Annotated in this window: 56 protein-coding genes; 25 read left to right on the forward strand and 31 right to left on the reverse strand. The window is 69.6% G+C overall.

The window, feature by feature from the left end; all coding sequences use genetic code 11:
• Positions 1 to 766 (forward strand): calcium-binding protein (locus Q8R27_RS07875; RefSeq protein WP_305698492.1); only part of this gene is annotated, 766 nt, incomplete at its 5' end.
• Between the two features lie 98 nt (positions 767 to 864).
• A complete protein-coding gene (locus Q8R27_RS07880; protein WP_305698493.1) occupies positions 865 to 2,508 on the forward strand; it encodes a glycosyltransferase family 4 protein in 1,644 nt (547 codons plus the stop codon).
• Positions 2,509 to 2,512: 4 nt separating this feature from the next.
• Here Q8R27_RS07880 and Q8R27_RS07885 read toward each other — a convergent pair whose 3' ends face one another.
• The gene (locus tag Q8R27_RS07885; protein WP_305698494.1) at positions 2,513 to 3,520 is read right to left on the reverse strand and encodes a M23 family metallopeptidase; all 1,008 of its coding nucleotides are present in this window, start codon (positions 3,518 to 3,520) and stop codon (positions 2,513 to 2,515) included.
• A gap of 65 nt (positions 3,521 to 3,585) precedes the next feature.
• A complete protein-coding gene (locus Q8R27_RS07890; RefSeq protein ID WP_305698495.1) occupies positions 3,586 to 4,326 on the reverse strand; it encodes a sulfotransferase domain-containing protein in 741 nt (246 codons plus the stop codon).
• 146 nt (positions 4,327 to 4,472) lie between these two features.
• Here Q8R27_RS07890 and rfbF point away from each other — a divergent pair, with 146 nt between their 5' ends.
• The 7 genes from rfbF to Q8R27_RS07925 all read left to right on the forward strand — a co-directional run bounded on the left by rfbF (position 4,473) and on the right by Q8R27_RS07925 (position 10,668).
• Positions 4,473 to 5,246, forward strand: a complete 774-nt coding sequence (gene rfbF / locus Q8R27_RS07895; RefSeq protein ID WP_305698496.1) for a glucose-1-phosphate cytidylyltransferase — start codon at positions 4,473 to 4,475, stop codon at positions 5,244 to 5,246.
• A complete protein-coding gene (gene rfbG / locus Q8R27_RS07900) occupies positions 5,243 to 6,301 on the forward strand; it encodes a CDP-glucose 4,6-dehydratase (protein WP_305698497.1) in 1,059 nt (352 codons plus the stop codon). The genes rfbF and rfbG overlap by 4 nt, the downstream gene beginning before the upstream one ends.
• Positions 6,298 to 7,539 carry a class I SAM-dependent methyltransferase gene (locus tag Q8R27_RS07905; protein ID WP_305698498.1) on the forward strand — a complete coding sequence of 414 codons (1,242 nt, stop codon included), beginning with the start codon at positions 6,298 to 6,300 and terminating at the stop codon, positions 7,537 to 7,539. The genes rfbG and Q8R27_RS07905 overlap by 4 nt, the downstream gene beginning before the upstream one ends.
• Positions 7,539 to 8,069: a dTDP-4-dehydrorhamnose 3,5-epimerase gene (rfbC, locus tag Q8R27_RS07910; RefSeq protein ID WP_305698499.1), complete on the forward strand. Its 531-nt coding sequence runs from the start codon at positions 7,539 to 7,541 to the stop codon at positions 8,067 to 8,069. Before Q8R27_RS07905 ends, rfbC begins: the two co-directional genes overlap by 1 nt.
• A 61-nt stretch (positions 8,070 to 8,130) precedes the next feature.
• A complete protein-coding gene (locus tag Q8R27_RS07915; RefSeq protein WP_305698500.1) occupies positions 8,131 to 9,195 on the forward strand; it encodes an FkbM family methyltransferase in 1,065 nt (354 codons plus the stop codon).
• A gap of 4 nt (positions 9,196 to 9,199) precedes the next feature.
• On the forward strand, positions 9,200 to 10,018 hold the full coding sequence (locus tag Q8R27_RS07920; protein ID WP_305698501.1) for an NAD(P)-dependent oxidoreductase: 819 nt from the start codon (positions 9,200 to 9,202) through the stop codon (positions 10,016 to 10,018).
• Positions 10,015 to 10,668, forward strand: coding sequence for a hypothetical protein (locus Q8R27_RS07925; RefSeq protein ID WP_305698502.1), 654 nt, complete (start codon positions 10,015 to 10,017; stop codon positions 10,666 to 10,668). Before Q8R27_RS07920 ends, Q8R27_RS07925 begins: the two co-directional genes overlap by 4 nt.
• On the opposite strand, the gene Q8R27_RS07930 is transcribed toward Q8R27_RS07925, so the two are convergent.
• From Q8R27_RS07930 to Q8R27_RS07955, 6 genes are all read right to left on the reverse strand, one after another.
• Positions 10,665 to 12,935, reverse strand: coding sequence for a glycosyltransferase family 41 protein (locus Q8R27_RS07930; RefSeq protein WP_305698503.1), 2,271 nt, complete (start codon positions 12,933 to 12,935; stop codon positions 10,665 to 10,667). The two genes, Q8R27_RS07925 and Q8R27_RS07930, sit on opposite strands and share 4 nt — an antisense overlap.
• A 4-nt stretch (positions 12,936 to 12,939) precedes the next feature.
• Positions 12,940 to 15,246: a tetratricopeptide repeat protein gene (locus tag Q8R27_RS07935; protein ID WP_305698504.1), complete on the reverse strand. Its 2,307-nt coding sequence runs from the start codon at positions 15,244 to 15,246 to the stop codon at positions 12,940 to 12,942.
• 52 nt (positions 15,247 to 15,298) lie between these two features.
• A complete protein-coding gene (locus Q8R27_RS07940; protein WP_305698505.1) occupies positions 15,299 to 16,120 on the reverse strand; it encodes a WecB/TagA/CpsF family glycosyltransferase in 822 nt (273 codons plus the stop codon).
• A gap of 48 nt (positions 16,121 to 16,168) precedes the next feature.
• A complete protein-coding gene (locus Q8R27_RS07945; protein WP_305698506.1) occupies positions 16,169 to 16,450 on the reverse strand; it encodes a SemiSWEET family sugar transporter in 282 nt (93 codons plus the stop codon).
• A 129-nt stretch (positions 16,451 to 16,579) separates the two neighbouring features.
• Entirely contained in the window at positions 16,580 to 17,632 is a 1,053-nt protein-coding gene (locus Q8R27_RS07950; RefSeq protein WP_305698507.1) for a sulfate ABC transporter substrate-binding protein, read from the reverse strand.
• 39 nt (positions 17,633 to 17,671) lie between these two features.
• Entirely contained in the window at positions 17,672 to 19,216 is a 1,545-nt protein-coding gene (locus Q8R27_RS07955) for an OprO/OprP family phosphate-selective porin (RefSeq protein WP_305698508.1), read from the reverse strand.
• Between the two features lie 204 nt (positions 19,217 to 19,420).
• On the opposite strand from Q8R27_RS07955, the gene Q8R27_RS07960 reads away from it, so the two are divergent.
• From Q8R27_RS07960 to Q8R27_RS07995, 8 genes are all read left to right on the forward strand, one after another.
• The gene (locus tag Q8R27_RS07960) at positions 19,421 to 20,815 is read left to right on the forward strand and encodes an ATP-binding protein (RefSeq protein WP_305698509.1); all 1,395 of its coding nucleotides are present in this window, start codon (positions 19,421 to 19,423) and stop codon (positions 20,813 to 20,815) included.
• Positions 20,816 to 20,913: 98 nt separating this feature from the next.
• Positions 20,914 to 22,356 carry a phosphate ABC transporter permease subunit PstC gene (gene pstC, locus Q8R27_RS07965; RefSeq protein ID WP_305698510.1) on the forward strand — a complete coding sequence of 481 codons (1,443 nt, stop codon included), beginning with the start codon at positions 20,914 to 20,916 and terminating at the stop codon, positions 22,354 to 22,356.
• On the forward strand, positions 22,349 to 23,650 hold the full coding sequence (pstA, locus tag Q8R27_RS07970) for a phosphate ABC transporter permease PstA (RefSeq protein ID WP_305698511.1): 1,302 nt from the start codon (positions 22,349 to 22,351) through the stop codon (positions 23,648 to 23,650). Before pstC ends, pstA begins: the two co-directional genes overlap by 8 nt.
• Before the next feature lie 86 nt (positions 23,651 to 23,736).
• Entirely contained in the window at positions 23,737 to 24,537 is an 801-nt protein-coding gene (pstB, locus tag Q8R27_RS07975) for a phosphate ABC transporter ATP-binding protein PstB (protein ID WP_305698547.1), read from the forward strand.
• 26 nt (positions 24,538 to 24,563) lie between these two features.
• The gene (gene phoU, locus Q8R27_RS07980; RefSeq protein WP_305595159.1) at positions 24,564 to 25,256 is read left to right on the forward strand and encodes a phosphate signaling complex protein PhoU; all 693 of its coding nucleotides are present in this window, start codon (positions 24,564 to 24,566) and stop codon (positions 25,254 to 25,256) included.
• A gap of 10 nt (positions 25,257 to 25,266) precedes the next feature.
• On the forward strand, positions 25,267 to 25,956 hold the full coding sequence (gene phoB, locus Q8R27_RS07985) for a phosphate regulon transcriptional regulator PhoB (protein ID WP_305698512.1): 690 nt from the start codon (positions 25,267 to 25,269) through the stop codon (positions 25,954 to 25,956).
• 54 nt (positions 25,957 to 26,010) lie between these two features.
• The gene (purD, locus tag Q8R27_RS07990) at positions 26,011 to 27,291 is read left to right on the forward strand and encodes a phosphoribosylamine--glycine ligase (protein ID WP_305698513.1); all 1,281 of its coding nucleotides are present in this window, start codon (positions 26,011 to 26,013) and stop codon (positions 27,289 to 27,291) included.
• A gap of 61 nt (positions 27,292 to 27,352) precedes the next feature.
• Positions 27,353 to 28,426 (forward strand): phosphotransferase family protein, encoded by a 1,074-nt coding sequence (locus tag Q8R27_RS07995; protein WP_305698514.1) that lies wholly within the window; start codon positions 27,353 to 27,355, stop codon positions 28,424 to 28,426.
• Here the strand turns inward: Q8R27_RS07995 and lpxK are convergent.
• Genes lpxK through Q8R27_RS08035 form a run of 8 tightly spaced genes read right to left on the reverse strand, consistent with a single transcriptional unit; the run spans position 28,423 to position 35,223 of the window.
• Complete coding sequence (lpxK, locus tag Q8R27_RS08000; protein ID WP_305698515.1) at positions 28,423 to 29,430, reverse strand: tetraacyldisaccharide 4'-kinase; 1,008 nt, start codon at positions 29,428 to 29,430, stop codon at positions 28,423 to 28,425. The two genes, Q8R27_RS07995 and lpxK, sit on opposite strands and share 4 nt — an antisense overlap.
• Positions 29,427 to 30,695 (reverse strand): 3-deoxy-D-manno-octulosonic acid transferase, encoded by a 1,269-nt coding sequence (locus Q8R27_RS08005; RefSeq protein WP_305698516.1) that lies wholly within the window; start codon positions 30,693 to 30,695, stop codon positions 29,427 to 29,429. The genes lpxK and Q8R27_RS08005 overlap by 4 nt, the downstream gene beginning before the upstream one ends.
• Entirely contained in the window at positions 30,692 to 31,654 is a 963-nt protein-coding gene (locus Q8R27_RS08010) for a cation diffusion facilitator family transporter (protein WP_305698517.1), read from the reverse strand. The genes Q8R27_RS08005 and Q8R27_RS08010 overlap by 4 nt, the downstream gene beginning before the upstream one ends.
• A 31-nt stretch (positions 31,655 to 31,685) precedes the next feature.
• Positions 31,686 to 32,390, reverse strand: coding sequence for a lysophospholipid acyltransferase family protein (locus Q8R27_RS08015; RefSeq protein ID WP_305698518.1), 705 nt, complete (start codon positions 32,388 to 32,390; stop codon positions 31,686 to 31,688).
• Positions 32,387 to 34,171 (reverse strand): ABC transporter ATP-binding protein, encoded by a 1,785-nt coding sequence (locus Q8R27_RS08020; protein ID WP_305698519.1) that lies wholly within the window; start codon positions 34,169 to 34,171, stop codon positions 32,387 to 32,389. Before Q8R27_RS08020 ends, Q8R27_RS08015 begins: the two co-directional genes overlap by 4 nt.
• 57 nt (positions 34,172 to 34,228) lie before the next feature.
• A complete protein-coding gene (locus tag Q8R27_RS08025) occupies positions 34,229 to 34,477 on the reverse strand; it encodes a hypothetical protein (RefSeq protein ID WP_305698520.1) in 249 nt (82 codons plus the stop codon).
• A 39-nt stretch (positions 34,478 to 34,516) separates the two neighbouring features.
• On the reverse strand, positions 34,517 to 34,996 hold the full coding sequence (greA, locus tag Q8R27_RS08030) for a transcription elongation factor GreA (protein ID WP_305698521.1): 480 nt from the start codon (positions 34,994 to 34,996) through the stop codon (positions 34,517 to 34,519).
• Between the two features lie 44 nt (positions 34,997 to 35,040).
• Positions 35,041 to 35,223: a DUF3606 domain-containing protein gene (locus Q8R27_RS08035; protein WP_305595171.1), complete on the reverse strand. Its 183-nt coding sequence runs from the start codon at positions 35,221 to 35,223 to the stop codon at positions 35,041 to 35,043.
• A gap of 100 nt (positions 35,224 to 35,323) precedes the next feature.
• Between Q8R27_RS08035 and Q8R27_RS08040 the strand changes: the two genes are divergently transcribed.
• Both Q8R27_RS08040 and Q8R27_RS08045 read left to right on the forward strand, forming a co-directional pair.
• Positions 35,324 to 36,001 carry a protein tyrosine phosphatase gene (locus tag Q8R27_RS08040; protein ID WP_305698522.1) on the forward strand — a complete coding sequence of 226 codons (678 nt, stop codon included), beginning with the start codon at positions 35,324 to 35,326 and terminating at the stop codon, positions 35,999 to 36,001.
• Positions 36,002 to 36,062: 61 nt separating this feature from the next.
• The gene (locus tag Q8R27_RS08045; protein WP_305698523.1) at positions 36,063 to 36,266 is read left to right on the forward strand and encodes a hypothetical protein; all 204 of its coding nucleotides are present in this window, start codon (positions 36,063 to 36,065) and stop codon (positions 36,264 to 36,266) included.
• A 4-nt stretch (positions 36,267 to 36,270) separates the two neighbouring features.
• Here Q8R27_RS08045 and Q8R27_RS08050 read toward each other — a convergent pair whose 3' ends face one another.
• From Q8R27_RS08050 to ubiA, 9 genes are all read right to left on the reverse strand, one after another.
• Positions 36,271 to 36,513, reverse strand: a complete 243-nt coding sequence (locus tag Q8R27_RS08050) for a DUF4170 domain-containing protein (protein ID WP_305698524.1) — start codon at positions 36,511 to 36,513, stop codon at positions 36,271 to 36,273.
• A gap of 30 nt (positions 36,514 to 36,543) precedes the next feature.
• Positions 36,544 to 37,344, reverse strand: a complete 801-nt coding sequence (locus tag Q8R27_RS08055) for a 3'(2'),5'-bisphosphate nucleotidase CysQ (RefSeq protein ID WP_305698525.1) — start codon at positions 37,342 to 37,344, stop codon at positions 36,544 to 36,546.
• Positions 37,341 to 38,672 carry a TldD/PmbA family protein gene (locus tag Q8R27_RS08060; RefSeq protein WP_305698526.1) on the reverse strand — a complete coding sequence of 444 codons (1,332 nt, stop codon included), beginning with the start codon at positions 38,670 to 38,672 and terminating at the stop codon, positions 37,341 to 37,343. The genes Q8R27_RS08055 and Q8R27_RS08060 overlap by 4 nt, the downstream gene beginning before the upstream one ends.
• 49 nt (positions 38,673 to 38,721) lie before the next feature.
• Positions 38,722 to 39,129: an MAPEG family protein gene (locus Q8R27_RS08065; RefSeq protein WP_305698527.1), complete on the reverse strand. Its 408-nt coding sequence runs from the start codon at positions 39,127 to 39,129 to the stop codon at positions 38,722 to 38,724.
• A gap of 82 nt (positions 39,130 to 39,211) precedes the next feature.
• A complete protein-coding gene (locus Q8R27_RS08070; protein ID WP_305698528.1) occupies positions 39,212 to 40,741 on the reverse strand; it encodes a UbiD family decarboxylase in 1,530 nt (509 codons plus the stop codon).
• 59 nt (positions 40,742 to 40,800) lie between these two features.
• A complete protein-coding gene (locus Q8R27_RS08075; protein ID WP_305698529.1) occupies positions 40,801 to 41,145 on the reverse strand; it encodes an MmcQ/YjbR family DNA-binding protein in 345 nt (114 codons plus the stop codon).
• A 17-nt stretch (positions 41,146 to 41,162) separates the two neighbouring features.
• Entirely contained in the window at positions 41,163 to 41,501 is a 339-nt protein-coding gene (locus Q8R27_RS08080) for a VOC family protein (RefSeq protein ID WP_305698530.1), read from the reverse strand.
• Between the two features lie 35 nt (positions 41,502 to 41,536).
• Complete coding sequence (locus tag Q8R27_RS08085) at positions 41,537 to 42,193, reverse strand: methyltransferase (RefSeq protein WP_305698531.1); 657 nt, start codon at positions 42,191 to 42,193, stop codon at positions 41,537 to 41,539.
• 4 nt (positions 42,194 to 42,197) lie between these two features.
• On the reverse strand, positions 42,198 to 43,106 hold the full coding sequence (gene ubiA / locus Q8R27_RS08090) for a 4-hydroxybenzoate octaprenyltransferase (RefSeq protein WP_305698532.1): 909 nt from the start codon (positions 43,104 to 43,106) through the stop codon (positions 42,198 to 42,200).
• Positions 43,107 to 43,338: 232 nt separating this feature from the next.
• Here ubiA and rsgA point away from each other — a divergent pair, with 232 nt between their 5' ends.
• From rsgA to Q8R27_RS08105, 3 genes are all read left to right on the forward strand, one after another.
• Positions 43,339 to 44,409: a ribosome small subunit-dependent GTPase A gene (gene rsgA / locus Q8R27_RS08095; protein ID WP_305698533.1), complete on the forward strand. Its 1,071-nt coding sequence runs from the start codon at positions 43,339 to 43,341 to the stop codon at positions 44,407 to 44,409.
• An 89-nt stretch (positions 44,410 to 44,498) separates the two neighbouring features.
• Positions 44,499 to 46,292 (forward strand): ABC transporter ATP-binding protein, encoded by a 1,794-nt coding sequence (locus Q8R27_RS08100; RefSeq protein ID WP_305698534.1) that lies wholly within the window; start codon positions 44,499 to 44,501, stop codon positions 46,290 to 46,292.
• Between the two features lie 37 nt (positions 46,293 to 46,329).
• A complete protein-coding gene (locus Q8R27_RS08105) occupies positions 46,330 to 47,133 on the forward strand; it encodes a methyltransferase (RefSeq protein WP_305698535.1) in 804 nt (267 codons plus the stop codon).
• Here Q8R27_RS08105 and Q8R27_RS08110 read toward each other — a convergent pair.
• Together Q8R27_RS08110 and Q8R27_RS08115 are read right to left on the reverse strand one after the other, a co-directional pair.
• Positions 47,120 to 48,334, reverse strand: coding sequence for a winged helix-turn-helix domain-containing protein (locus Q8R27_RS08110; RefSeq protein ID WP_305698536.1), 1,215 nt, complete (start codon positions 48,332 to 48,334; stop codon positions 47,120 to 47,122). The genes Q8R27_RS08105 and Q8R27_RS08110 overlap by 14 nt on opposite strands.
• Positions 48,331 to 49,311, reverse strand: coding sequence for an aldo/keto reductase (locus Q8R27_RS08115; RefSeq protein WP_305698537.1), 981 nt, complete (start codon positions 49,309 to 49,311; stop codon positions 48,331 to 48,333). The genes Q8R27_RS08110 and Q8R27_RS08115 overlap by 4 nt, the downstream gene beginning before the upstream one ends.
• A 175-nt stretch (positions 49,312 to 49,486) precedes the next feature.
• Here Q8R27_RS08115 and Q8R27_RS08120 point away from each other — a divergent pair, with 175 nt between their 5' ends.
• Positions 49,487 to 50,260, forward strand: coding sequence for an enoyl-CoA hydratase (locus Q8R27_RS08120; RefSeq protein ID WP_305698538.1), 774 nt, complete (start codon positions 49,487 to 49,489; stop codon positions 50,258 to 50,260).
• 6 nt (positions 50,261 to 50,266) lie between these two features.
• On the opposite strand, the gene Q8R27_RS08125 is transcribed toward Q8R27_RS08120, so the two are convergent.
• Together Q8R27_RS08125 and purE are read right to left on the reverse strand one after the other, a co-directional pair.
• Positions 50,267 to 51,349, reverse strand: a complete 1,083-nt coding sequence (locus Q8R27_RS08125; RefSeq protein WP_305698539.1) for a 5-(carboxyamino)imidazole ribonucleotide synthase — start codon at positions 51,347 to 51,349, stop codon at positions 50,267 to 50,269.
• 5 nt (positions 51,350 to 51,354) lie between these two features.
• On the reverse strand, positions 51,355 to 51,861 hold the full coding sequence (gene purE, locus Q8R27_RS08130; protein WP_305698540.1) for a 5-(carboxyamino)imidazole ribonucleotide mutase: 507 nt from the start codon (positions 51,859 to 51,861) through the stop codon (positions 51,355 to 51,357).
• 106 nt (positions 51,862 to 51,967) lie between these two features.
• On the opposite strand from purE, the gene Q8R27_RS08135 reads away from it, so the two are divergent.
• Positions 51,968 to 52,690: a GGDEF domain-containing protein gene (locus Q8R27_RS08135; RefSeq protein ID WP_305698541.1), complete on the forward strand. Its 723-nt coding sequence runs from the start codon at positions 51,968 to 51,970 to the stop codon at positions 52,688 to 52,690.
• Positions 52,691 to 52,693: 3 nt separating this feature from the next.
• On the opposite strand, the gene Q8R27_RS08140 is transcribed toward Q8R27_RS08135, so the two are convergent.
• Positions 52,694 to 53,080 (reverse strand): YciI family protein, encoded by a 387-nt coding sequence (locus tag Q8R27_RS08140; RefSeq protein ID WP_305698542.1) that lies wholly within the window; start codon positions 53,078 to 53,080, stop codon positions 52,694 to 52,696.
• 76 nt (positions 53,081 to 53,156) lie between these two features.
• Positions 53,157 to 53,927, reverse strand: coding sequence for a hypothetical protein (locus Q8R27_RS08145; RefSeq protein ID WP_305698543.1), 771 nt, complete (start codon positions 53,925 to 53,927; stop codon positions 53,157 to 53,159).
• Between the two features lie 121 nt (positions 53,928 to 54,048).
• Here Q8R27_RS08145 and Q8R27_RS08150 point away from each other — a divergent pair, with 121 nt between their 5' ends.
• Complete coding sequence (locus Q8R27_RS08150; RefSeq protein WP_305698544.1) at positions 54,049 to 54,585, forward strand: GNAT family N-acetyltransferase; 537 nt, start codon at positions 54,049 to 54,051, stop codon at positions 54,583 to 54,585.
• The last annotated feature ends 64 nt before the right edge of the window (positions 54,586 to 54,649 follow it).

Here is a 54,649-nt window from a genome sequence, read left to right on the forward strand (position 1 = left end):
AAACGCCACGGGCGGCGACGTCCTGCTGGGCGGCCAGAACAACGACGTCATCGCCGGCAACGGCGGTGCGGACACGCTCAACGGCAACGAGGGTGACGACAACATCACCGGCGGCGCCGGCGTCGACACCATCTTCGGTGAAGATGGCGACGACGTCATCGTCTCGGCCGCGGGCTATGACTCCGTGACCGGCGGTGCGGGTGACGACAACATCACCCTGGGCAACGGCGGAGCCGGACCAGGCGCCGATGTGGCGGTCGGCGGCACGGGCGACGACACCATCACCGGTGGCGGCGACACGGCCAGCGCGGCCAACATCTCCGGCGATGACGGCGGCGACATCCTCACTGGCGGCGCAGCGCGCGACACCATCAGCGGCGGGGCTGGCAACGACACCATCTCCGGCGCCGGCGGCAAGGATCAGCTGACCGGTGGTGCGGGCCAGGATCGCTTCGTGTTCGGCGCCTCGGACTCCGGTTCAACGGTCGGGTCCTTCGACCTGATCAACGACTGGGAAGCCACCGATCGCCTCGACTTCGCGGCGGCCGGCGTCACCTACACGGAGAGCACCCAGGCTGACTTCGCCACGGCGGAAACCTTCGCCAACGGGATCATCGGCGCTGGCACGGCCGATGTGGTTGCGGTGCAGGTCGGCAGCGACGTGGTAGTGTTCGTCGACACCGGCGCCAACAATGGCACCTATGAAGACGCAGTGGTCCTAGTGGGCCGCACGATCAACGACATCTCGGACACGAACATCGTCTAAGGTTCGCTTCCGATACGACTAAGGTTGAGGGCCGTCCTTCGGGGCGGTCCTTTTCTTTTGGGGTCTCCCTGCGATCCCGCCGAGCGTGCAGCCTCAAGATGTCCAACGCCGCCATCTACCTGGATCCGGAAGCCTACCTGACCAGCGGCGACGTGCTGATGGGCCGACATTCGGCGGGCGAGAGCTTCCTGCGCGGCTTCCTGCGGCACGGCGACGTCGATCACTTTCGCTTCTGGAATGTGGCCTCCAGATCGTTGCCGGAACTCGAGGCGATGGTCGACGCACTGCACGGCGACCCGCGTCCGCGCGCCTGGATCGGCATGCGCGACCGGGGACGACTGGGCGAGGCAGGCGCGGTCTATTTGCCAGGCCCTTTCGTTGGCCGCGAGGCCTGGCAACGCGCGCCGTTCGGCACCAATGCCTACTCGATCTGCGGCGTCACCCACACCACCGCCAGCGCCGAGATCCAGGCCGATATCGGCCAGCTGCTGCTCACGCCGACCCAGGCGCATGACGCCCTGATCTGCACCTCAGAGGCGGTGCGCGCCGCGGTCGAGGCGCAGCTCGACGCCATCCGCGACTACCTGGCCTTCCAGTTCGGCCCCAGGCGCACGCCGGAACCTCAGCGGGTCACCATCCCCCTCGGGATTAACACCACCGACTTCGCCCGTACCGACGCCCAGCGCGCGGCGTGGCGCGAACAGCTCGGCATCCCGGCCGACGCCGTCGTGGCGCTTTACGTCGGCCGCTTCAGCGCTCTGGGCAAGATGAACCCTGGCGTCATGGCGCTGGCCCTCGAGGCAGCAGCCCGCGAGACCGGCCGCGAGATCTGGTGGGTATTGTCAGGCTGGGCGGAGGACGCACAGGCCGAGGCGCGCTACCACGACGGCGCCCGCACCCTCTGTCCTTCGGTGCGCTACGTCGTGGTCGACGGACGCCCGGTAGAGACCCGGTTCTCCATCTGGTCCGTCGCCGACCTGTTCATCAGCCTGTCCGACAATGTGCAGGAGACTTTTGGCCTGACCCCGGTGGAGGCCATGGCCGCCGGCCTGCCCAGCGTGGTCAGCGACTGGGACGGTTATCGCGACACGGTGCGCGACAACGTGGATGGATTCCGCATCCCCACCTGGGCGCCTGCGCCCGGCCAGGGGCGCGACTTCGCCTTCGGCTACGCCAATGGGTGGATCGATTACAGCAGCTATGTCGGCCTCGCCGCCCAGACGACCGCCGTCGACATCGCCAGGGCCGCCGATGCGATCGCCGTCCTCATCCGCCACCCACGCATCGCCCGCGAAATGGGCGAAGCAGCCCAGGCGCATGCGCGCGCCGCGTTCGACTGGTCGGCGATCATTCCCAGGTACCAGGCGCTGTGGGCGGACCTCGCGGCGCGGCGCGCGGCGGCGGCCCCCTCGCCGGCCAACCCCGACAACCCATGGCGGATGGACCCTTTCCGGGCGTTCGCCGGCTACGCGACGCGCCACATCACAGCGACGACGCAGGTGGTCCTGTCGCCTGGCGTCACGCCAGCCTCGGCGATCGCCCTGCTGAAGAGCCCGATGGCTTCACTGGTGGCCTACAACTTCCCGACGCCCGACGAAGTGGAGGCGATCGTCGGCCGGCTTTCGCCCGAAGTCCCGCTCACGGTCTCCGGGCTGCTCGCTGGCTTTCCCGCCGGCCGTCGCTACTTCCTCGAGCGCGGCCTGGGCTGGCTAGCGAAGTTCGGCGTCGTGCGCCTCGCCTGACGGTTCAGATGCGGATGTCGAAGTTGCGGGTCAGGGCGACCTTGCCGGCCCGATAGACCCGGTACTCGCCGCGGTAGGCCCCCGTCGGCCAACCCGCCGCAGGCCTGCGTTTGCCGACGAAGACCAGTTGCTGCGCCTTGTCGCGGTCGAGAGGTTTTGAGCGGTCCAGGGCCAGGACGCCGCCGTCCGGGGACTTGAGCGCGATCTCGATCTCGTCGCCGGCCTTCAGGCCGATGGCCCGGACATAGGCGATCAGCGCCGGCGAATCGGCGGTGGGCGGGGCGACGCTCCCGTCTTCCACCTGCTGCAAGGTCACCGGCTGGGCGGCGAAGCCGGCGTTCAGCACCGCGCCGGGCTTGTAGGCCATCGTCGCGCGCGCCTTGTCGCTCCAAAGCGGCCCGCCCGAGACAGGCGCGAAGGGATCCACCGAAACCCCGGCGTGGCGTACGTCCAGTTCGAGATGCGCGAATTCGGTGTTGCCCGACAGGCCGACGCGCGCGATCGGCTGGCCGGCGACGACGCTCTCGCCCGGCCTGACCGTCAGGCTGCCCTGCGCCAGATGACAGTACTGGGTTTCCCAGCCGTTCCCATGGTCGATCACCACGCCGTTGCCGCACTCGCGTCCCGTCGTCGTGGTCGCGTCGGCCGCGCGGATCGAGACGTCGGGCACGCCGTCGCGCAGCCGCATCACTCGGCCCGCCGCCGCCGCCAGCACGGCGACGCCTGCGCGCTGGGCGGCCATGTCGGCGATACGGATGTCCGTCCCGCCGTGCCCGTCATAGCTCTGCCGCCCGCCTGCGTAGTCGCGGTAATCGGGACCGGGATCGTGGTCGGGATACTGCTGCACTTCGCACCCGGCCCCGATGATGCAGCCCAGGGGAAACGACAACTCCGGGCCCTCGCGAGCGGGCGGGGCGGCGTGTGGCGGCGCAGCCTTGGGCGCGGCCGTCGAATCACCCGCGTCACCGCAGGCGCCCAGGGCGAGCAGAACGGCGAATACTGCGATGCGCATCTGGACATCCCGGCTTTTCGATCGCTCCCAATAGGGGCGCGCGCCGCCGGAAATATGGCGTCGGCTCAGCCGAAGCGGACGCCGGTGAGATCGCCGAGGCGCTCGGCGTCGCGGGCATAGACCCGGCGCAGGTGTTCAATGTCGCTGGTCGCGAGGTCGGAGCCATAGTCCATCTCGCGCCCCACATGCACTTCGCGCGCAGGGATCGGCGGACGTTGCGGCGCGCCCAGGAACTCGCGGACCGCCGCCAGCGATGGGTTCGGATCGGCGCGCAGGTCCTCGGCGCGCAGCACCAGCAATTGTTTGCGCGCAAACAGGGTCAGCAACCGTTCGACCTGCTCCCCATAGAAGCCGCGCTCGACATAGCTGAACTCGCGATGCGCGCCCCACGGCTCGGCGTCGAACAGCCGCTGCCGCCCTTCGCGGATGCACCAGGCGAAGGGGTGGGTCTCGACGCCGCGTGAATATTCCATCCGCCAGTGCGACCAGGCGCGCTGCACCGGATCGCGCAGCATCAGGATCAGCCTGGCGTCGGGATTGTAGGCGCGGATGCGTTCCAGCGCGTTCGGCCAGTAGGCGTAGATCGGCGTGGCCTCGCCGCGCAGGCCGTCCCGCTCGCCGAAGTGCGCGTGGTAGGCGTCGTAATCCGGCGCCGACCAATCCTGTGTCTCGTCATCGAAGAAATGCACTTCCTTGACGTCGGAGAGCGCCAGGGCGGGGTCGTCGGACAGGAAGTCGAACAGCGCCGTGGTCCCGGCCTTCTGTGCGCCGACGACGATGAAATCCACGCGCCGGTCCCGGTTCATGCCGCCTCGTTCAGCTGGAGCGCCGCAGCAGAGAGCCGCAGGCGCGCGATACGTCTTTCATCGCGCCCAGGACACGCGATATGCAGGGTCCAGTTACAGACGGGGACTGGCTGCGGCAAGTGCGCGGCCCGCGGCGGACGAAACCCATGAAAACGGTCATTCTGGCGGGCGGCCTGGGCACCCGGATATCCGAGGAAAGCCATCTGCGCCCAAAGCCGATGATCGAGATCGGCGGGCGGCCGATCCTTTGGCACATCATGAAGATGTTCTCGGCGCACGGCTTCAACGACTTCGTCGTCTGCCTTGGCTACAAGGGCTACATCATCAAGGAGTACTTCTCGAATTACGTGCTCCACAACGCCGACCTGACCGTCGATCTGGCCAAGGGCTCGGTCGAGTACCACGCCACCAATCACGAACCCTGGCGCGTGACCCTGGTCGACACCGGCCCCGAGACGATGACCGGCGGCCGGCTGAAGCGTGTGGCCCAGTATCTGGAACCCGGTGAGCCGTTCTTCTTCACCTACGGCGACGGCGTGGCCGACGTTGACCTGACGGCGCTGGCCGCCTTCCACCGGGCGCACGGCAAGCAGGCGACGGTGACGGCCGTGGCGCCGCCCGGCCGCTACGGCGCGCTGGAGATCGCCGAGAACCGGGTCGAGCGGTTCATGGAAAAGCCGCCCGGCGACAACGGTCTGATCAACGGCGGCTTCTTCGTGCTGCAGCCGCAGGTCGTCTCCCGCGTCGCCGACGACGCCACGCCGTTCGAAGCCGCGCCCCTTGAGGGCCTGGCCCGCGACGGAGAACTGATGGCCTTCCGCCACGAGGGCTTCTGGGCGGCCATGGACACCCTGCGCGACAAGAACCAGCTGGAGGCCCTGTGGGCGTCTGGCGAAGCGCCTTGGCGCCAGTGGAAATGAGGACGCCGGACCCGAGCTTCTGGGCCGGCAAGCGCGTCCTGCTGACCGGCCACACAGGGTTCAAGGGATCATGGGCGGCGATCTGGCTGCACCGCCTTGGCGCCCTCGTCACCGGCCTCGCCTTGGCGGCCGACCAGGCGCCCAGCCTGTTCGACCTGGCCGGCGTCGATCGCCTGCTCGCCTCGCGCATCGTCGACTTGCGTGACCAGGCCGCGGTGGACGCAAGCCTCGCAGAGCCGTTCGACATCGTCCTGCACCTCGCGGCCCAGCCGATCGTGCGCACCGCGATCGAGGATCCGGTGTCGACCTTCGCGACCAACCTGATGGGGCTGGCCCACCTGCTGCAGGGGTTGCGCCGGCAAGACAGCCTGCAGGCGATCCTGGTCGTCACTTCGGACAAGGTCTACGCCAACGCCGACCAGGGTCGCGCCTTCGCCGAAGCCGACGCGCTCGGCGGCAAGGATCCCTATTCGGCGTCGAAGGCGGCGGCGGAGATCGTCGCCGCGAGCTTTGCCCGCAGCTACTTCAACAAAGCCGGCGTGCCGCTGGCCACCGCGCGGGGCGGCAACGTGATCGGCGGCGGCGACTTCTCCCGCGACCGGCTGGTCGCCGACATCGTCCGCGCGGCGCAGGCTGGCGAGGCGGTGGTGCTGCGCCACCCGGAAGCCACCCGACCCTGGCAGCATGTGCTGGACTGCCTGGCCGGCTATCTCGTTTACGCCGAGGCCCTGGCGTTGCGGGCGGATACCCCACGCGCGCTCAACTTCGGCCCGGCGCCTGGCGGGCCCGAGGTCAGCGTCGGCGAACTGGCCAGCCTGGCGGTCGAGGCGCTGGGCGCGAAGCCGTGGCGCCACGAGCCCGACCCGCATTCGATCGAAGCCAAGACCCTGGCGGTGGACGCGAGCGCCGCGCGGCGGATGCTGGGCTTCGAGAGCCGGCTGGATGCGCCGGGCGCCGTCGCCCTGACCATGGAATGGTATCGCCGACAAGCCGCGGGCGAGGACGCCTTGCGGCTTTGCGAAGCGCAGATCGCGGCTTACGAAGGCGGCCGATGACGCGCGCGCCCACCTGCCGATTCTGCTCAGCTCCGCTCACCCACACCTTCGTGGACCTGGGCGACCAGCCGTTGGCCAACAGCTACCTGACGGCGGCCGAGTTGGCGGCGGGGACCGAGCGCCGCTACCCGCTGCACGCGCGGGTATGCGACCGCTGCTTCCTGGTGCAGGTCGATGATCCTGTGTCGGCGGAAGAGATCTTCGACGGCGGCTACGCCTACTTCTCGTCGTACTCGCCGAGTTGGGTCGCGCACGCCAAGGCCTACGCCGAGGCGATGACCAGGCGGCTCGGTCTCGGCCCCTCATCGCTGGTGGTCGAGGTGGCCAGCAACGACGGCTACCTGCTGCAGCACTTCGCGCAAGCGGGCGTGCCGGTGCTGGGCATCGAACCCACCGCCAACACCGCCCAGGCCGCGGTCGAGCGCGGCGTGCCCACCGAGGTCGCCTTCTTCAACGCCGCGACCGGCCAGGCGTTGGCGCAGCGTGGCGTGCAGGCCGACCTGATGGCCGCGAACAACGTACTGGCCCATGTGCCGGACATCGGCGACTTCGCCGCCGGCTTCCGCCACGTGCTGAAGCTGCAGGGCGTGCTGACCTTCGAGTTCCCGCACCTGCTGAACCTGATCGAGCAGGTGCAGTTCGACACCATCTACCACGAGCACTTCTCCTACCTGTCGCTGACCTCGGTGGAGCAGGTGCTGGCGGCCAACGGCCTGCGGCCGTTCGACGTGGAGCTGTTGTCCACCCACGGCGGGTCGCTGCGGCTGTTCTGCGCGCACCAGGCGTCCGACCATGTGGAAACCCAGGCGCTGCGGGACCTGCGCACGCGCGAGGCGTCAGCGGGGCTGGGGCGCATCGAGACCTATGGCGGCTTCGCGCCCAGGGTCGAGGCGGTGCGCGACGGGTTCCTGGCGTTCCTGGCGCGGGCCAAGGCAGAGGGCGCGCGCGTCGCGGCCTACGGCGCGGCGGCCAAGGGCAATACCTTCCTCAACTACTGCGGCGTCGGCGCCGACGACATCGTCAGCGCCTTCGACGCCAATCCGCACAAGCAGGACCACTTCCTGCCGGGCAGCCATATCCCGATCCGGGCGCCGGCGCAGGTCGAGGTGGTGAGGCCCGACTATGTGCTGATCCTGCCCTGGAATCTGAAGGACGAGATCATCGAACAACTCGCCTACGTGCGCGGTTGGGGCGGGCGGTTCGTCACGGCGGCGCCCACGGTCAAGGTCTGGCCCTGATGCGCTTCAGCCCAACCGCGATCGCCGGCGTGGTGAGCGTCGACATCGAACCGGCGAGCGACGAGCGGGGGTTCTTCGCCCGACTGTACTGCCCGCAGGAGTTCGAGGCGGCCGGCTATCCGTTCGCGCCGGTGCAGTCCAGCCTGTCGCACAACACCCGGGCCGGCACGCTGCGCGGCATGCACTATCAGACGCCGCCGCACGCCGAGGCCAAGCTGGTGCGGGTGACCCGCGGTCGCGCCTTCGACGTGGCGCTCGACCTGCGCGAGGACAGCCCCACGCACCGACGCTGGACGGCGGCTGAGCTTTCCGCCGACAACGGCCGCGCGCTATTGATCCCGAACGGCGTCGCCCACGGCTTCCTCACCCTGGAGGCCGACACGGACGTGGTCTACCAGATCGACCAGATGTATCAGCCGGGCCACGACGCGGGCGTGCGCTGGGACGATCCGGCGTTTGCGATCGCGTGGCCGCAGTCGCCGCGGGTGATCTCCCCGCGCGACGCGGCCTATGCTTCATACGATCGCTGACGGCGCGATCGAACTGTCAGATGTCCGCGCAGCGCGCGGCGAATGGATTGGGTCTACCGGAATGTCCGACGAAAAAGCCTTGTCGTCGCTTCGCCAACTGGCCGCTGAGCCGGCCTGGCGCAGCGCCTTCATCCGCCAGATCCTGGCGCTGGAAGCCGAGATCGCCACGCCCGGCGTCGACATCCGCGAGGAAGTGACCGGCCCGCTGGTCGACGCCCTGTTCGATGACGACCAGGTGGTGCGCAAGACGCTGTCGAACGGCGTCACCTTCGAATTCCTCTACCGCTCGAAGATCGCCCGCGACTTCGTGATGTCGCAGCCGGAGACGCCCGACCACGCCTGGGAGCCGCAGACCAGCCGCATCCTCGTGGATCTCGCCCGGCGCGCCAAGCAGGTGGTGATCGGCGGCGCCTACTTCGGCGACCACGCGATCCTCATCGCCCGCGAAGTCGCCGCCCGCGGCGGCGTGGTGCACGCCTTCGAGCCGAACAACGAACAGCGCGCCATGCTGCAGCGGAATGCTGAGCTGAATGGCCTGACGAACATCAGGCCCCGGCCGGAAGGCCTGTGGGACGACAGCTCCACAAACCTGAAGCTGGTCGGCTACGACTCCTTCGCGAGCGCCGAAGTGACCGCAGAGGGCGCTGACGACGGGTTCCGCACCGTCACCATCGCCGACTATCTGGCGGCGGCGGGCGTCAACGCGCTCGACCTGATCGTGCTCGACATCGAAGGGGCGGAGATGGCGGCGCTCAAGGGCGCCGAGGCGTTCCTGGCCCAACCGAAGGGTGAGGCGCCGGACATCCTGTTCGAGGTGCACCGCCACTACGTCGACTGGAGCGTCGGGTTGGAGAACACGCCGCTGGCCAGGTTCCTGACCGGGCATGGCTACGAATTGTTCGCGTTGCGCGACTTCAATTCCAACTACGATCTGGCCGGCCGGCCCATCGAGCTGATCCCGCTGGGCGCGATCCACTTGGAAGGCCCGCCGCACGGCTTCAACATGGTGGCGGTGAAGGACGCCTCGGTGTTCGACAACGACCGCTACCTGATCTGCCGCGATGTCAGCCCCAAGCTGCTGCGCCATAAGGACCCGGCGCTGCACCACCCGATTGGCGGCCTCTAGGGCGGTGGCCGCGCGCGCCACCATCGTCGGCGCGGCCGGCTTCGTCGGCGGCCGGTTGAGGGAGAGGCTGGGGCGCGATGGGGCTGAGGTTTTCGCCCCCGCCAAGGGCGATCCGGCGCTGTTCGAACGTGACCTTGGCGTCGTCTACTACTGTGCCGGCCTTACCGCCGACTACGCCCAGCGGCCGTTCGACACCGTCGAGGCGCATGCCACGCTGGTCGCCGAGATGGCCTCCCGGGCGACGTTCGAGCGCTTCGTCTACACGTCCTCCACCAGGCTCTACGACGCGGCCGATCGTGGGGGCGGCGACATGCACGAGGATCTGCCGCTGGCGCTGCAGCCAGCCGAACCGCGCCACATCTACGACCTCAGCAAGGCGTTGGGCGAGAACATCGCGCTGACCCAGATGGCGGGACGCGGCGGCGTCGCCAGGCTGTCCAACGTGTTCGGCTGGCGTGACGGCGACCCGGGGTTCCTCTCCGCATGGCTGGTCGCCGCACGCGGCGGCCGCGCGCTGACCCTGCAATCCAGCCCACACATCGCGCGCGATTACATCCATGTGGACGATGTGGTCGAAGCCCTGATCGCTATAGCCGAAGCGCCGGAACCTGGTGTCGTCAACGTCGCAGGCGGCGCGCTCACCACCAACGCCGACCTCGCGGCGCTGTTCGCCGAGGAGGGCTGGCAGGTGACGTTCACCGGCCAGGCGAACCCGCCGGCGCCACCCAACGCCGACATCGCCCGCCTGCGGGCGCTTGGCGTAAGCCCACGGGGCGTGAAGGATGTGGTGCGCGGCTATCTGCGAACGGAGGCGCTGGCGTGAAGCTGATCGACCACACACGTTCCAGTCTCGTGGACTATACCGCCGCCCAGTGCGCGAACCTGATCCCCGACGGTCGCACCGAGGCGTTCCGCGACTGCGTCGACGCCCATCTCGACGAGGCGCTGGAGCGGCTGCATCGCTGCATCAACGCCTGCGCACCCTGGCGACCGGACCAGTTCAACTATCTGCAGTCCTCGCAGTACTGCATCTACCTCTACTACCTCGCCAACACGATCTGGCGGCGCTCCGGCGACACAGGCGCCGCTACGCGATTGTTCCTGATGAACAAGGCGCTGAACGGCATCGACCTGTTCTACGAGATCGCCATGCCGGAGGAGTTCTACATCGGCCACAGCGTCGGCATCGTCCTGGCCAAGGCGACCTACGGCAATCGGCTGGTGCTGTATCAGAACGTCAACGTCGGCCGTCACCTGTCCGACATCCCGGTGATCGGCGACCGGGTGGTGCTCTATCCCAACAGCTCGGTGGTCGGCCGCGCCGTGATCGAAGACGGCGCCGTGCTGTCGCAAGGCGTGCGGGTGATCAATCGCACAGCGCCCGCCGGCTCCATGGTGTTCGCCGCAGAGCGCGGCGAACTCGCCTTTCGGCCTGCGCCCGTCGACCTGCTGAAGGAATATTTCCGCGACTAGGTTGACGTCGCCCGGCTGACGAGATCGAAGAAGTCGTGGGTGAAGGTCTCGCTCTGGCCGAGCGGGCTGGCGCGCAGGCGCTGGCGGAGGGTGGCGCGCAGCCCAGTCAGCCGCGCGCGATCGGCCGCCAGGGCCACGGCGGTCTCCACAAACCCCTCCACGCTGGCGCTCGACAGTTCGCCCAGCCCGGCGTTGGTCAGTATCGAGTGGCTAAGCCGCTCGAACACCGCTTCGCCGCGTAGGGAGATGACCGGAACGCCCATCCATAGCGCTTCGCAGGTGGTGGTCCCGCCGGTGAGTGGGAAGGTGTCGAGGGAAACGTCCATGCGCCCGTAGTGCTGCAGGTGGTCGCCCCAGGACGGCTGGAACAGCACGCGCTGCTCCGCGACCCCGGCCTCGGCGAAGGCGCGACGCATGTTGTCGCGGAAGGCCGGCGCGGCGGCTTCCGGGCGCACGAACAGGAAGCGGGAGTCGGGCGTGCGCGCCACCACCTGGGCCCAGGCCTGCAGCATCGGGCGGGTGTACTTGTTCGGATTGTTGGCTGTGCCGAAGGTGATGAGGCGGTTGGTTTCCTGGGGCGGAGCGCCGACCGGCGGGTGATCGGTGAACGCCTGGGCGCCCAGCGCCAGCCAGGTGCTGGGCATGATCAGCGGACGCTCGACCAACAGCGCCGGATCGCTCGGCCGAAGGTGCGGATCGAGGATCAGGTGGTCTATGTCGGCGAGGCCCACCGAGTGCGGATAGCCCAGCCAGCTCGCCTGAACCCGGGCCGGGCGATAGGCCATCACCTGCACGTGGTTCCAGCGGGTCGTGGCGCCCAGCTCGATCAGCATGTCGAGGCCGTCGGCGGCGATCGCCTGGGCCGCGTCGCGCTCGGCCGCGCCGGGCATCACCCGAAAGCCCGCGATTTGGCCGGCGATGCGCGCCTGCACCGCGTCCGCCTCGCCCGGAAAGAACGAGTAGGCGTAGAGGTCGAACCGGTCGCGGTCGTAGTGCTCGAACAGCGCTTGCGCGAAGTGGCCGACGGCATGGCGGCGCAGGTCCGAGGACAGGAAGCCGATGCGTAGCTTGTCGCGCGGCGCCCTGGGTCGGCGCTCCACCGGATTGCGCGCCGCACGTCGCTCGATCGGGGCCGCCCACATCCGGTGCTGGTGCAGCAGCTCCCGCCGATCCTGCGCTGTGCGCACCCGCGGCAGCTGCGAGAGCAGGGCGGCATGCTGGCCATTCAGCGCCCAGTAGCGACCGAGCGTTTCGAAGCCTCCCACCGCTTCGGCGGCGTCGACGTCGCCGGCCTGGGCGAGGATGCCGCGCAGGACGAAGGCATGCTCCACAGGCGCAGGCCCGCCACGCGCCGTCATGGCGCGCGCCGCCTCATAGGCAGGTTGCAGGAGGTCGGCCCGCCCGACCCCCGCCGCCCGCGACTGGGCGTGCGCCAGCGCCAGGCGATGAAGGGCGGAGTTGGGCGCAGCGGCGACGCCACGTTCGGCGTGCGCGAGGGCGGATGCGAGGTCAGTGTCCAGCAGCAGCCGGGCCAGTTGCAGATGCGCCCAGGCCGCGTCAGACCGGGTGCGCAGCGCGGCCTCGAGGCAGGCGCGCGCCTCGTCGGCCCGGCCGGCGCGGATCAGGACCTCGGCGCGCCGTTCCACCAGCCGCGGGGCATCCGGCAGAGGCCCTTGCGCGGCGTCGAGGATGGCCAGCGCCTCCTTATGTCGCTGGCGCTCGCTGGCCAGCATCGCGCGATCGCGCCAGGCTTCGATGAACCGGGGATCGCAGCGCAAAGCCTCGGCGAGCGCCGCGTCGGCCGCTTCCAGCTCGCCCAGGTGACGCTGCGCGCGGCCCATCATGTGGTGCAACTGAGCGTCGTCGGGATAGGCCGCCAGCAACTGGTCCAGGATCTCGGCGGCGGCGACCCCATCGCCACGGTCGTTGTGGACGTTGGCCAGATTGTACAGCGGTCCCGGATCGCCCAGGCGCAGGGTGTGGGCGGTCGTCAGCGCCTCGACCGCCTCGTCGAAGCGGCGCTGGCGCCGCAGAGCCACGCCCAGGGCTTGCTGCAGGTCGAAATCCTCGCCCAGCGTTTCCAGCCCGCGCCGCGCCCAGGCCTCGGCTGCATCGACCCGTCCCGTCTGGATGAAGCCGGCGCACAGTCGGGCGATCAGCCCTGCGGCCACTGGCTCGCCGGCGGCCAAGGCTGCGTCCAGCGCCTGCGCGGCGCCGCCCAGATCACCCGCCGCCAGGGCGGCCTCGGCGCCGACTGGCGAGGTCATCGGCTCACGCCGTCTCGCGCACGCCCAGGCGGCTTTCGACGGTGCTCGCCACCAGGTCGTAGAAGTCCCTGGCGAACTGTTCGTTCTGGCCCAGCGGACTTGCACGCATGCGCTCGCGCAGGCTGTGGCGCAGCGCGAGCCGCTGGTCCCGGTCGGCGGCCAGGTCCACGGCGATTTTCACGAAGTCGTCGAGGTTGTCGGCGATATGGTGGGCGAGGCCGAGGTTGGTCAGGATCGAACCGCTGAGCCGTTCGAACAGCGCCTTGCCGCGCAGGTTGACCACCGGCACGCCCATCCACAGCGCCTCGCAGGTGGTGGTCCCGCCGGTTAGCGGGAACGGGTCCAGGGTGATGTCGATCTCGTTGTAGTAGGCCATGTGCAGGCCACGCACGACGCGGTGGACGATGCGATCGGCCGAGACGCCCTCGGCGGCGAAGTACCTTTCGATGTTCTTGCGGAATGTCTCCGACCCGCCCTCGGGGCGCACGAACTGGAAGCGCGAGCCGGGGACGGCGGCGACCACCCTGGCCCAGGCGCGGAGCACGGCCTCGCTGTACTTATGCGGGTTGTTGGCGGTGCCGAAGGTGATGCAGCCGGCAGCGTCCTGCGGCAGGCCCTCGTTGATCTTGTAGTTCTCGGAGAATGCGCGCCGCCCGAGCGCCAGCCAGGTCTTGGGCATGACCATGGGCGTTTCGATCAGCAGCTTGGGGTCCTCGGGCACGAGGTTCGGATCGAGCACGATGTAGTCGATGGCGCTGAGGCCCGCTGAGTGCGGATAGCCCAGCCAGCTCGCCTGTAGCCGAGCCGGCCTATAGGCCATCACCTCCAGCTTGTTCATGTGGGTCGAACCGCCCAACTCGATGAGCATGTCCAGGTCGTCGTCGGCGATCATCTGCGCCGCGGCGAAGCCTGAGATGTCCGGGTTCCACCGATAGCCGGCGACGCGCGAGCCGATGTACTTCTGAACCGCGTCTTCCTGGCCCTGGTAGAACGAATAGCAGAAGACCTCGAAGCGCTTGTCGTCGAGGTATTCGAATAGGGGGTAGGCAAAGTAGCCCACCGGATGGCTGCGCAGGTCCGACGACATGAAGCCCAGCCGGATCTTGCCGCCCTCCCGGCGGGCTTTGGCCTTCTTGACCGGCGTGCGGGCCGCCAGCACCTGAGCGGCGTCGCCCCAGATCCGGTGCTGTTCCAGCAGCTCGTAGCGGTCTTCGTCGTTCTGCACCCTGGCCAGATGCTTCAGCAGCGCCGTATGGCGGCCGGACTCCGCCCATCCGCGGCCGAGATCGCGGAAACTGCCCAGCGCGTCGAGTTCCTCGAAGGCGCAGACGCGGATCAGCACCTCGTTGGAGACCTTATTGTACTTCGGCGTCGGCTCCCCAAGCCGCAGCGCGATGGTCTCTTGCAGCAGCTTGTAGCCGGCCTCGATATTGGCGCCCTCGTCGCCGTGGCGCGAGCGCTCCAGGCTCTCGACCATCGCCATGCGGTATTCGAGGTTGTCAGGCTCCAGAGCGACGGCGCGGCCTAGGTGGTCGTTGGCGCGGGCCCGGTCGCGGTCGGAAATCGACGCGCCCAGGGCGTGTTGCAGCCAGGCCTCGTCGCCGTAGGTCGGCAGCAGCGACGTCAGGAAGTCCTCGGTGGCCTGGGCCAGGCCCATCCGCCGCAGGATCGAGGCCTTAGCCTCCAGCAGGCGCCGCTCCCCGGGGGCGGCCGCGATGGCGCGCTCGGCGATGTCGACGGCGACGTCGAAGTTGAGCCGCTCGCACTCCATGCCGGACCAGTCCATCCAGGCGTCGACGTAATCCTTCTTCAGCGTCACCGCCTGGCGGCAACGCACCGCCGCCTGGTCGTAGCGCTTCTGGTTGATCAGGGCGCGCCCCAGGCCGCGTTGATACTCGGCGTTCCGGGGATCCAGCCGCACCAGTTTGGAGAACACCGCCTCCGAGGCTGGCCCGTTGCCGAGGTCGTTGTAGATGTTGCCCTTGTTGATCAACGGCGCGTTGGACTTGGGATTGAGCTTCTGGGCCTGATCCAACGCCTTGATCGCGTCGTCATAGCGTCGCGCGCGGCGCAGGATGACCCCATAGAGGTTCCACAGCTCGAATTCCTTGGGGAAGCGGGCGACCGTCTTGCCGGCCCACTCGGCCGCTTCGTCGTAGCGCTTCGCCTCGTAGAGCTTCAGGCTCAATACCCGGTAGACTTGCAGGGTCTGGGCGGGGTCTTCGGTCAACACCGTCGACATCAGGTCGATGGCTTCAGACGCCTTGCCGGCCTTCAGAGCGGCGTCCGCCGCCAGCAGCCTGTCGTCCATTCGCCGCCTCCGGATTCGCGTCGCGCGCGACCGCGCCTACGCGGCGAAAGCCTTAAGATGTGCGGCGCGCTCTGGCTAGTGTCGCGGCTCCGGCCGGGCCGCGACGCATCAGCCGGTCGCGGACGTCGGCCAAGGCCGCGGGCGCCAGGAACCACGGCTCGACCAGATAGCGGAACGCCAGGCGACGCGGCTGGGTGGCCAGCCGGTAGAGCCATTCCACGCCTGCGCGGCCCATCCATCGCGGCGCGGCGGACTGCACGCCGGCCTCGTAGTCGTAGGCCGCGCCGACCGAGAACACCGCGCCTCTCGCGAGCTGCGCGCGGTGGTCGAGGATCCATTGCTCCTGGCGCGGCATGCCCATGCCGACAAAGATCACATCGGGGTCGAAAGCGGCGATGCGGGCCAGCAGCGCCGCATTGTCGCTCGATCCTGCCGCGGCGTCGATGTAGCCGTGCTGGGCGGCGAGGCGGGCGCCGGGCCATTGGGCGCTCAGACTGGACATCGCCGTGTCGGCGACGCCCGGTGCGCCGCCGAGATAGAACACGCGCCAGCCGTGGGCATCGGCCAGTCGCCAGAAATCCTCGCGCCAGTCCAGATAGGTGCTGCGGTGCGCCCGGCTGACGGGAACGCCCAGCAGTCGGCCCCAGGCGATCACCGGCGTCGAATCCACCTCGATCAGGTCGGCCTGGGCGAAGAAGGCGCGCATCGCCGCCGAGCGCCGGCAGAGGTAGAGGCTGTGGGCGTTGTGGTTGGCGATCACCGCCAGGCCGCGGGTCTCGATCACCTGTTGCGTCACGGCCAGCACCTGCGCCGGCGTCACCAGGTCGAATTCCCCGCCAAGGAGGCGCACCCTGGGCGCGTCAGCCAGTTCCATGCGCCCGACCATGCCATGGCCGGTTTGCGGACGCGTTAGGGAACTTGGTTAAGCCGCCGCGGCTCCGTGGCTGAACTTCCACTTCAACGCCAGGATCGTGGCCGACAGCGCCAGGCAGACGATGTTGGACAGCGTGACCGGCCAACTGGCGATCATCACCCCATAGGTGATCCACAGGATGAACCCGGTGACCGTGACCACGTACATGCGGAGCGAAACCGAAGAGGCGTCGCGCTCGCGCCAGATCTTGGCGATCTGCGGGATGAAGCTGCTCATCGAGCACAGGGCCGCACCTGTGCCGACGATGCTGACGATCAGATCCTGCGCCACGTCTCACCCCATGCCCGCGTCCGCGGCATCAACGGCGCGGCGCTGTCGTGGTTGCGGAGGCCGCGGCACGACGCAAAAAAAGGGCGCGGCCGAAGCCGCGCCCCTCAAGCTCGCCTTTGCGCCGGGAGGTCAGCGCGGGCGGTAGATCTTGTCGAAGACGCCGCCGTCGCCGAAATGCAGCGCCTGGGCCTTCTTCCAGCCTCCGAAGGTGTCGTCGATGGTCACCATCGGGAGCTTGGGCAGGGTCTTGGCGTACTTGGCGAGGGCCGCCGGGTCGCGCGGCCGATAGTGGTGCTTGCCGATCAGGTCCTGCGCCAGCGGGCTGTAGAGGAAGTTCAGGTAGCCCTCAGCGAGGGTGCGGGTCTTGCGGCGATCGACAACCTTGTCGACGATCGCGACCGGCGGCTCGGCCAGGATCGATAGCGACGGATAGACGATGTCGAAGTTCGGACCGAACTCGTCGAACGACAGGTAGGCCTCGTTCTCCCAGGCCAGCAGCACATCGCCCAGGCGGCGTTGCGCGAAGGTGGTGGTCGAACCCCGCGCGCCGGTGTCGAGCACCGGCACCTGGCGGAACAGCTTCTCGACGAAGGCCTGCGCCGTCGCCGGGCTGCCGCCGGGTTGCTTCAGCGCCCAGGCCCAGGCCGCGAGGTAGTTCCAGCGCGCGCCGCCCGAGGTCTTCGGGTTCGGTGTGATGACGCCGATGCCGGGTTTGATCAGGTCGCCCCAGTCGCGGATCTTCCACGGGTTGCCCTTGCGCACCAGGAACACGATCGTGGACGTGTAGGGCGTCGAGTTGTTGGGCAGGCGCGACTGCCAGTTGGCCGGCAGCAGCTTGGCCTTGGCGGCGATCTCGTCGATGTCGGACGCCAGCGCCAGGGTGACCACGTCGGCCTGCAGGCCGTCGATCACCGAGCGCGCCTGACGGCCGGAGCCGCCGTGGCTCTGATTGATGGTGATCGTCTGGCCGGTGCGGCGCTTCCAGTAGGCGGCGTAGGCGGCGTTGATGTCCTTGTAGAGCTCGCGCGTCGGGTCGTAGCTGACGTTGAGCAGGGTCAGCGCCTTGTTCTGGGCCTGGGCCGGCGTGCCCAGCAGGGCGGCGGGAGCCGCCAACGCCGCGGCGCCTGCGCCGGCCACGCCGAGCAGCTTGCGCCGCGAAGGGGTGTAGAGGTCGTCGATCATGTCGATTGTCCGGTCTTGTTCGTTGTCACGAGGCGGATGTCAGAACGCGTACTGGGTACGCAGCGAATAGATGCGCAGGTCCTGTCCGACCTGGGCGCCCGCTGGCGGTGTGGAGCCGGCGATGAACGTCGAGCCGCCGGCGGACAGCCGGTCGACCTTCACGTCCTGCACCGCGGCCTGGAAGCGCAGCACGTTGTTCAGGTACCAGTTGAGCCCGACGGTGAAGATCTCCTGCTCGCCGCCGCGGATCGCCGAGGCGACGGCCGCCGTGCCTGGGGCGCCTTCGTTGAAGTTCAGGTCCAGCTTGGAATAACGCAGGCCGAGCTCCCAGGCTCCCCAGCCGCCGTCCTTCGGATTGAACGGCTTGTCGGGGCGCGGGCTGTCAAAGGTCGCGCTGGCGATAGCGTAGCGACGCTTCTCGCCAGTGATCGTCCAGCCGCCCTGCACGTACCAACCCTTGAACTTGGGATCGGACAGCGCGCCCTTGCGATCGAGTTTGATGTCGAAGTACTCGGCCTGGCCGTAGAAATTCTTGTACTGGCCGCCCAGTTCGGCGCCGATCTCGACGAGGCCGTCGGCGTCGATATTGCCGGTGTCGACCAGCCGCGTGCCGTCGACGCGCAGTTCCGGCCGGTCTCGCAGACGCAGTGTGGTCGGCGCTGCGCCGGCCACGTCGGGCGCGGTGGCGGCGGGCGAAAGCACGATCGAGGTGTTCACGCCCAGGTGGATCAAGGCGTTGTCGCGCAGGAACGGCACGAAAGCCGCGCGGCCGACGAAGGCAAGTTGTTCGTCGAAGGTCTGGGCGCCGATGACGTTGCCGCTCAGCGCGCCCGAGACGTTCCAGCGATCGCCGTTGGCGAACAGGCCGACCGCGGTCCGGCCGTCGCCGCTGGCGATGCCGCGCACGAGTTCCGACGGTGACGCGCGCTCGGCGAACAGCGAGCCGTTGGTGGAGACGGCTTCTTCCAGGCCGGCCGGCGGCGAGAACGCGCCGATGCGCAGACGCACCTTGCCTAGGCCGTTGTACTGCACCCAGGCGGCGCTGATCTTGCCGGCCTCTTCGACGCCAGAGCCGCCGAAGTCGTAGAGGAAGTTGTATTCGACATCGCGGAACGCCTTGCCCTCGATGCCGATGCGGGCGCGGCGGAAGTTGGCGCCGTCGTTCAGGTCGCGGGCGCGGTCGTTCTCAGCGGCGTCATTGACCGAACCGCGGCGGAAATCGGTGGCCAGCGGGCCAGGAGAGTCCTGGTCGTAGTGGGCGGCGTCGAGCTGGAACACGCCACGGAGGGAGGCGGTGAAGGCGCCGTCGCTGCTGGCGAAGGTCGGCCGGCCGTTAGCCAGCGACACGGTCGTCGCCAGGGATTCGGTGCGCAACGCGGCCACGTCAGCAGCGCTCGACGTCTTAAGGTCCGACACCTGCGCGGTCAGCGTCTCGACGTCGCCGCTGGTGCTCGCCTTCAGGTCGGCGATCTGCGCAGACAGCGCATTGACCTGCGCTTCGAGCGCGGCGATGCGAGCGTCCGTCGCCGGATCCGCGGCGGCTGCCGCCGGCCACGACAGAGCGGCTACGGCCGCCCCGGTCATCAATTTGTGTCTCCACGTCATAGCGGATGAGCCCCCTCGGTCCTCGAAAAGCAGTACGGCGCCGTAAGACCCTACAAAACCTATCGAGACAATAGAGATTGGCTCGCCTGCCCCGTAGAATTCCTGACAGGCGCGCCGGAGCCGTCATCTCCGTGACATGCGAAGGCGCTTGGCTGATGATTCGCCCCTGTTCGGGAGATTCGAGTGCCATCGCCGCAAACGCCTCCGCCGCACATCCGACCTGTCCTCGTGGCGGGCGGCGCCGGGCTTGCGGGTTTGGCGGCGCTGACGATCACCGGCGCGGCGCCCACCGGCGTGGGGCTCGCCCTGATGCTGATCGCCGGCGTGGCCACCGCCCTTGGCGTCGCCGCCGCCCGGCGCGACGCGACGCCGCCGGCGCTGACCGGACCGGCGCCGCTGGTCGGCGTGACTGCGCAATCGCCGTACGGCGTGATCGCCGACATGCTTCCCGATCCCGTGCTCGTCGTCGTCGCCGAGGAGCGTGACGACCTGACGGGGCGACGTTTCGTCTACGCCAACGCCGCGGCTCGAGACCTGCTGCGCCTGCAGAAGAGCGAAGGCGTGCTGGTCACCGTCCTGCGCCGGCCCGAGGTGCTGGAGGCGGTCGACGCAGCCCTGTTCGACGCCCGCGAGGCCGAGGCGATGTACGAGACCGGCGTGGTGCAGAACCGCATCTTCCGCGTGCTCGCCCGCTCGCTCGGGGCGACGCCCGCCGGCGCGCGGCTGGCGTTGATGGTGTTCCGCGAAGAGACCGAGATGCGCCGGGTTGAGCGCACCCGCGCCGATTTCCTGGCCAACGCCAGCCACGAGCTGCGCACGCCGCTGGCCTCGCTCGCCGGCTTCATCGAGACCCTGCGCGGCCATGCGCGGACCGACGAGGCGGCGCGCGAGCGCTTCCTGGGGATCATGCAGGCCCAGGCGGCGCGGATGTCGCGGCTTATCGACGACCTGATGTCGCTCAGCCGGATCGAGCTCAACGAACACAACGCGCCCTGCGAGACGACGGATCTGACGCTGGCGGTGGGCGATGTGCTGGACGCGTTGGCGCCGCTCGCCGATGAGCGCGGGGTGCGTTTCGAGCGCGCCCTTCCGGCGGTGGGCGCGGCGTTGGGGGTCGGCGACCGCGACCAGATCATCCAGGTGCTGCAGAACCTCGCGCACAACGCGATCAAGTACTCCGTCGATGGCGGACAGGTGCGGGTGTCGGTCGAGACCGGCGTTCCGGCGGACGCGCTGATGGCGGGTGGAGAATCCTCGGCGCGCTTTCCCCTGCTGCTGCCCGACCCCGGCCCGCGGACCTTTGTCGCGGTCCGCATCAGCGACGATGGCCCAGGCATCGCGCGCGAGCACCTGCCCAGGCTGACCGAGCGGTTCTATCGGATCGAGGGTCAGAAGAGCGGCGAACGGTCCGGCTCGGGCCTGGGCCTGGCCATCGTCAAGCACATCATCAACCGCCACCGCGGTGGTCTGACTGTGGAGAGCCGGACTGGAAAGGGCGCGGCCTTCACCGCCTATTTCCCCATGGCCGAAGGGGCCGTGCCCAGCGCCGCCACGGGGCTTGCGACAAAAGTGTCATGAAACTGTCGCGCTAGGTCTGCAAAGGCTGGGCAGGTTCCGGCTCGGTCTCTCGGGGGGACCGGACGCTTGCGAAAGCTCACCGCCATGGCGAACGCCTGATGCTGACCTGGATCGCCCTCGCGGCGCTAATCGCCTTCTCGCTCTTCACTTTCCGCTCCGGCCGCGAACGGCTCGTGCGCGGACTGGATCCGGCCCAGGGCCGCCCACATTCGCGGCCCGGCTATCACGGCGCCTATGTGGCCCTGTGGGCGTTCGCGCCCGCCGCGCTGCTGTTGATCGTGGCCGGCGCGTTCGGCGGTAGGATCGAGGCGGCGATGCTGCGCGCCGAGGTTCCCGCCGCGGTCGCCGCGCTGGATCCGTTGCAACAGGGTGTATTCTTCGACGACGCTCGCGCCCAGGCCCACGGCCTGCCGCTCAGCCAGACGGTCTACGAGGGCGGCCTGAAAGCGGCGCTTGCCGATAAGGCGGTCGAAGCGCGCACTCTCGAACAGGGGATGCGGCTGGGCGTGCTGGCCTTGGCCGCCCTGATGGCCGGCGGCGGATTCGCCCTGGCGCGCCGCCGCGTGGCGCACCAGTTCCGCGCCCGAAACCGCGTCGAGGGCTGGATCGCCGGTGTGCTGATCCTGTCGTCGGTGGTGGCGGTGCTGACCACGGTGGGGATCATCGCCTCATTGGCCTGGGAGAGCTGGCGCTTCTTCCAAGTGGTCTCGCCGATCCACTTCCTGTTCGGCCGCGAGTGGGATCCGCAGATCGCCATGCGCGCCGACCAGTTCGCCAGCGAGGGCGCGTTCGGCGCGCTGCCGCTGTTCGCCGGCACCTTCCTGATCATGCTGATCGCCATGGCGGTGGCCGCGCCCGTGGGCCTGTTCGCCGCCATCTACCTGTCGGAATACGCCCGGCCGCTGACCCGCAGCGTGGTGAAGCCGCTGCTGGAGATCCTCGCAGGCGTCCCGACGGTGGTCTACGGCTTCTTCGCCGCCCTCACCGTGGGCCCGCTGTTCCGCGCAGGCTTCAACGCGCTGGGCGCCCAGCTCGCCGGCGGCCCGCTGAACGATCTCGGCGTCTATCTGATGCAGGTGCAGAACCAGATGGCCCTGGTGGCCGGCGGAGTGATGGGGATCATGCTGATCCCGTTCGTCTGCTCGCTGTCCGACGACATCATCAACGCCGTGCCGCAGCATTTGCGCGACGGCAGCCTGGCGATGGGCGCCACGCGCTCCGAGACCATCAAGAAGGTGGTGCTGCCCGCCGCCCTGCCGGGCGTGGTCGCCGCCATGCTGCTGGCCGTCTCGCGCGCCGTCGGCGAGACCATGATCGTCACCATGGCCGCGGGCCTCCAGGCCAAGACCACGCTCAACCCACTGGACACCGTGACCACGGTGACCGTGCAAATCGTCACCCTGCTGACCGGCGATCAGGAATTCGACAGCCCCAAGACGCTCTCGGCCTTCGGTCTGGGGCTCACCCTCTTTGTCGTGACGCTGGCGCTGAACATCATCGCCCTGCGCATCGTCCAGAAATATCGGGAGCAATATGACTGACGCGGCCATTTCCCCGACCGCGGCGCGCGCAGCGACCCTGCGCGCCTCGGTCGAAGCCCGGCTCAAGGCGCGCCATGCGCAGGAGCGGCGGTTCAAGTTCTACGGCCAGCTCGCCATTGTCGTGGCGCTGTCGTTCCTGGCGCTGCTGATGGTGCGTATCGTCGCCCAGGGCTATTCCACCTTCGTCGACTACCGGATCACCGCCCAGGTCTTCATCGACCCGGCGCGGGTCAGCGCCAGCGACATCGGCGGCGCCAACTTCGACATGCTGGTGGCCAACGCGATCCTGGCCAAGGTCGGCGAACGTGACGACGACCTGGGCGAAGCCTCGTCCAAGGTGATGGAGCTGATCTCCAACGACCTGGGCTTCCAGTTGATGGCCAAGGTGCGGGCCGACCCGACCCTGATCGGCAAGACCATATCCGTCACCGGCCCGATGCGCGCGGACGCGGCGCTCTATTACAAAGGTGAACTCAAGCGCGCCCTGGCCGAGGAAGACCGCAAGCTCGACAATCGCCAGCTCGACTGGCTGGACAAGCTCAAGTCCTCGGGCGCGATCGTCACCAGCTTCAACACCGGCTTCTTCACGCGCTCGGACTCCACCGAGCCCGAACAGGCCGGCGTGCTGGGCGCGGTGGTCGGCTCGACGATGATGTTGATCGTCACCGCCCTGCTGGCCGTGCCGATCGGGGTGATGGCCGCGGTCTATCTCGAGGAATTCGCACCGAAGAACCGCTGGACCGACATGATCGAGGTCAACATCAACAACCTCGCGGCCGTCCCGTCGATCGTCTACGGCCTGCTGGGATTGGCGGTGTTTATCAACTGGCTGGCCGCGCCCAGATCCTCGCCGCTGGTCGGGGGCCTGGTGCTGGCGCTGATGGCGCTGCCGACGGTGATCATCGCCACGCGCTCGGCGCTGAAGGCGGTGCCGCCGTCGATCCGTGAGGCGGCCCTGGGCGTCGGCGCGTCGAAGACCCAGACCGTGTTCCACCACGTCCTGCCGCTGGCCATGCCCGGCGTCATGACCGGCGCGATCCTGTCGATGGCCCATGCCCTGGGCGAGACCGCACCCTTGCTGATGATCGGCATGGTGTCCTTCGTTCCCGGCGTTCCCGAAGGCTTCACCCAGGCGGCCACCGTGCTGCCGGTGCAGGTCTTCATCTGGGAAAACGCCTCGGAACGCGCCTTCCACGAACGAACCGCCGCGGCCATCATGGTGCTGCTGGCGTTCATGATCCTGATGAACTTGGCGGCGATCATCCTTCGCCGCCGCTTCGAACGCCGGTGGTGATCCGCATGACGACCTATCCGAGCCAGACGCCGAGGACGACGATGCCCGCCAACCGCGACGACACAGACGCCCACGAGCCGGCGCACATGCACATCGCGGTGGACTCCGCGGTCGCGCACGCGCCCACCGGCCAGATCAAGGTGCGGGCCCGCGACGTCAACGTCTTCTACGGCGAGAAGCAGGCCCTGTTCGACGTGTCGCTGGACGTCGCCGAGCGCGCCGTGACGGCGCTGATCGGCCCGTCGGGCTGCGGCAAGTCCACCTTCCTGCGTTGCATCAACCGGATGAACGACACGATCCCCGGCGCGCGGGTCGATGGCCGCATCGAGATCGACGACGAGAACGTCAACGACAAGGCGCTGGACCCGGTGGTGCTGCGCGCCCGCGTCGGCATGGTGTTCCAGAAGCCCAACCCGTTCCCCAAGACCATCTTCGAGAACGTCGCCTACGGTCCACGCATCCACGGCCTGACGTCGTCCAAGAGCGAACTTGAGGGCGTCGTCGAGGCTTCGCTCCGACGTGCGGGCCTGTGGGACGAAGTGCACGAACGCCTGCACCAGTCGGGCTCCAGCCTCTCGGGGGGGCAGCAGCAGCGCCTGGTGATCGCCCGCGCCATCGCCGTCAGCCCTGAGGTGATCCTGATGGACGAGCCGTGCTCGGCCCTCGACCCGATCGCCACCGCCAAGATCGAGGAACTGATCGACGAGCTGCGCCGTCAGTACTGCATCGTTATCGTCACCCACTCGATGGCTCAGGCTGCGCGGGTGTCCCAGAAGACCGCCTTCTTCCACATGGGCAGGCTGGTGGAGGCGGGGCCGACGGACGAGATGTTCACCAACCCGCGGGACAGCCGCACCCAGGACTACATCACCGGCCGGTTCGGCTGAGCCCACCCATCACAGGCGTCGCGCACATGAACGAGCACATCGTCAAATCCTTCGAGGACGAGCTCAACACCCTCACCGCCGAGTGCGCCCGCATGGGCGGCCTCACCGAGGCCCAGGTGGCCGACGCCCTGGACGCGGTGGTCAAGCGCGACCAGGCGCTGGCGTCCGCCGTGGTCGGCCGCGACGACCGGCTCGACACGCTCGAGGCCGAGATCGAGCGCAAGGCGATCCGGCTGATCGCGCTACGCGGCCCCATGGCCCACGACCTGCGCCGCACCGTGGCGGCGATGAAGATCGCCACCAACCTGGAACGCTGTGGCGACCTCGCCAAGAACATCGCCAAGCGCTCGCTGGTGATCGTCGAGTCCGAGCCGATGACGCCCCTGACCCGCTCGATCGAGCGCATGGGACGCCTGGTGGTGCTGCGCCTGAAGGAGGTGTTGGACGCCTACACCGGCGCGGACGTGGAGCGCGCAGTCGCCGTGTGGTCGCGCGACGACGAGGTGGACGAGCACTACAACAGCCTGTTCCGCGAACTGCTGACCTACATGATGGGCGATCCGCGCACGATCACCGCCTGCGCCCATCTGCTGTTCATCGCCAAGAACCTGGAGCGCATCGGCGACCACGCCACCAACATCGCCGAGATCGTCCACTACGAGATCACCGGCGAAGAGATGATCTCCAAGCGTCCCAAGACTGACGCGTTGAACCCCTGAGGCCCGCCCAGTGACGCCCAACATCCTGGTGGTGGAGGACGAGGACGCCCTCGCCACCCTGCTGCACTACAACCTCGAGAAGGAAGGCTATCAGGTCGCCCTGTCGCCTGACGGCGAGGACGCGCTGCTGCAGATCCAGGAGAAGCTGCCGGACCTGGTGGTGCTCGACTGGATGCTGCCGAAGATTTCCGGGATCGAGGTCTGCCGCCGGCTCCGCCAACGCACTGAGACGCGCAACGTGCCGATCATCATGCTGACCGCGCGGGGCGAGGAAAGCGACCGTATCCGCGGCCTCGATACCGGCGCGGACGACTACATCGTCAAGCCATTCGCGATGAGCGAGCTGATCGCCAGGATCCGCGCGGTGCTCCGCCGCCTAAGACCGGGCCTGGCTGAGGATCGCCTGCACCGCGGGGACATCATCGTCGATCGCGTCGCCCACCGGGTGAAGCGCGGCGGCAAGGAGGTCCACCTGGGCCCCACCGAATTCCGTCTGCTCGATTATCTGATGCAGCACCCGGGCCGGGTGTTCAGCCGCGAGCAGCTGTTGGACGCGGTCTGGGGCTCGGACGTCTATGTCGAGGCGCGCACCGTCGACGTGCATATCGGCCGGCTGCGCAAGGCGCTGAACGACGAGGCTCAGGCCGACCCGATCCGCACCGTGCGCTCCGCCGGCTACTCGTTGGATCTCGACGGCTAAGGCGCCGGGGCGTCAGGCTTGACCCCGCCGTCGCCGCGCGCGAAACGCGGGCGCATGGACGTCTCTCCTCTCACCATCCTGCTGGTTGGATCCGGCGGGCGCGAGCATGCGCTGGCCTGGAAGATCGCATCATCGCCGCTGCTGAAGCGCATGGTGGCTGCGCCGGGCAATCCAGGGATCGCCACGCTGTGCGAGGTGCGCGACGTCAAGGTCGACGACGTCCCTGGCATGACCGCGTTGGCGCGCGAGATCGCCGCCGACCTGGTGGTCGTCGGGCCGGAAGTGGCGGTCGCCGCCGGCCTCGCCGACGCCCTTGAAGCGGCCGGCATTCCCTGTTTCGGCCCGAGCGCCGCGGCGGGCCAGCTTGAATCCTCCAAGGCCTTCACCAAGGCGTTCTGCGACCGCCATGGCCTGCCCACCGGCCGCTACCAGGTCTGCGACGACGTGGCGTCCGCCAAGGCGGCGCTGGCTGCATTCACCCCGCCCTACGTGATCAAGGCTGACGGCCTGGCGGCTGGCAAGGGCGTGGTGATCGCCGAGGATCGTGGCGCCGCCGAGGCCGCCATTGAAGAGACGCTGGGCGGCCGGTTCGGCGCGGCCGGCGCGCGGGTGGTGATCGAGGAATTCCTGGAGGGCGAGATCGGCTCGCTGTTCGCGATCTGCGACGGACACACGGTGATGGCGTTCGGCGACGCCCAGGACCACAAGCGCGCCTTCGACGGCGAGATCGGTCCCAACACGGGCGGCATGGGGACCTATTCGCCCGCGCCGGTGTTCACCGACGAGCTGATCGCCCAGACGATGGAGCGCCTTGCCGCGCCGGCCTTCGCCGGGGTCGCCTCGGAAGGCCATCCCTATCGCGGCGTGCTGTTCGTCGAGCTGATGGCGACCCGCGAGGGGCCGAAGCTGGTGGAGTTCAACGTCCGCTTCGGCGACCCGGAATGCCAGGTGCTGATGCTGCGGCTGGAGAGCGACCTCGTCCCCTATCTCTGGGCCTGCGCCAACGGCCGGTTGGCCGAACTTCCGACGCCTGTGTGGCGGGACGAGGCTGCGGTCTGCGTGGTGATGGCCGCCGACGGCTATCCTGACAGTCCGCTGGGCGGTTCGATCATTCGCGGAGCCGAGCAGGACTTCGGCGAGCAGGCGCACGTCTTCCACGCCGGCACCAAGCGCGACGCCGACGGGACGTTGCGCGCGGCCGGTGGGCGGGTGCTCAACGCCTGCGCCAGCGGGGCAAACCTGCGCCAGGCGGTGGACCGCGCCTATGCCTGCGTCGACCGCATCGACTGGCCAGGCGGCTTCCATCGCCGCGACATCGGCTGGCGCGCGCTGTAACGAGAGCCTCGCCTTCCCGGGCAGGGGAGGTAAGGTCGATCAACAAAACTTAGGATGGATCATGGCCAAGGCCGTCGATTGGGAACATGAACAGCTCAACACCGGCGTGAAGACCGTCGACGAGCGACATCGGTTCGACGAGGACGCGCTCACGCGTTGGATGGACGCCAACGTAGAGGGCTTCCAGGGCCCCATTGAGGTGCGCCAGTTCAAGGGCGGCCAGTCCAACCCGACCTACCAGGTGGTGACGCCGAACCGCAGCTACGTCCTGCGCCGCAAGCCGCCCGGCAAGCTGCTGCCGTCGGCGCACGCCATGGACCGCGAGTTCAAGGTTATCAGTGCGCTCTATCCCACAGGCTTCCCGGTAGCGCGTCCGTACGCTCTGTGTACGGACGACGACGTGCTGGGCACGATGTTCTACGTGATGGAGATGGTCGAGGGGCGGATCCTCTGGGACCAGACCCTGCCGGAGTACACGCCGCAGCAGCGCCACGACATCTACATGGCCAAGCTCAAGACGCTCGCCGACCTGCACAACACCGACTACGAGGCCATCGGGCTTGGCGACTTCGGCCGCCCGGGCAACTACATGACCCGCCAGGTGGACCGCTGGACCAAGCAGTACCGCGCCTCGCAGACCGAGCCGATGCCGCAGTTCGACCGGCTGAGCGAGTGGCTGTCCGCCAGCGTGCCGCCGCAGGAGCGGACATCGATCGTCCACGGCGACTACCGGCTGGACAACATGGTGCTCCACCCCACGGAATCGCGGGTCGCCGCGGTGCTGGACTGGGAGCTGGCGACGCTAGGCGATCCGCTGGCCGACTTCACCCACCTGCTGATGAACTGGACCAATGGCGGCGTCGCCACGGTCAAGGACCTGAAGGCCCACGGCATCCCGACGGCGGAGGAATACGCGAGCGAATATGCGCGGCTGACCGGGCGCAGCTCGATGCCTGACCTCAACTGGTATGCCGCCTACAGCAGTTTTCGGCTGGCGGCGATCTTACAGGGCATCGTGGGCCGCGTGCGCGACGGCACCGCCAACAGCCCGCTGGCCGGCGCCCAGGGCTCGCGCGTCAGCGGCCTGCTGGACTCGGCCGAAGGCTTCGCCCGCAAGAGCGGCGCGAAGTTCTAGGGCTTAAGCGCGCTCGCCAGCAGGGCGTCCAGCGCGGCTGGGTCGTCGAACGCGGCGCGCACGGTCCAGGCGACAACGCGCGTCCGCCATTCTGGCGGCAGCCGCACCCAGTCCTTCTCGGTGGTGACGAGTCCTGCGCCGGCCCTGCCTGCCTGGGCGGCCAGTCGCTGCAGGTCGGCTTCAGCATAGGGATGGTGGTCGGGAAAGGCCTCGAAACCGACGAGGTCGCAACCCGCGGCCAGCAGGGCGCGCTCGACCTTCCACGGCTTGCCGACGCCGGCGAAGCCGATCTGCGATCCCGGCGGCGGCGGCGCGTCGGCGATCAGCCTCGCCGTCAGCAGCACCGGACCGCGCAAGGCGGCCATGAGCTCAGGATCCAGCGCGTCGAGATCGGCGGGCGCCAGCAGCACGACGGCGTCGGCGCGCGCAAGGCCCTCGGCCAGCGGTTCCCTCATGGGCCCCAGCGGGAACACTGCGCCCGAGCCGAACGGCCATTCACCGGAGCGGGTCTCGGCGTCGACCACCACGATCGACAGCGCCTTTCGTAGCGAGGGGTTCTGGTGGCCGTCGTCCATCACCACCACGGCGGCTCCGTCTTGCGACGCGGCCACAACGCCTGCCGGCCGGTCGCGGGCGATCCACATCGGCAGGCTCGCGGCGATCATCAGCGGCTCGTCACCAACATCAAAGCCACCGTGGATCGTCGGGTCGACCCGCACCGGGCCGGACAATCGTCCGCCGTAGCCGCGCGACAGGGCGTGCGCCTCGACGCCGGCGGCGCGCAGACGCTGGACGATCTCGCGCACCACTGGCGTCTTGCCGGTCCCGCCCAGGGTCAGATTACCGACGCAGATCACCGGGATCGGCGGCGCGACGGGCGTGGCGCCGGCGATCCGCCGACGGGTCTCCCCGGCCCAGATCGCCGCCAGCGGGCCCAGCAGCAGCCGCGCCGCCAGCGAAGGGCGCGCCTTACGATACCATCCTCGGGGCGTGGCCAGCCTCATGGCAGCAGCGGCTCCAGCAGAGCCAGCGCGCGGTCCAACGCCTGACCTTGGCGTTCGGCGCAGGCCAGCGCCGCCTCGCCAGTGCGCCGGGCGACCTGAGGGTTGTCTGCGAACCCGGCCATGTGGCGGGCCAGGGCGGCCTCGTCGGTCGCCTCCGCCGCGCCGGCCCAGGCGAACAGCTCGTCGTACAACTCACGTGCGTTGAAGGCGTAGGGGCCGGTGATCATCGCCCGCGCCAACCTGGCCGGCTCCAGCGGGTTGTGGCCGCCGATGCCGTCGACGAAGCTGCCGCCCATCACCACCAGGTCTGCAATGCGCAGGAACAGGCCGAGTTCGCCCAGGGTGTCGGCCACATAGGCGCCCGCGCCGGGCTGAGCGCCGGCAGACCGCCGTGTCGCTTCCAGCCCCGCCGCCGCGAGGTCGGCCGCGACCGACGCGCCTCGCGCCGGATGGCGGGGAACGACGATCAGCGCCAGATCCGGTCGGGATGCGGAGACGCGTGCGAAGGCGCGGCCGATGATCGCCTCCTCGCCGGGATGGGTGCTCACCGCCAGCACCACGCGGCGGCCGTCGAGGCGTGCGCGCAGGTCGGCGAGCGCGGCGGGATCGCAGGGCAGGGGCGCGGCGATCTGCTTCAGGTTCAGCCTCGGCCCGACCTCGGCGCCCAATCTTTTCAACCGCGCCTCGGTGTCGGCGTCCTGCGGCAGGATCAGGTCGAAGGCGCTCAGCACACGGCGCGCCGCGCCGGCGGTTCGACCCCAACCGCGCGCGCTGGCCTCGGTCATCCGCGCCGAGACAAGGGCCAGGCGCACGCCGCGCGCCGCCGCGCCGAGGATCAGGTTCGGCCACAGCTCGCTCTCGACCAGCACGCCCAGCGAGGGCCGCCAGTGGTCGAGGAAGCGCCTCGTCGCCGCCGGCCCGTCCACGGGGGCGAACTGATGGATGACGGCGCGCGGCAGGCGTTCGGCCAGCACCTGTGCGGACGTCACCGTGCCGGAGGTGACCAACACGGAGATGTCCGGACGACGCGCGCACAGGGCCTGGGCCAGCGGCAACACCGACAGGCTCTCGCCGACGCTGACGGCGTGCAGCCAGACGAGGTCGCCAGCGGGGCGGGGGATCGTCGCGTGGCCGAGGCGCTCGTGCAGGCGCGTCGCGTCCTCCTTGCCGCGCCGGGCCCGGGCCCGCAGCAGCGCCGGCGCCAGCGGTTCGAGCAGGCTGCTGGCCGCGGCGTAGAGCCGGAGCAGCGCAGGCGTCGGGCTCACACCACCTCGGCGGGGGCCAGGCGGCAGGCGGCTCCATCGGTCTCCACCTGGAGGGTCGAGTGCACGATGCCGAACCGCTCGGCGAGGCCCTCGCAGGCGCCATGCAGGAAGGCGTCGCCGTCGTCGTTCGCCGGGCGGATCACATGGGCGGTGAGCGCGGTTTCCGTAGTGCTCATGGCCCAAATGTGCAGGTCGTGCACCTCGACCACGCCCGGCAGCGCGCCCAACCAGTGGCGCACAGCGGCCACGTCGATGTTGCGGGGCGCTGCGTCCAGGGCCAGGTCGGCTGAGTCGCGCAGCAGGCTCAGCGTGCCCAGCACGATCACCACGACGATCACCAGGCTAAGCGCCGGATCGATCCAGGTCTGACCGGTGAACATGATCGCAGCCGCACCGGCGACGACCGCGAGGGACACCGCCGCGTCGGCGGCCATGTGCTGGAACGCACCCTTGACGTTCAGGTCGTCGCGCCGGCCGCGCAGGAATAGCAGGGCGGTGGCGGTGTTGATCACCACGCCGACGCCGGCCGCGATCATCACCAGGCCGCTGGCCACCGGCGCGGGGTCAGCGAAGCGACGCACGGCCTCCGAGGCGATCGCGCCCACCGCCAGCAGCAACAACACCGCGTTGGCGAGCGAAGCCAGCACCGTCGCCTTGCGCAGGCCATAGGTGCGCTGGCCGGCCGGCGCCTTTCTGGCCAACGCCATCGCGCCCCAGGCCATGATCAGCGACAGCACGTCGGAGAGGTTGTGGCCGGCGTCGGCCAGCAGCGCCAGCGAACCGGCCCAGAAACCGATGCCCGCCTCGACCAGCACGAAGCCCGCGTTCAGGACAACGGCGATCGCGAAGGCGCGGCCCGTCGTGTCGGCCGGCGCGTGATGGTGGCCATGGGCATGACTGTGAGCGCCCGCGTGGTGGGCTGCGTGGTCATGGTCATGAGCGTCATGGGCGTGCGCCATGCGCCCTATGTCTCACCCTGCGCGCGTCGGATCAATGCGACTGGCCGGCCGCCAGGGCCTCTGCGCGCCGGGTGGCGGCCGAGAGCCGCGCCGACCAGTCGGCGGCCAGCGCCGCAACCTGGTCCTCATCGGCGTCGGCCGGCACGTGGTGCGGCCCGTCCCACACCACCTGGCCGCGGGCGAAGGGCGGAGCGACCATCACCCTGTCCCAGGTGTTCATCGACAGCGACGGCGAGGCGGCGATGCCCACAAGGAACACCGGCGCGCCGGTCCGCCGGGCGATCTGCAGGGAACCCGCGGCGATCACCTCGTTTGGGCCGCGCGGCCCGTCGGGGGTGACGATCAGCACGCCGCCGCCCTTCACCCAGGTGAGCGCCTCCCGGAATGCCGCGACCACCGCGCGGGCCTTGGCGGCGTCGCCCCGTTTGGCCGAGGAGCCGCGGATCGCCGGAAACCCGGCCCGCCCCAGGGCCTGGGCCAGGAACTCGCCGTCCGCCGAGGGCGAGATCAGGGCGTGGGTCCGCTTGCGCCACCACTGCGGCGCCATCGCCAGGCACAGCGGCACACGGCCGTGCCAGAATAGGCCCAGCGCGCCGCTATCGCCGGCCAGCACCGGCTCCACGCACTCCAGGTTCTCGTGACGCCAGCGGATGGTGCGCAGCATCAGCTTCAGGTAGCCGGCCAGGATCAGGCCCAGCAGCGCCTGGACTCGGGCGTTGCGCAGCCATCCCTTCACGCCGCGGTCTCCGCCTCCAGATCCTGGCCCCGCGCCAGCCGCGTATAGAGGCCGCCGGCCCGCAGCAGCGAGGCGTGGTCGCCCTGCTCGACGATCCGGCCCCTGTCGACGACATAGATGCGGTCGGCGCCGCGCACGGTACTCAGGCGATGGGCGATGAGCAGCGTCGTGCGCCCGCTCATCAGACGCGCCAGCGCCGCCTGGACCTGGGCCTCGCTCTCGACATCCAGGGCGCTGGTCGCCTCGTCGAGCAACAGGATCGGGGCGTCCTTGAGGAAGGCGCGGGCGATGGCGATGCGCTGGCGCTGGCCGCCGGACAGACGCGCCCCGGCCTCGCCGACGCTGGTGTCGTAGCCCTGTGGCAGCGCCAGGATGAACTCGTGCGCTGCGGCCGCCTTGGCGGCGGCCTCGATCTCATGCGCCGGCGCGGCGGGCCGAGCGTAGGCGATATTGGCCCGGATGGTGTCGTCGAACAGGAACGGCTCTTGGGTCACCAGGGCGATGTGCTCGCGCAGCGAGGCGAGCGTGATGCTGCGGATGTCCGCGCCGTCCAGGGTGATGCGGCCGGCGGAGGGATCGTAGAAGCGCGGGATCAGGTTGAGGATGGTGGTCTTGCCGCCGCCGCTGGGGCCGACCAGAGCCACGGTCTCGCCTGCGTCCGCCTCGATCGCGATCGCCTCCAGCGCAGGGGGGCCGTCGCGGTAGGAGAAGTCCACGGCTTCGAAGCGGATCGCCCCACGCCCGCGCGGCGCAGGCGTGGCGCCCGGCTCCTCGCGCACCTCCGGCTCGACGTCGAGGGCGGCGAACAAACGCCGCGCCGCCGATAGTCCCTCGGCCATCACCGTCTGCAGGTTCGCGAGCTGGCGCAGCGACTGTGAAGCCATCCCGAGCGCCGTCATGAACGCGACGAAAGCGCCAACATTGGTCGCCCCGCTCATCGCCCGCCAGCCGGCGTAGGCCAGCACGCCGGCGGTGATCAGGGTCATCAGCGTCTCGGTGGCCGGAGCCGCCCTGGCGCGGGCGTTGGCGCCGCGCACCAGGTGTCGCTGGCGACGCGCCACCACCTCGGCGACGCGGGCCTCCTCGAAGGCCTCGCGGTTCTCGATCTTGACCACCCGCACGCCGTCCAGGCTCTCCATGATCGCGGTGGACAGCGCCGAAGTCTCCGCCATCGCCCCCTTCGCGGCCTTGCTGGAGCGGCGCGAGAAACGGCGCATGATGCTGCTGGCGACCGGGGCCGCGACCACCAGCCCCAGCGAGAGCCAGGGATCGTTCGACACCATGACGGTGATCGCGCCGATAACGATCAACAGGTGCTGCGTGTAGTTGACCACGCCGGCGGTCGCCGCCTCGCGGATCAGCCCGGCGTCGTAGAGCACCGAGGCGACATGCGCGCCGGAGTGCTGGGTGCGCAGGCGGGCGAGGTCCGCGCGCACCAGTTTGCCGAACAACTGCACCTGGACGTCGCCGACCACGGCGTTGCCTAGCTGGTTCACCAGGGTCGATTGCACCACCTGGGCGAGGCCCCGGCCGATCGCGTAGGCGGCGATGGTCAGGGGGATGATCACCAGCGCGCCGGGCTTGTGGTCAACCAGCAGATCGTTGATCGCCGGTTCAAGGATCTGCACCAGCTTCGCGCTGAAAACGGCGACGGCGACGGCGGCGACCAGCGCCAGCGCCAGGGTCTTCCAGCGCGGCGCCAGATAGACCTTCCACACGCGGGCCACCAGGGCGCGGGCCGAAAGTTCGGCGTCAGCAGGCCTGTGGGCGCTCTCGCTCATCGTCCTGGGGTCGGACGTCGGAGCCGCGAAGTCAAGCCGGCCGAGGCGCGGGCGTCGTCAGTCGTCGTCGAATGGCGGCGGCAGGCGGCCAGCCTTGAACAGGATGGTGGGATTCTCGTCGTAGTCGCCCATTTCGGTGTCCGCCGACACCGCGAAGGCCACCACGCCTAGACGCAGCGGCGCGAGCCGTTCGGCCTTGCGGCGGGCCTCCTCCGGCGTCTTGCAGCCCACCTGCTGCTCGGCCTTCAGGCCTTTGCCGCGACCGGCGATATAGGCCTGGACGATGTAGACGGTTTCCCTGGGCATCCCCATCCAAGCGGCGCATCGTTGCGCGGGGTCAATGGGCTAGGCGATATCGGTGATCTCGACCGTGCGCCCGGCGACGATCGCCTCGTCGCCGATCTCCTTGCCAAGCACGGCCTGGGCGAGCGGCGACACGTGCGAGACGCTGCCGGCCGCGGGGTCGGCCTCGTCCTCGCCGACAATGCGGAAACTCTGGATCCGCCCATCCTCGCGCTCGAACGTCACCGTGCAACCGAAGGCGACGCGGTCCAGGGCCTTGGGCTTTTCGATCAACTGGGCGGAGGCGCGCCGGGCGCCGAAGTAGCGCAGGTCGCGGGTCGCGCGCGCCATGGCCGTCCGGTCGGTGCTGACCCCGCCTTCCGCCTGGGCGGCCGAATAAGCGGCGCGCGCCTGGGCGAGCCCGGCCTCGAGCTGGGTCAGCCCTTCTGGCGTCACCAGATTCGGGTGCGGCGAGATCGGACGGTCGGGCAGGTCGGCCGCGGCGGCCTCGCTGTCTTCCTCACGGGTGAAGGCGACGCTCATAACTCTGATAACGATCCGGCGCGGTTAAATATCCGTGGGCCGCCTCAGCGTTTCTTGCCGAGCTCGGCGGCGATGTCTTTGGTCATCCGACCGGCCTTCCTGTGGGCGGCGGTGAGCTGGTCGCGGGTGACGCCCCAGCGCTTCATCCAGAACTCCACCGCCTTGCGCTCCGACAGGTCCAGCCGGTCCTTGTCGATAAAGCCGCGCTTGTCCTTGAGACCGGCCATGGGGTGCTCCTGCATCGTCGCGTCGTGATTGTCACAAGGCTCGCGGCCCGTGGGAAGCGGCGTCTTTGCGTCCACGCGACGAAACGCTTAGGTAGGCGAAATGTCGCCGCAGGCTAAGACGTTCGACCTGACCACGCCCGAGGGGCGCACACGGACCTATCTCGACTATCTCTGGAACGACCACGCCTATCTGCGGCTGGGCTTTTCCAACGCCCACTGGATCAGCGACGAGCTGGTGCGCACCAACCAGCCCTGGCCGTTCCAGCTGGCGGCCTGGAAGGCGCGCGGGGTGCGCACCATCGTCAATCTGCGCGGCGGGTTCGACGCGAGCTTCCACGCCCTGGAGAAGGACGCCTGCGCGAAACTTGGCCTGACCCTTGTGGACTTCACCATCACCTCGCGCGAGGTCCCGAGCCGCGAGCGGGTGCTGGGGGCCAAGCGCCTGTTCGAGACCATCGAGTACCCGGCGCTTATGCACTGCAAGTCCGGCGCGGATCGGGCCGGCATCATGAGCGTGTTCTACATGCACTTTCGTAAGGGCAAGACGATCCGCGAGGCGCTGGAGCAGCTCGACCTGCGCTATCTGCATGTGAGGGCCGGCAAGACCGGGGTGCTGGACTACACCTTTGAGCGCTATCTCGAGGTCGGCGAGCCTGCCGGGTTGTCGTTCCTGGAATGGGTGGAGAGCCCCGCCTACGATCCGGCCGGCATCAAGGCCGACTTCCGCGCGCTTTGGTGGGGCAAGCTGCTGACAGACCAGGTGCTGCGGCGCGAATGATCTCGGATGTCGCCTAGCGGACAGACCCCGCAGACTGCACCGGCTAAGCTTCGCCGGCATGATGGCGAGCGTCAACGATGCCGAGGATTATTACACCCTGCTAGGGGTGCGCGCCGACGGCGTGGCGTCGGTGATCGAGGTGCTGATGGCCCCGATGCCCGCCGTGCGACACAAGGCGGACGCCCTGCTGGCCGAGCACGCAAGCTGCGTCCACGTCGAGGTCTGGAAGGGAGCGACCCTGATCGATCAGTTCGCGCGCGCCTGAGCGGTCAGTGCGCGTGGTCGTGGTCGTCGTCTTCTGGATTCAGCAGTTTGTGCGCGTGGATGATGAAGTAGCGCATCAGCGCGTTGTCCACCGTCGACTGGGCCTTGCCGCGCCAGGCGGCCAGCGCCTCGCCGTAGTTCGGATAGGCGCCGACGAGATCGACCTTGGACAGATCGCGGAACGTGGTCCCGTTCAGGTCCTTCAGTTCGCCGCCGATGACCAGGTGGAGGAGCTGGGAGTCGGGCATGGTCGGTGTTCCAGGCTTTGGATCGGATTGTCAGGGGCGAGGTTGAGCGACCGGGATATGCCGGACCCGGTCGAGGATCAACGGCGCGATGCGCGGGTTGGCGCACAGCAGGCTGGACTGCCTTGGCGTCGGGCGGTTGTAGGCGAACGGATGTCCCAGATGATCGCAGACCACCGCGCCGGCTTCGCCGGCGATCAGGTCGGCGGCCGCCAGGTCCCAGTCGTGCTTGGGGATCAGAGTCAGCGCCGCGTCGAAGGTGCCGCCCGCCACCAGACACATCCGATAGGCGGTGGAGTTGCGCGACGCCACGCGCATGGGCGGCCACGGCGTCGGCCAGCCGTCGCGGCTGAACAGCCGGGCGTTGGAGACAATGGCGCAGTCCTCCAGGACATCGGTGTCGCTGACGCGGATCGGTTGACCGTTGAGGGTGGCGCCGCCGCCGGCGCTGGCCGCGTAGGTCTCGTCCAGCTGCGGGGCGAAGACCACGCCGGCGCTGGGCCGGTCGCCCTCGACCACCGCCACCGAAACCACCCACCAGGGTTGGCCGCCCAGAAAAGCGCGGGTGCCGTCGATGGGGTCGACCACGAAAAGGCGGTGGTCGGACAACCGACGATCGTCGTCGGCGGTCTCTTCCGAAAGCCAGCCGTAGTCGGGGCGCGCCTCGCCCAGTCGCCGCTTCAGCAGGGCGTCGGCGGCGAGGTCGGCGTTGGTCACCGGCGAGTCGCCGGCCTTGTAGGCGATCTGCAGCCCTGCATCGCGCATCTTCAGCGCCAGTTCGCCAGCCTCCCTCGCCGCCTCCAGGATCAAGGCGAGGTCGGCGGCGGCGGTCATCGTCCGGCGATCGCCAGGGCGTCGACCAGGATCGATGGCGCGTTGGAGGCGCCGCGGATCTCCAGGTCCGAACCCGGGATCATGCGGGCGAAGATGTCGAGCAGGTTGCCCGCCACGGTGATCTCGGTGACCGGATAGGCGAGTTCGCCGTCCTCGAACCAGAAGCCGGAGCAGCCCACCGACCAGTCGCCGGTATTGCCGTTCAACGACGGACCGAACATCGAGGTGATCAGCAGGCCCTCCTTGGCCTGGCGCATCAGCTCGGCGCGGTCGGCGTCGCCCGGCTGCAGGGTCAGGTTCGACGGGCCGACGCCGGGCGGGCCGGCCAGGCCGCGAGACGCATGGCCCGTGGTGGTCAGGCCAAGCTGGCGCGCCGAGCTGGAGTTCAGCAGCCAGGTGGTCAGCACCCCGTCGTCGATCAGGGCGTGGCGGCGGTTGGCGACGCCCTCGTCGTCGAACGGCGAGGACCCGAGGCCGCGCAGGCGGTGCGGGTCGTCGATGACATTGACGCCCTTGGCGAACAGCTGCTGGCCCAGCTTGTCCTTCAGGAACGATGTGCCGCGGGCGATCGACGGGCCGGCGATGGCGCCGATCAGCGGCCCCATCAGCGACGAGGCCAGGCGGTTCTCGAAGATCACCGGGGCGGTCGTCGAGTCGATCTTGCGCGCACCCAGTCGCTGGGCCGCGCGGCGGCCGGCCTCGGTTCCCAGGCACTCGGGCGCCGGCAGGTCGGCGCGCCAGCGCACGGTGCGATAGTCGTGGCCCGTCTCCATCACCTGGCCGTCGCCGGCGATCGCCGAGGCGCCCAGCGAGAAGGCTGACGCCCGGTGGGGAGCGGAGAACCCGCCGCTGGTCACCAGCCGCCATTGGTTGGACGACCATGATCCGCTGGCCCCGTCGGAATTGACCACGCCCTCCACGGTGCGCGCGGCGTCCTCGGCAATGCGGGCGCGCGCCTCCAGGTCTTCCGGCGAGGGCTCTTCGGCGTCGAACAGGTCGAGGTCGGGCAGCGGTCCGCGGGCCAGCAGCTCGGGGTCGGCGAGGCCGGAGTAGGGATCCTCCGGCGCAAGCCTGGCCATGGCCACGGCGCGCTCGACGAGCTTGGCGCGCGCCTCGGCGGAGATGTCGGAGCCGGAGACGGTGGCGTGGCGGCGGCCGACGAAGACCCGCAGGCCGAGGTCGCGGGATTCCTCGCGCTCCACCTCTTCGAGTTCACCCAGCCGCACGGTCACCGACAGGGCGCGGCGATCGGCGCCGACGGCCTCGGCCGCGTCGGCGCCGGCGGCCAGCGCCGCCTTCACCACGTCTTCAAGCAGGTTTTCATCCATCAGCGCCATATGGCGGAGCGCGCATGCCGGCACAAGCGCGCGAGCACGTTCAAAGGATCGCGTAGAAGATCAGCGCGACACCAGCGAAGACGTAGGCGATCCAGGTGGCCAGCATCCCGACCGATCGGGCGGGCGTCGCCGCCGAGGAGATCGAAACCCCCACCGCGTGGGTGACGCGGCCGCCGAACAGGATCACGCCGGTGATGTGGATGGCCAGGGGTGCTGCGCCGACCGCAGCCAGCACGACCAGGGCGATCAGCGCGGCGGGTATGTATTCGGCGGCGTTGCCGAATGCGCGGATCGCGCGCGCCAGCGACGGGGCCTCGCCGCCGCCGTCGCCGATTTCCACGTGGTGAAGTCTGCGCTGACGCACCACCAGCACCGAGAGCGTCAGCAGCAGGAAGAGGTGCAGGCCCACCCATAGGGCGGCCGCATTGGCCGATGTCGCCGGATCCATCAACCTGGTGTCCTCAAGCCGCCCCCGCGACCCGCGCGCAGTTGTGCGCGATCGCCGCACAAGCGCAAGCCTTGCGACAGGCTCAGCGTTTCAGCGGCGCGCCGTCGCCGGGCAGGCCCAGGCGAGCCCACTTTTCGGTGACCGTGGCGATCACGCCTTCGTCCATGCCGAGTTCGACGCCCCATTCGCGCCTGGTCTCTGGCGGCCATTTGTTGGTGGCGTCGAGGCCGATCTTCGAGCCCAGGCCCGACTCCGGCGAGGCGAAGTCCAGGTAGTCGATGGGGGTATTCTCGATCAGGGTCACGTCGCGTGCCGGGTCCATGCGGGTGGCGATCGCCCACATGACGTCCTTCCAGTCGCGGGCGTCGATGTCGTCGTCCACGACGATCACCCACTTGGTGTACATGAACTGCCGAAGGTAGCTCCAGACGCCCATCATCACGCGCTTGGCGTGGCCGGGGTAGGCCTTCTTCATCGACACCACGGCGATGCGGTAGCTGCAGCCCTCGGGCGGCAGCCAGAAGTCGACGATCTCCGGGAACTGCTGGCGCAGCAGCGGGATGAACACCTCGTTCAGCGCCTCGCCCAGGATGCTGGGCTCGTCCGGCGGGCGGCCGGTGAAGGTGGTCAGGTAGATCGGGTCGCGGCGCATGGTGATAGCGCTGACCTGGAACACCGGGAACTGCTCGACCGAGTTGTAGTAGCCGGTGTGGTCGCCGTACGGCCCCTCGTCGGCGTACTCGTCCAGCAGGACGTGGCCCTCAATGACGATCTCGGCCTCGGCGGGCACCATCAGCGGCACGGTCTTGGCGGCCACCAGCTCGACCTTGGCCCCGCGCAACAAGCCGGCGAATTGGTACTCCGACAGGGTGTCGGGCACCGGGGTCACGGCGGCCAGGATCACGCCGGGGTCTGCGCCGATCACCACGCAGGCCGGCAGCGGCTCGGGCCGACCGGCCGCCTTCCAGCGCCGGTGGTGCTGGGCGCCGCCGCGATGCGCCAGCCAGCGCATGATGGTGCGATCCTTGCCCAGCACCTGCATGCGGTAGATGCCCAGGTTGAAGTCGTCCTCGCGGCTGTCCGACGGCCCCTTGGTGACCACCAGCGGCCAGGTGATCAGCGGCGCGGGCTCGCCCGGCCAGCAGGTCTGGATCGGCAGCTTGGTCAGGTCGATGTCGGCGCCGGTCAGCACCACGTCCTGCACGGGCGCCTTCTTCACCACCTGCGGGCGCATAGCCATCACCGTGCGGGCCAGCGGCAGCATCTCAAAGGCGTCCTTCAGCCCGCGCGGGGGCTCGGGCGCGCGCAGGAAGGCCAGCAGTTCGCCGACCTCGCGCAGGTCCGCCGCCGTGGTGCGTTCCTCTCCGCCCAGGGTCACGCCCATGGCGACCCGCTTGACCGTGCCGAACAGGTTGACCATCGCCGGCATAGAGGACCGCTCGCCGTCGGCGCGGATCACGTTCTCGAAGATCACCGCCGGGCCGCCCTGAGCCAACAGGCGGCGCTGGATCTCGGTCATCTCCAGCACGGACGACACCGGCTCGGTCACGCGCACCAGTTCGCCGGCGGCCTCCAGCTTGCCGATGAACTCCCGCAACGACCGATAGGCCATGTGATCTCCGCGCTCCGCAGCTCAGTGCGGGCGGAAGCTAGGGCGCGGGCGGCGGCGTGTCACGCCTGCTCGGCGTCATAGGCCTTGACCAGCTTCTTCGGCGCGACATGGCGCCAGCGGCGTTCGATGAAGTTGCGGAACGAGCCCGGGTGCAGGCTCTCCATCCGCGCTAGCACGCTGGGATAGTCCTTGTAGTGAGCGGTGATGTGGAAGGTCTCGGGTTCGGCCTCCATCAGCATCTCGCGCTCGTCGAAGCTGACGCCCACCAGCACCAGGCTCTGGTCCTCGCGGCGTAGCCGGGTCAGGAATTTGCCGCCCACCTTGAACGCCGGCGCCCCGTACGACTGGCCCTCCTCGACCCCCGGAAAGCCCATGACCACGGCGTGCATCTCCTCGTAGGTCATGAATGGTCTCCGGGGCGTCAGCCTTCCGACCATACCGCCAGTTCGTTGCCGGCGGGATCGCGGAAGTGGAAGCGGCGACCGCCCGGGAAGGCGAAGATCGCCCGAATGATCGTCCCGCCGGCCGCCTCGACCTTCGCCGCCATGGCCTCCAGGTCGCTCGCGTATAGCACCGGCAGCGGCGCCTGGCCGGAGGGGGCGCTGGCGTCGAAGCCGCCGTCCAGGCCTTGCTCGAACGCCGCATATTCCGGGCCGTAATCGGTGAAGGTCCAGCCGAACGCCGCGCCGTAGAACTGCTTGGTCGCCGGCACTTCGCCGCCGGGCATCTCCAGATAGTCGAGCTTGCCGTCTTCGCGCATATCGGGCTCCCAGTTGCCTGTTTGTTCCTATCGGCTCAGTCCGCCAGAGTCCAGACGGCGGTGCGCTTAACCTCGTAGTCCTCGAGTTCGCGGGTGGTCCGCACCTGGTATTCGGCGAGCTTGGTGAGGCCGGTGCGGGGGAAGTAGCTGCGGCCTGGATCGCCGATCAGCACGGTCGCGCCGCGGTGACGGGCTTCGGTCAGCCAAGCCATGACGCGCTCGGCTAGCGGCTTCTCATAGCAGATGTCGCCGGCCAGGATCACGTCGACGTCGGGGGCCGGCGCGTCCAGGAGGTCGCGGTCGGTGAAGTCGACGGTCACGGCGTTGGCGGCGGCGTTCAGCGCGATGGCCATGTCGCAATAGCCGTCAATGTCGGCGCACAGCACGCTGGCTGCGCCGGCCTTGGCCGACGCGATGCCGACGATGCCGGAGCCGGCGGCGAAGTCGAGCACCCGCAGACCCCGCACCAGCTCCGGCTTGTCCAGGACGTAGCGGGCCAGCGCCTGGCCGCCGGCCCAGGCGAAGGCCCAGAACGGCGGCGGCAGGCCGATCTCGGCCAGCGCCTCCTCGGTCATCCGCCAGATCGGCGTGACCTCGTCGGCCAGATGCAGCCGCAGCTCCGGCGTGTGCGGCGGGGCCTGCAGGCGCGTGTTCTCGACGATGAAGGCGCGGCGGCTTTCCGGGGTGTCCATGGGTTCAGCGGCCGGCCACGAAGGCGGCGAAGACGATCAGGCCGGTCAGGCTGTTTGACTTGAACAGCCGCAAGGCGCCGCGCGGGTCGTCGACCCGCACCCGCATGGCCTGCCAGGCCAGGTGTGCGGCGGCGGCTATGGCGGGAACCAGGAACAGCGGCGATAGAGCCGCGGTCCAGGCGGCGGCCAGGATCAGGGCGAAGCTCACCGCATAGAACCCCGCGACCGCGCGCGGCGCGGCGGCGCCCAGGCGGCGAGCGGATGACTTCACGCCGGCCAGGGCGTCGTCTTCCAGATCCTGGATCGCGTAGATGGTGTCGTAGCCGAGCGTCCAGAACACCCCGGCGGCGTATAGCAGCAGGGCCGGCGCCTCAATGCGCCCGGTGGCCGCGGCGAAGCCCAGCAGCGCGCCCCAGTTGAAGGTCAGGCCCAGCCAGGCCTGCGGCCACCAGGTGATCCGCTTCATGAACGGATAGGCCGCGACTAGGGCCAGCGAGCCCGCGCCCAGGGCGATCGCCAGCGGCGGCAGCGTCAGCAGGATCAGGAGCGCCAGCAGGCTGCAGCCTACCGTGAAGCCCCAGGCCTGGCGCACGCTGATCTGACCCGAGGCCACCGGCCTGGCGGCGGTACGGGCGACCTTGGCGTCGATGTCGCGGTCGACGATGTCGTTGTAGGCGCAGCCGGCGGCCCGCATCAGGGCGGCGCCGGCGAACACCTTGGCGAGCAGGATCGGGTCCGGCCAGCCGCCCCCCATCGCCGCGGCCAGCGCCACGCCCTGCCAGCCTGGCAGCATCAGCAGCCAGATGCCCGCCGGCCGGTCGAAGCGCCCAAGCTTCAGCCAGGGACGCAGGCGCGCGGGCGCCCGGCGGTCGACCCAGTTGGCGGGGGCGGCGTCGGGCAGGGGAGCGCTCATGGCGCCCTCCTAGCGCATTCACGCAGCGGATGTCCTCGCAAACGCCGGTGGTTGACCCGCGCTGCGGCCGCGCTTAGCTTTACTCCACGTCCACGCAACCTCGGAAAGGAGGGGCCGCATGATCGATCTTGTTCGCACAGCCCCTCGCTGCGTCGCCGCCGGGTTCGATTAACTCACCCGAGTAGTCCCCGGCCGGCGCCTGATCAGGCTTTCCGACCGAAGGACATTCCAAGTGCTCGACAGCTACGGCTGGAGCGAGAGGCTCCAGCAACACTTCCAACCCTTCGCGGCCCGCGACATGGTTCCAGGCCGCGTGACCGTGCAACAGCGCGGCCGCTACCGGCTGGCCACGCCCGTGGGCGAGCTCGACGCCGAGCTTTCCGGCCGCTTCGCCCACACCGCGGCGGACGGCGACTTCCCCGTGGCCGGCGACTGGGTGGCCGCCGCCGCCCGCGCCTCGGAGGGCGCGGCGACCATCCACCACCTGCTGCCACGCAGCAGCGCTTTCGTGCGCAAGACAGCCGGCGACACGGCCGCTGGACAGGTGGTGGCCGCCAACGCGGACCTCGCGTTCCTCGTCGCCTCGCTGAACGACGACCTGAACCTGCGCCGCATCGAACGCTATCTGGCGCTGGCCTGGGAGAGCGGGGCCGCGCCTGTGGTGGTGCTGACCAAAGCAGACCTTTGCGCCGACGTCGCCGCAGCCCTGGACGAGGTGCGCTCGATCGCGCCTGGGGCCGAGGTGCTGGCTGTTTCTTCGGCGAACGGCCAGGGCCTCGAGGCCCTCTCCGCCTTGTTGGGCGCCGGGCGCACCGCCGTGCTGCTGGGTAGTTCGGGCGTGGGCAAGTCGACCCTGCTCAATGCCCTGGCAGGCTCGGAGCTGATGGCCACCCAGGCGATCCGTGAGGACGACGCTCGCGGCCGTCACACCACCACGCACCGCGAGCTGGTTCGCCTGCCGTCCGGCGGTCTGCTGCTGGACACGCCGGGGATGCGCGAGCTCGGCCTGTGGAACGCAGGCGAGGGTCTCGCGTCAGCGTTCCAGGACGTCGAGGCCCTGGCCGCTCGCTGCCGGTTCCGCGACTGCGGACATCACGACGAGCCGGGTTGCGCGGTGCAGGCGGCGCTGACCGGCGGTGAGCTGTCCGATGCGCGCTGGCGAAACTACCAGAAGCTCCAGCGCGAGAACGCCCACCACGAACGCCGCGGCGACGCGCGCGCCGAAGCCGAGGCCCGCCAGGTGTGGATCCGGCGCGCCAAGGACTACCGCGCCGGCAAGAAGGCCAGGGAGAGATGGTCATGACCACGACGCCGCCGAGCCCACCGCCGGGGCGCCGCGAAATCCCGCGCCATCTCGCGCACGCCCATGAACCTGCCGTCAGAAGTCTGGATATGACCGACCACTACGAAGACGAGGACGAGGACGGCGATACGCGCCAGCGGGTGCTGTCGAACGGCCAGGTGCTGCGCTTCATCGCCGGCTACTGGCTGCGGCGGCGCGATCTGCTGTGGGCGGCGGTCGGCCTGACGCTCGTGGCCGTCTGCTTCGACCTGGCGTTGCCTTGGGCGGCGGGGCGGCTGGTCGACGCCCTGGCGGCGGGGCCGAACAACCCTTCGGGCGCCTGGCGCGCCTGGGCGGCGTTCGTCGGCGTCTATCTGGTCTATTCGCTGATCCGAAATGTCGGCATGCGGTTCTGGAACCCGCTGGCGGCCAGCAACATGGAGCAGATGACCAACGAGGGCTTCAAGCGGGTCCAGTCGTTCGCCGCCGACTGGCACGCCGACACCTTCGCCGGCGCCACGGTGCGCCGGCTGACGCGGGCGATGTGGGGCTACGACACGGTGTCCGACGCCCTGGTCCTGTGGCTGGGGCCGGCGCTGTTGGTGCTGTTCGGGCTGTCAGGCTTCATGGTGCTGCGCTGGCCCAGCGTCGGGATCTTCGCCCTGGTGGTGGTCACCGGCTACATCGCCTCGAACCTGATTTTGGCGGCGCGCTACGTGCGGCCGGCGAACCAGCGATCGGTGGCCCTGGACTCGCGCATCGGCGGAGCGCTCGCCGACTCGATCACCTCGAACCCGACGGTTAAGGCGTTCGGCGCCGAGGCTCGCGAAGAGGCCCGCATCGGCGGGGTCACGCGCATGTGGCGCGAGGCGACGCTGATCACCTGGACGCGCTACATGAACGTCTGGCTCTGGCACAACATGATCCTGGTCGTCCTGCAGGCGGGCCTCACCGGCTTGCTGCTGCGCCTGTGGGCCAGGGGCGAGGCCAGCGCCGGCGACGTGGCCTTCGCGATCACCGCCTTCATGCTGATGAGCGGCTACCTTCGCAACATCGGCGAGAACATCCGCATGATGCAGAAGGGCCTGACCGACGTGGAGGACGTGGCCCGCTTCGCCCGCACCGAGCCGCAGGTCGCCGACCACCCTCAGGCGCAGGCGTTCCGAGGACGGCTGGGGGCGGTGGTGCTGGACCATGTGACCTTCCGCTACAAGGGTGCGGAGACGCCGCTGTACCGCGACTTCAGCCTGGTGATCGCGCCCGGCGAGCGCGTCGCCCTGGTCGGCCCCACGGGGTCGGGCAAGTCGACGTTCGTCAAGCTGGTGCAGCGGCTCTACGACCTGCAGGAAGGCCGCATCCTGATCGACGGCCAAGACGTGTCGCAGGTCAGCCAGGAGAGCCTGCGCGCCGCGATCGCCGTGGTGCCCCAGGACCCGGCGCTGTTCCACCGCACGATCGCAGAGAACATCGCCTATGCGCGCCCTGATGCGACGCACGAGGAGGTGGTCCTGGCCGCGCGGCGCGCCCGGGCGCACGACTTCATCGCCGGCCTGCCCAAGGGCTACGACACCCTGGTCGGCGAGCGCGGGGTGAAGCTGTCGGGCGGCGAGCGGCAGCGGGTGGCGATCGCCCGCGCCTTCCTGGCCGACGCGCCCATCCTGGTGCTGGACGAGGCGACGTCCTCGCTGGACGTGGAGACCGAGCGCCATGTGCAAGCGGCCACCGAGGAGCTGATGAGCGGCCGCACGACGATCGTCATCGCCCACCGGCTGTCGACCATCCGCAGCGCCGACCGCATCCTGGTGTTCGACCAGGGCCGCATCGTCGAGGAGGGTCGCCACGCCGACCTCGTGCGAAAGGGCGGCGCCTACGCAAGGCTGCATGCGGTGGCCGAGGGGGCTTGAGGTGGAAGGGCGTCGCGAGCGCCTATAGGCTGCGGCCATGACCTACATGGAGAAGGTGGTCCAGTGGCTGCGCCAGCGGCTGGACCGCGAGCCGCCGCTGGCCGACCCGCGCGAGCTGAGTCAGGCGCTGCGGGTGTTGGCGCTGTGGCGCGCCTCGGTGGTGGTCGACGCCTACGTCCGCCATCACGGCCTGAAGGTCTACCAGGGGCCGTTCGAGGGCATGGAGTATGTGCGCGAGGCGACTGAAGGGGCCATCGCGCCCCGGCTGATCGGCTCCTACGAGTCGGAGCTGCATCCGCACCTGGAGCGCCTGATCGCCGCCGACCTGGACTGCGTCGTCGATGTGGGGTGCGCCGAGGGCTACTACGCCGTCGGCCTGGCGCGGCGCATGCCGAACGCGGTGGTCTACGCCTATGACATCAACGCGGCGGCCCGTGCGGCCTGTGTCGAGCTCGCCGCGCGCAACGGCGTGGGCGACCGGGTGGTGGTGCGCGAGCTGTTCGAACCACAGGCGCTGGCCGAGTTCGAGGGTCGGCGCGTGCTGCTGATGATGGACGTGGAGGGCGCCGAGGACGACCTGCTGCGGCCTGACCTGGCGCCGGCGATGGCGGGGATGGACATCATCGTCGAGACCCACGACGTCTACCGGCCCGGCGTGCTGGAGCGGATCACCGAACGCTTCGCCACCACCCACGACATCCTGCGGCTGGACCAGGAGGGCAAGGGCCACGCGCTACCGCCCTGGCTGCGCGGCGCGGCGCATCTCGACCAGTTGCTGGCGGTGTGGGAGTGGCGGGCCTTGGCGACGCCCTGGCTGGTGATGACGCCTAAGCGGCGCTGAGCGCGAGGGACAGCGCTGGCGCGAGGTCGCCGGAAGGCTGGGCCCGGACGTCGGCCAGCCCCAGCCAGCCCGCCATCAACCGAAGCTCGGCGGCCAGCAGCTCCGGGGTGGCTGTCGTGGCGTCGGGCTCCGCATGCGACGACTGGACAAGCAGCACGCCCGCCTGGCGGTCAGCCTTCAGGTCGACGCGCGCCGTGATCGCCTCGCCCTGCAGGAACGGCAGGACGTAGTAGCCGTGGGTGCGCTTGTGCGCAGGCGTGTAGATCTCCAACCGGACGCGCACGCCGAACAGCCGTTCGGTGCGTTCGCGAAACCAGATCAGGTTGTCGAACGGGGACAGCAACGCGTTGGCGATGATGCGCCTGGGCCGCCTGGCGTCTGGGTGGAGGAACGCAGGCTGGCCCCAGCCGTCGACGGTGACCGCCTGCAGCTCGCCGGCCTCGACCAGTTCGCCGATCCGCGCGCGGGTCTCTTGAGGTCCCATGCGGAAATAGTCGCCGAGGTCGCGGGCGGTGGCGACGCCTTGCGCGGCCGCCGCGATGCGGATCAGCGCGCGCTGGGCCTCGTCGCGCGGCGGCGTCGGGACGGCTGAGATGGCCTTGGGCAGCACCTTGTCAGGCAGGCCATAGACGCGCTCGAAGGTCCTGCGTCGGGTCTGAGTGGTCAGAGCCCCCGCCCAGAACAGGCATTCCACCGCGCGCTTAGCGTCGCTCCAGCCCCACCAGCCGCCGCGTCCCTTGGCCCCCAGCTCCAGCTCGCCGGCCGACAGCGGGCCGCGCGCCGCGACCTGCGCCAGGGCGTCGGCGATCACGCCGGGATGCTCGCGCATGAACTGGGCGATGCCCTTCCAGGCGCCGACCCCTTCTCGTGCGTCCTGCATCCGCCAGCGCAGCAAAGGCTGGGTGCCCAGCGGGAGCAGAGAGGCCTCGTGCCCCCAGTACTCGAACAGCGCCGGGCGCTTGCCCCAGGCCAGTGTCTCCAGAGCCTCGCGGGGATAGGCGCCCAGCCGCGAGAACAGCGGCATGTAGTGGGTGCGCGTCACCACATTGACCGAGTCGATCTGCACCACGCCCAGGGCGTCGATCGCACGGAGCAGGCGCGCAGGACCCACCGGCCCGCTCGGGCGCGGCGCGGCGAAACCCTGCGCCCCCAGTGCGATCCGCCGGGCTTCGCGCGCGCTCAGGACTCCTTCACGGCTCACGCGTGGTCGAGCACCGGCTTGGACGCGTAGGGCGCCTCGAGTGCGGCGACCTCTTCGGGCGTCAGCTTGAAGTCCGACGCGGTGATCACTTCGTCGAGCTGGCCGAGCTTCGAGGCTCCGACGATCGGCGAAGTGATCGCCGGATTGTTCAGCACCCAGGCCAGCGCCACCTGCATGTTGGTCGCGCCGCGGTCCTGCGCGACCTTGCTGACCGCCTCGACCACCGCGTAGTCGGCGTCGCGGAAATACAGGCGATCGGCGAAGGCGTCGGTGCGCGCCCGCTCGGTGTTGCCCTGTCTTGGACCGGCGCGGCCGCCGGCCAGGAACCCGCGCGCCAGCGGCGACCAGGGGATCACGCCGACGCCCTCGGCCTTGCACAACGGCAGCATCTCGCGCTCTTCCTCGCGATAGACGAGGTTGTACTGCGGCTGCATCGAGACGAACTTCGCCCAGCCGTTCTTCTCCGACACCGACAGCATCTTGGCGAACTGCCAGGCGTACATGGACGAGGCGCCGATGTAGCGGGCCTTGCCCGCGCGCACGACGTCGTTCAGCGCCTCCATCGTCTCCTCGATCGGCGTGTCGTAGTCGAAGCGGTGGATCTGATAGAGGTCGACATAGTCGGTCCCCAGCCGCTTCAGGCTGGCGTCGATGGCTTCCAGGATGTGTTTGCGCGACAGGCCCTTTTGGTTGGCGCCCGGCCCCATCTCGCCGTGCACCTTGGTGGCAAGCACGACCTCCTCGCGCTTGGCGTAGGTGCGCAGCGCCTTGCCGGTGACCTCTTCGCTGACGCCCTGCGAATAGACGTCGGCTGTGTCGAAGAAGTTGATCCCCCGCTCGATCGCCAGCTTGAAGAAGGGCATGGCTTCGGCCTCGTCCAGCACCCAGCTCCGCCACTGGCTGGTTCCGTAGGTCATGCATCCCAGGCAAAGGCGCGAGACCTTCAGGCCGGTGTTTCCAAGCCGCACATAGTCCATCGGGCGTCTCCCTTATGGTTCGTTCCGTCTGATCGGCGGAGTTGTCGGTTTCTTCTGGCGGATCGTCGGCGCGACGGCGGCGCCTCGGCCCGGCGCCGCGAAGCTGACAGCGGCGACCTCGCGGCCTACACCCTGAGGGAGCGCAAGCCACGCTGGCAAGCAGGAGAATCGTAAAATGACCGCCGCCCTGGTCCTCGTCGAGCGCCCCCGCGACGGGCTCGCCGTCGTCACCCTGAACCGCCCCGAGGCGATGAATGCACTGTCGACGGCGCTGCGCCGAGAGATCGTGGCGGCGTTCCAGGCCTTGTGCGCGGATCCGACGGCGAGGGTGGTGGTGCTGACCGGTGCGGGCAGGGGCTTCTGCGCCGGCCTCGACCTGCGCGAGATCGGGGCCGACGCCAGCAAGGTGGTGTCGGAGGCCGCCGACGACCCGGTGGCCGCCGTGCTGGCTTTCACCGGCCCGGTGATCGGTGCGATCAACGGCGTGGCGATCACCGGCGGCCTGGAGCTGGCCCTGGCCTGCGACGTTCGTATCGCCAGCGAGACCGCGCGCTTCGCCGACACCCATGGCCGCGTCGGCGTGATGCCGGGCTGGGGCCTGTCGCAGAAGCTCAGTCGGATGATTGGCCTGCCGCGCGCCAAGGAGATGGCGTTCACTGGCAACTTCGTGCCCGCCGCCAAGGCCGAGGCCTGGGGCCTGGTGAACCGGGTGGTCTCAGGCGAAGAGCTGATGAGCGAGGCGCTGGCCCTGGCCGACGACATGCTGTCGCTCGATCCGGCGATGCTGCCGAAGTACAAGGCGCTGATCGACGACGGCTACGCGCTGCCGTTCGGCGAGGCTCTGGCGCTGGAGGCGGCCCGCGCCAACGAACACAACAACGCCCTGTCGTCCGGCGACCTGGGCGCGCGGCGCGAGGCGGTGGTGGCCCGCGGGCGCGTCCAGACCTGAGCGCGCTCAGGCGAGCGGCTTCACCCGGTTGACGTGGCCCATCTTGCGGCCGGCCTTGGCCTCGCGCTTGCCGTAGAGGTGGATGCGGGTCTCGGGCTCGCCCGCGAACCGCGCCCAGCCGTTGGCCTCTTCGCCCAGCAGGTTCAGCATCTCTACCTGCGCGACTGCACGCGTGGGCCCGAGCGGCCAGCCGGCTACGGCGCGCACGTGCTGCTCGAACTGGTCGACCTCGCAACCGTCCTGGGTCCAATGGCCGGTGTTGTGGACGCGGGGGGCGATCTCGTTGACCAGCAGTTCGCCGTCCTTCAGCTCGAACAGCTCGACCCCCAGCACGCCGACGTAGTCGAGGCCGGTGAGGATCTGCGCAGCGATTCGCTCGGCCTTGGCGCGGGTGGCGGCGGTGGCGCGGGCCGGCGCGATCGTGCGGCGCAGCACGCCGTGCTCATGATGGTTCTCACCCAGTGGATAGGTGGCGATCGCGCCGTCGCGACCGCGCGCGGCGATGATCGACAGCTCGCGCACGAAGTCGGCCGGCGCCTCCAGGATCACCGGGCGCGCGCCCAGTTCGGCGAACACGCGGGCGGCGTCGGCGGCGTGCTCGACCCAGCGCTGACCCTTGCCGTCGTAGCCGTCTCGGCGAGTCTTCATCAGCACCGGCGCGCCCAGGCGGGCGACGCCCTCGCTCGCTTCCTCGGCGCTGTCGGCGGCGGCGAAGGCGACGGTGCGAACGCCCGCGGCGTTGAGGAAGGTCTTCTCGTCGACGCGGTCCTGGGCCACGGCCAGCGCCTGGGGGCCGGGGGCCACGGCGACGCCCAGCGCGGTCAGGCTCTCGACCGACGCGGCGGGCACGTTCTCGAACTCGAAGGTGACCACCTGGGCGAGCCCGGCCAAGGTCCGCAGCGCCTCTGTGTCGTCATAGGCGGCGGTGATCAGGTGGGCGGCGACCCGGCCGGCCGGCGCGTCGGGATCGGGATCGAGGATCGCCACGTCGAAGCCCAGCCTGCCGGCGGCCAAGGCCAGCATGCGGCCGAGCTGGCCGCCGCCGAGGATCCCCAGAACGGCGCCGGGGGCGAGAGGTTCGAACGCCATGCGGCTCAGGCGTCTTCGACGGTGTCGGACACGGCCGCAGTCTGGCGGCGGCGCAGTTCGACCAGCCGCTCGCTGAGCGCGGGATCCGACAGCGCCAGGATCTGGGCCGCCAGCAGGCCGGCGTTGCGTGCGCCCGCCTCGCCGATCGCCAAGGCGCCGACCGGCACGCCGCCGGGCATCTGGACGATGGACAACAGGCTGTCCATGCCCTTGAGCGCCTTGCTCTCGATGGGCACGCCCAGCACAGGAAGTTCGGTCAGGGAGGCGGTCATGCCGGGCAGGTGCGCGGCGCCGCCGGCCCCGGCGATGATCACCTTCACGCCTCGCGCCTTGGCGGTGGTGGCGAACGCGTACATCCGCTGCGGCGTGCGATGGGCGGACACCACCTTGGCCTCGTAGGCGACGCCCAGGCTGTCCAGGGATTCCGCCGCCGCGCGCATCGTCGGCCAGTCGGACCGGCTGCCCATGATGATCGCGACCGGCGCGGCCCGATCGGGGATGGTCTCGGCCATCTGAACTACGCCCCTGCGACGAAAGGCGCGGAGTATAGGGCGGGGCTTTGCGCCCGCAACCAGGACGGCTAAGATTCCTAAGGTCCCTAAAACCAAGGCTGATTCCATGCGGATCACCGGTGCGCGAACCGATCCCTATGCGGCGGGCGCAGCCGCGCCTGCGGCGCCGCAGGCCCGCGCCGTCGCCGCGCCCGCGCAGGCTGCGCCGGTGGACCGCGCCGACTTCCTGGGCGTGGGCGCTGCGGAGCTGACGCCGGCGGTGCAGGCGGCGCTCACCGCCCTGCTCAGCGAACTGGAGTCCCTGCGGGGTGAAGTCACGCGACTGAAGGAACAGCTCGGTTCGGCCATGGAGCTGGCCGACCGCGACGCCCTGACCCCTTTGCTGAACCGACGAGCGTTCCTGCGCGAACTGCACCGTGTGCGCACCTTCGCGCAGCGCTACGGCGGGCCGGCCAGCCTGGTCTATTTCGATCTGGACGGGTTCAAGTCGGTAAACGACCGCTTCGGCCATGCGGCCGGCGACGCGGCGCTGCAGGCGGTGGCCGAGCGGCTGAGCGCGAATGTGCGCGAGTCCGATGTGGTCGGGCGCATGGGCGGCGACGAGTTCGCGGTGATCCTGGTGCAGGCCGACGCCGCCGCGGCGGAGGCCAAAGCCCAGGCGCTGGTCGCGGCGATCGAGGCCGCGCCGATCGAGTTCGGCGAATGGACCGCGCCGTTGCACGTCTCGTACGGCGTCACCCAGATCGAGCCCGACAGCGATCCCGAGGCCACCCTGGCCATCGTCGACGCGGCGATGTTCGCCCGCAAGCGCGCGCGGCGGGAGGGGTAGGGACTACTCCGCAGCCTCGGTCACCGGGAACGCGACGCCGGGCAGATAGAGTTGAACGGGACGGATCTCGTACACCGCCGTCGGGTTTGCGCGGCGCAGGTCGCGGGCGGCCTGGATCGCCGCCGCCTGATCGGCGCAGTCGACCACATAGAGCCCCAGCAGTTGCTCCTTGGTCTCGGCGAACGGTCCGTCGATCACCATGCCCACGCCGGGGCCGCGCAGCGTCACTGCGCGCGCCGTGCCGCCCAGCCGCGCGGCGGGGCCCAGCCGCCCCGCTTCGTGGAGCGCGTCGTGGACCTTTTGCAACTCGACCATGAGTGCGGCGTCCTCGTCAGGCGTCCAGGACGTGACCAGGTCTTCCTCGTGATAGGCCAGGATCGCGTAGAGCATGCGGCGTCACCTTCTCATCCAAAGGGCGAAGTCGCCCTAAGGACGCGCCCGCCATGGCTTTCCCGACATCCTCGCGTCAGGCTGCGCCCAGCCGGCCGAGCAGCGTGGCGAGCGCATCCCACTGCGGCGTGGCGGCGATCAATGGGCGGGTGAGCTGGACGGCCAGCAGCGCCAGCCCTCCAACCACATAGACCCGGTGCGGCCGACCGCGCGTGCGCCAGTCGAACACCAGCACGGCCACGATCAGCAGGTCCGCGACGATCGCCGGCGGAACGGTGACGAACACCGGCGGCACCACCGGTTGTCCCGGGGGCGCCGGCGGGGCGAGAAAGGTCAGGAACCAGCGCGCGATCGGTGCGTCGAGCAGCGAGATCGTCGCCAGCAGCATCAACCGCTTGTGGGTCTCAGGGTCGCGCACCTTGGCGATGGCCAGTGTGAAGACGACCGCGAAGAAGATGATCCCGCTGACCTGCACCCAGGAGAAGGCGCGGATCGCCGGCCCCATGCCCAACGGCTCGAGCTGATTGATCCGGAAGATCGCGGTGGTGAAAACGGTGAACACCATGCCGGTGGCGATGGCGACGCCCAGCACGCCCCATTCCCGGTGGGCCAGTGTCCGGCCACGGCTGACCAGCCAGGTCTGGGCGCACAGGAACAGCGTCCACGAGAAGAACAGCAGGCCGTGGACATGCACCAGAGGCGGCGCGGCGAACTTGCCGTTCGCCAATGGCAGGAAGTAGGTGGGCGCGAAGCCCAGCACGGCGACGGCGAGGCAGGTGAACGCCATCGTCAGGTAGAAGCTTCTGCCGCTCGCGGCGGCGGTTGCAGCGGATTGGGCGCTGGCCATGAAACGATCCCCGAGATCAGGCGCGGAGCTTAGCCTTAGAAGCGCGGCCGGCCAATCCTGCGAGGCCGGTCATGAGCGGCCTGGTTTGTCCCCCCGCGCTCGACGGGGTTAGGATCGCGTCATGCCAGCTGACGCCCGCCCCGCCTTCGATTTCCAGCCGCATCTCGCCGGCGACCTGGTCGACCTTCGTCCGATGCAGGCGTCCGACTGGGACGGCCTCTACGCCATCGGTTCGGACCCGCTGGTCTGGGCGCTGCATCCGGATCGCGGGCGCTATCGCGATGACGCTTTCCGCGCCTACTTCGAGGAGGGGTTGGCCTGCGGCGGCGCCTTGACGGCGGTCAGCCGCACGGACGGCGCGCTGATCGGGTCGTCGCGCTACTCGACGCTCTACACGCAAGCCGGCGAGGTCGAGATCGGCTGGACCTTCCTGGGGCGCGCCCATTGGGGCGGCCTCTACAACGCCGACATGAAGCGGCTGATGCTGGACCACGCCTTCCGGTTCGTGGACCACGTGGTCTTCCGCGTCGGCGAACACAATCTGCGCTCGCGGCGCGCGGTGGAGAAGATCGGCGCCCAGCTCACCACGCGCTCGCACACGGTGACGGTGGCCGGCCAGCCGTCGCGGCACGTGTTCTACCTCATCACCCGGCCCTAGAGAGCAAGGCGGCGATTGTCCCCCTAAAACGGGGCGAGGCGGCGTAGGATGGGATATCGAGCGC

Origin of the sequence: Phenylobacterium sp. (assembly GCF_030697305.1) — a bacterium.
Taxonomy (GTDB): domain Bacteria; phylum Pseudomonadota; class Alphaproteobacteria; order Caulobacterales; family Caulobacteraceae; genus Phenylobacterium.

Bases quoted from the DNA above. Each gene is read 5' to 3' on its own strand.
- phoU (WP_305595159.1), top strand. From the start codon at position 24,564: ATGAACGAGCACATCGTCAAATCCTTCGAGGACGAGCTCAACACCCTC.
- Q8R27_RS08025 (WP_305698520.1), bottom strand. From the start codon at position 34,477: ATGCCCAGGGAAACCGTCTACATCGTCCAGGCCTATATCGCCGGTCGC.
- ubiA (WP_305698532.1), bottom strand. From the start codon at position 43,106: ATGAGCGCTCCCCTGCCCGACGCCGCCCCCGCCAACTGGGTCGACCGC.
- Q8R27_RS08055 (WP_305698525.1), bottom strand. From the start codon at position 37,344: ATGACCGCCGCCGCCGACCTCGCCTTGATCCTGGAGGCGGCGAGGGAG.
- Q8R27_RS08035 (WP_305595171.1), bottom strand. From the start codon at position 35,223: ATGGCCGGTCTCAAGGACAAGCGCGGCTTTATCGACAAGGACCGGCTG.
- Q8R27_RS08045 (WP_305698523.1), top strand. From the start codon at position 36,063: ATGGCGAGCGTCAACGATGCCGAGGATTATTACACCCTGCTAGGGGTG.
- Q8R27_RS08135 (WP_305698541.1), top strand. From the start codon at position 51,968: ATGCGGATCACCGGTGCGCGAACCGATCCCTATGCGGCGGGCGCAGCC.
- pstC (WP_305698510.1), top strand. From the start codon at position 20,914: ATGCTGACCTGGATCGCCCTCGCGGCGCTAATCGCCTTCTCGCTCTTC.
- Q8R27_RS08125 (WP_305698539.1), bottom strand. From the start codon at position 51,349: ATGGCGTTCGAACCTCTCGCCCCCGGCGCCGTTCTGGGGATCCTCGGC.
- Q8R27_RS08020 (WP_305698519.1), bottom strand. From the start codon at position 34,171: ATGAGCGAGAGCGCCCACAGGCCTGCTGACGCCGAACTTTCGGCCCGC.
- lpxK (WP_305698515.1), bottom strand. From the start codon at position 29,430: ATGAGGCTGGCCACGCCCCGAGGATGGTATCGTAAGGCGCGCCCTTCG.
- rfbG (WP_305698497.1), top strand. From the start codon at position 5,243: ATGAGGACGCCGGACCCGAGCTTCTGGGCCGGCAAGCGCGTCCTGCTG.
- greA (WP_305698521.1), bottom strand. From the start codon at position 34,996: ATGAGCGTCGCCTTCACCCGTGAGGAAGACAGCGAGGCCGCCGCGGCC.
- Q8R27_RS08080 (WP_305698530.1), bottom strand. From the start codon at position 41,501: ATGCGCGAAGACGGCAAGCTCGACTATCTGGAGATGCCCGGCGGCGAA.
- Q8R27_RS08140 (WP_305698542.1), bottom strand. From the start codon at position 53,080: ATGCTCTACGCGATCCTGGCCTATCACGAGGAAGACCTGGTCACGTCC.
- Q8R27_RS07940 (WP_305698505.1), bottom strand. From the start codon at position 16,120: ATGGAACTGGCTGACGCGCCCAGGGTGCGCCTCCTTGGCGGGGAATTC.
- rfbC (WP_305698499.1), top strand. From the start codon at position 7,539: ATGCGCTTCAGCCCAACCGCGATCGCCGGCGTGGTGAGCGTCGACATC.
- Q8R27_RS07930 (WP_305698503.1), bottom strand. From the start codon at position 12,935: ATGACCTCGCCAGTCGGCGCCGAGGCCGCCCTGGCGGCGGGTGATCTG.
- Q8R27_RS08105 (WP_305698535.1), top strand. From the start codon at position 46,330: ATGACCTACATGGAGAAGGTGGTCCAGTGGCTGCGCCAGCGGCTGGAC.
- Q8R27_RS08100 (WP_305698534.1), top strand. From the start codon at position 44,499: ATGACCGACCACTACGAAGACGAGGACGAGGACGGCGATACGCGCCAG.
- Q8R27_RS07935 (WP_305698504.1), bottom strand. From the start codon at position 15,246: ATGGACGACAGGCTGCTGGCGGCGGACGCCGCTCTGAAGGCCGGCAAG.
- Q8R27_RS08060 (WP_305698526.1), bottom strand. From the start codon at position 38,672: ATGGATGAAAACCTGCTTGAAGACGTGGTGAAGGCGGCGCTGGCCGCC.
- pstA (WP_305698511.1), top strand. From the start codon at position 22,349: ATGACTGACGCGGCCATTTCCCCGACCGCGGCGCGCGCAGCGACCCTG.
- Q8R27_RS07885 (WP_305698494.1), bottom strand. From the start codon at position 3,520: ATGCGCATCGCAGTATTCGCCGTTCTGCTCGCCCTGGGCGCCTGCGGT.
- Q8R27_RS07905 (WP_305698498.1), top strand. From the start codon at position 6,298: ATGACGCGCGCGCCCACCTGCCGATTCTGCTCAGCTCCGCTCACCCAC.
- Q8R27_RS07950 (WP_305698507.1), bottom strand. From the start codon at position 17,632: ATGATCGACGACCTCTACACCCCTTCGCGGCGCAAGCTGCTCGGCGTG.
- Q8R27_RS08145 (WP_305698543.1), bottom strand. From the start codon at position 53,927: ATGGCCAGCGCCCAATCCGCTGCAACCGCCGCCGCGAGCGGCAGAAGC.
- Q8R27_RS07880 (WP_305698493.1), top strand. From the start codon at position 865: ATGTCCAACGCCGCCATCTACCTGGATCCGGAAGCCTACCTGACCAGC.
- Q8R27_RS08085 (WP_305698531.1), bottom strand. From the start codon at position 42,193: ATGGACACCCCGGAAAGCCGCCGCGCCTTCATCGTCGAGAACACGCGC.
- Q8R27_RS07955 (WP_305698508.1), bottom strand. From the start codon at position 19,216: ATGACCGGGGCGGCCGTAGCCGCTCTGTCGTGGCCGGCGGCAGCCGCC.
- purD (WP_305698513.1), top strand. From the start codon at position 26,011: ATGGACGTCTCTCCTCTCACCATCCTGCTGGTTGGATCCGGCGGGCGC.
- Q8R27_RS07915 (WP_305698500.1), top strand. From the start codon at position 8,131: ATGTCCGACGAAAAAGCCTTGTCGTCGCTTCGCCAACTGGCCGCTGAG.
- rfbF (WP_305698496.1), top strand. From the start codon at position 4,473: ATGAAAACGGTCATTCTGGCGGGCGGCCTGGGCACCCGGATATCCGAG.
- Q8R27_RS08070 (WP_305698528.1), bottom strand. From the start codon at position 40,741: ATGGCCTATCGGTCGTTGCGGGAGTTCATCGGCAAGCTGGAGGCCGCC.
- purE (WP_305698540.1), bottom strand. From the start codon at position 51,861: ATGGCCGAGACCATCCCCGATCGGGCCGCGCCGGTCGCGATCATCATG.
- Q8R27_RS07995 (WP_305698514.1), top strand. From the start codon at position 27,353: ATGGCCAAGGCCGTCGATTGGGAACATGAACAGCTCAACACCGGCGTG.
- Q8R27_RS08065 (WP_305698527.1), bottom strand. From the start codon at position 39,129: ATGGATCCGGCGACATCGGCCAATGCGGCCGCCCTATGGGTGGGCCTG.
- Q8R27_RS08040 (WP_305698522.1), top strand. From the start codon at position 35,324: ATGTCGCCGCAGGCTAAGACGTTCGACCTGACCACGCCCGAGGGGCGC.
- Q8R27_RS08120 (WP_305698538.1), top strand. From the start codon at position 49,487: ATGACCGCCGCCCTGGTCCTCGTCGAGCGCCCCCGCGACGGGCTCGCC.
- Q8R27_RS08050 (WP_305698524.1), bottom strand. From the start codon at position 36,513: ATGCCCGACTCCCAGCTCCTCCACCTGGTCATCGGCGGCGAACTGAAG.
- Q8R27_RS07890 (WP_305698495.1), bottom strand. From the start codon at position 4,326: ATGAACCGGGACCGGCGCGTGGATTTCATCGTCGTCGGCGCACAGAAG.
- Q8R27_RS08010 (WP_305698517.1), bottom strand. From the start codon at position 31,654: ATGGCGCACGCCCATGACGCTCATGACCATGACCACGCAGCCCACCAC.
- Q8R27_RS08075 (WP_305698529.1), bottom strand. From the start codon at position 41,145: ATGACCTACGAGGAGATGCACGCCGTGGTCATGGGCTTTCCGGGGGTC.
- pstB (WP_305698547.1), top strand. From the start codon at position 23,737: ATGCACATCGCGGTGGACTCCGCGGTCGCGCACGCGCCCACCGGCCAG.
- Q8R27_RS08150 (WP_305698544.1), top strand. From the start codon at position 54,049: ATGCCAGCTGACGCCCGCCCCGCCTTCGATTTCCAGCCGCATCTCGCC.
- Q8R27_RS08115 (WP_305698537.1), bottom strand. From the start codon at position 49,311: ATGGACTATGTGCGGCTTGGAAACACCGGCCTGAAGGTCTCGCGCCTT.